The organism is Undibacterium sp. TC9W (assembly GCF_049339865.1).
Lineage (GTDB): Bacteria > Pseudomonadota > Gammaproteobacteria > Burkholderiales > Burkholderiaceae_D > Undibacterium.
Genome location: NZ_JBMPPJ010000006.1, coordinates 55,107 through 110,165 on the forward strand (window position 1 = coordinate 55,107; position 55,059 = coordinate 110,165).

Sequence of the window (55,059 nt, forward strand, 5' to 3'; positions counted from 1 at the left end):
GCCACATCATTGCCCATGACCTGGCAGCACAGCATGGTCACCGCTTCGCACTGGGTGGGGTTGACCTTGCCCGGCATGATGGATGAACCTGGTTCGTTTTCAGGTATCTGCAATTCACCGAGGCCAGAACGCGGGCCGGATGCCAGCCAGCGTATGTCGTTGGCAATTTTCATCAGTGCAGTTGCCAGAGTCTTGAGTGCACCATGGCTGCTGACCATGGCATCATGCCCGGCCAGTGCGGCAAAGCGGTTGGGTGCTGCGTCAAAGGCTATGCCGGTATCGAGAGTCAGGCTGGCAGCAACCAGCTTGCCAAAATCTGCGTGGGTGTTGAGACCAGTGCCCACCGCCGTGCCGCCGATGGCTAGCTCTTGCAGGGCGGGCAGGGTGTGGCGTATGGCGCGCTCCGCATAATCAAGTTGCGCAACCCAGCCTGATATCTCCTGGCCCAGTGTCAGTGGTGTGGCATCTTGCAAATGGGTGCGGCCTATCTTGATGATGTCGGCAAATTCTTTCGCCTTGGCATCCAGCGTGGTGCGCAGTTTGGCCAGTGATGGCAATACCTGGGTAATGACGGCAATGCTGGCCGCCACATGCATGGCTGTAGGGAAAACATCATTCGATGACTGACCCATGTTGACATGGTCATTTGGGTGCACCACCCGGCTCATGCCGCGCGTGCCACCCAAAAATTCAGAGGCACGGTTAGCCAGTACCTCGTTCATGTTCATATTGCTTTGCGTGCCAGAACCGGTCTGCCATACCGACAGCGGGAATTCTGCTGCATGCGTGCCTGCCAGCACTTCTTCCACCGCCTGGGCAATCGCTGCTGCCACCTTGGCATCGAGCAGGCCGAGGTCACTGTTGACCTGGGCGGCACTGCGCTTGACACGCGCCAGGGCCAGCACCAGTTCTGGCGGCATGGTTTCTGTGGAGATGGCAAAGTGATGCAGCGAACGCTGGGTTTGCGCGCCCCACAAGGCGGTTGCGGGGACGGCGATTTCGCCAAAGGTATCGCGCTCTGTTCTTTGCGCGACAGTAGTATCGGTTTTCATTTACACCTGCTCCTGAATGAGTTCTAAGATTTGGCGATGGCTGCCGCCATTGTAGCGCTGAAGCCAGATGTCTGCCACGACAGTTGCCGAGACAGTTGCGCCTGCTGCCATGCCGGGCATTGCCATTACTTCGCCTGCATCAGGGCACTCAGGATGATATGCCGGTCGGTATCCTGCATGCGCAGGATGTTACGGTACATGCTGAGGATGGCATCGCACTGGAACATGGGCTGGTCGTCATAGGCAGCCAGATTGGCCGTGACTTGCCGCTGCAGCGGGCTCAGGCGCTCTTGAAGTTTGCTGGCGCTCCTGGCAAATTCCTTTGATCCCATGTAATAACTGACACTGCGCGGGCTGCTCGCCAGCATTTTCTCCATCAGGGCCGTATCACGCTTGACCAGCTCTTCCGGCATGGTGCGATGTATGCTCAGTCTCCCTTTGATCAACTGGCCGCAGGCTTGTGGGCTGATGTGCCGGGCGGCTTCCAGTTGCTCGGACAGTAATTGTGCGTGTTCATCGAGCAAATCATCTGGCGCACTTTTCAAGGCACGCAGATAGATATCTCTGGTCGCCGTCTTGACGGCATCCTGTATGTCCAGCTGGTCCTTGCCCTGCTGCTTCATGTTCCAGATCAGGTCAGCCACTTCATTCATTTTGCCAGGTGAGTGCCTTTCATACTGGCGCCAGATACTGCTGTTGCTGAGGTTTGCGAAGACTTCATCACGCGACTGCAAATCAAACAGGCTATTGGCTTCACTACCCAGCGAAACCCGGGTGATGACCCTTGCTTTGAGCAATTCTTCGCGGTTTGGGTACCACATGCCTTCAGGCTTGATCTCCAGCACTCTCTGGATAAAATCGTCGGGCAAATTTGCTGACCGGTAGTATTTTTCCATGCCAGAGCTGGCAATCGCCAGCGTAGTGTCGCTCACGCCAGGAAAACTGGGCTGGTGAAAACCTATGTGGGCATTCGGGGTTGCAGCCCTATCCTTGCCCGCCAAAAACACATAAGTACAGGCGCTGCTGCACTCGCCCTCGACATAGGTATTGAGCTGTCGCGATTTGAGCAAGCTGGCCATTTGCTGGGCTTCGCGCAAACGCCCGCCGGGCGAGTTCAGCGAGATGGTCTTGACTTTCGGTGATTTTTCCAGGGCGGCGGCAAAGCGGGCCATGCTGCCTTCGCCCAGAGTGCCTCGCAGGCTCAGGATATCGCCTTTGGGAGTGCTGCTGATCACGACCGTGCTCATGCTGTCGTGCCCTGTCGCGATCAGCGCATACTCTTTCATTTGCGGCAGATAAGACGACAAGGTACTCAGCAGCATGGCCAGGGCATTAAAAAAAACCAACATCATTGTCAAACCTGCGACCCAACCTGAACCGCCGCGCTCAGCATGTTTGCTGGCAGAGCGTATGATGCCAGTGATGGCCCATAGCCATAACATCCCGGAAATAACGAAACCCATTATGTTGATCGCCGCCAGCATGCGCAAACTGACATCTGTCACTTCCAGCAATCTGGATAAGCCTATCACCATCAATGCCGCCAGCAGGCTACCTATGCCAAAGCCATTGACCCAGAATGATTGCGCCAGCGGCAACTGGCCACGCCAGTGTGCCATCATGTATGCACCCCAGGCCGTCAGTCTCGCAGGCTGCTTAGGCAGGGGGCCGACGGCCAGTTGGAGATGCTTGTACTTTTGATTCAATCCCAGAAAATTCAAAAGCGCAAACATTGCCATGAGCAACATACCCATCATAAATGGGGGCCTGTTGAGTAAGTCCGGGTTCGATATCACGCGAGCACTTAAAGCGATGGCAAGCATCAGGTTGATGGCCGCAAAGCCCCTGGCAAAGCGCAGAAAACGCGGCTTAGCCGTATCATTGAGTGCATACCAGGGAATCAGGTGAATGATTGGCAGCGCCATTAATTCAGTCCAGGGCCCAAATAGCGTCACCAGTCTCTGAGGCAATCTGCCAGTTGCTTCCAGTAGTAAGACCAGGCCCAGCAATATCATCAGGGACAAATTGGCAATGCGCGTGAACTTGATCATGGGTGTTACGGAGAGGCTGGCAGGATAAAGCGAGAGCATCGCATATCAGGCTGGCAGATGGCAAGGCGCATCTATTTGTGCTGCGTGGACAAAGGGCACAGTGAGGTGTTCTAATACAGGATTATGCTCATGCCAGCAAAACGCTGACAAGAAATTTTATGCAAACTGAAACAGATCAAAACCTGCAAATCCTGCTCCACATATTGCCACCTGGCCCGCGTATTGCGATCATAGGCAGTACAGCTTTCTGGCATCCCGACAGTGAACAGACTTGTCAATTGCTGGGGCAAGCTCTGGCATCCATCCCTGGTCTGGTGCTGCTGACAGGTGGCGTCAGTGGCATAGGCGAGGCCTGTGGCCGCAGTTTTTTCCAGCGCCGCCAGCAATTGCAAATGCCGCCCCAGGTATTCCACATCCTGCCGCAAGGCATGGCTGCCTGGGATTATGGACAGACCCTGCGTGCAGGCAAGGACATGCAGGAACGCCGCGCCGTGCTGGCGCGCATGGCACCCGTGTATATCGTCATCGAAGGCGGGCTCGCGACGGCAGATGAAGTGCAGATCGCGCTCAGCAACGGCGCGCTCGTCATCCCCGTTGCAAGATCAGGCGCTTGCGCACGTGATGCGTATGGCCAGATCAGCAAGCCAGCAATTGTTACTGCGGACTTATGGGCAGAGCTGGGCAATGATGCAGCGAACGTGGAGCAGACTGTGGCAGCGGTGATGGGGATGGTGGCTGAACATGTTGCTCAATATGTTGAGCAATGAACTCTATGCTTTGTTTTGCTTATTGTTTTGCTTATTGTGCTGTTCGCTGGCGGAACATGACTGCATAGTAAAATCACCATGGCTGTACTGACGCAGACGACGGGCCTCTTTTATTCATGAAACCTATATGCAAAATTCCCTGATCGCCTTTTCTTTTTTCTGTACGATGCTCTTCCCCATGATGTCCAGTGCTGAGCCTGAACTCATCATCCTGGTGCGTCATGCAGAAAAAGCAGCAGAAAATCCTGCTGACCCCAGCCTGTCAGCAGCAGGGCAGGCGCGTGCGCAGGCACTGGCGCTGGCTTTGCAGAATGCAGGTGTCAGCAGCATTTTCACTACCCAATTCAAACGCACCCGCGAAACGGCACAGCCGCTGGCACAGGCAAGAAATATCACGCCGCAAGTGCTGTCTGCCAAACGTGGTGCCGAGCATATCAAAGAGGTGGCTGATGCCGTGCGTGCCAGCAGTGGCACCGTGCTGGTGGTCGGACATGGCAACACCGTACCCGCAATTGCCACTGCGCTGGGTGCACCTGCGATGAAAGAATTTTGTGAAAGCAGTTACAGTCACATGCTGGTTTTACGACCCGCCGGACCGGACATGCATGTAGTGCAAACACGTTATGGTGAAGTCGATGCGGGCAAGCCTGACGCAGATTGTCAGTAGCGGTATATTTATTCATGCCCGATCAAGCTGCTGCTGCAGGAGTTTGCGGTCGCAGGCCCCTTCCCATATGCTGACAATGAGGCAAACTACAACATTGCTGACAGTACTTGTAAGGGCCCGGGCTTCTGACATGAAGCGGTCTATACCAAGCAAAAGAGTAGCACCTTCCAGTGGCAAATCCGGGATAATACCCAGGGTTGCCACCAGCGCTACAAAGCCACTGCCGCTGACACCTGCTGCCCCTTTAGATGTCAGCAACATGGTTGCAATCAAGCTCAGTATTTGTGTATTGCTCAGTTGTATATCGCAAGCCTGGGCAATGAATAGTGAAGCCAAAGTAAGGTAAATCGCAGTCCCATCAAGGTTGAAGGAATAAGCCATTGGTAACACGAGGCCTGATACGTCTTTTTTGCACCCCAGCGTCTGTAGCTTTTGCAAAAGCGGTGGCAATACCGGTTCGGACGAGGAGGTGCCAAGAACCACCAATAGTTCCTCACGGATATAGCGGATTAACTTCCACAGGCTAAAACCGTGCCATCTTGCCAGCCCACCCAATACGAGCAATACAAAAGCCGTACAAGCAAGATAGAAGCTCAGAATCAGATAGCTGAAACCAGCCAGGGATTGTATTCCATGCTGGCCTACAGTGAACGCCATAGAAGCAAAAGCTGCCAGTGGTGCCAGCTTAATGATGACGTCAAAGATACTGAAAAATATCTTTCCCAGTTCGTCCATGAGTTTCAAGACATGGTCGCTGGTGGGTTTGGCATGTGCTATGGCAAAACCGGTCAGCATGGCCAGCAAAAGCACTGGCAAGATTTCTGGTTCAGTAAATGCACTGACAAAAGTGGTGGGGATGATTTGCATCAAAAATCCGGTTACCCCCTTTTCTGCCGGGTTAGCGGACAGCGCTGGCAGCAAGTGTCTGTCTATAGTGGCAGTCTGCAAATGCCAGCCCACCCCGGGTTGCAATAAGGCGGCTGCCAACCAGCCCGATAACAGGGCGAGCAGGGTCAAAAAATAGAACAGACCCATCGATTTAAAAAGCGTACTTGCTACGCTACTGCCATGTCGATGACTGTGACTGGCAATACCAAGGACGATAGTGGAAAATACCAGCGGAGCCAGCATCATCCTGATCAGCTTTATAAAGGCATCGGCCACCGGTTTTATATCGCGTCCAAGGTCTGGCCAGAAATGGCCAAAGCATATACCCAGGATCACAGCGAATATCACTTGTATGTAGCGCTGTCTAAACAGGGTTGATGACTTCATTTGGGCAGCGATCTCTTGTTTTTTGCCATGCTGCTGACCAGCATGTCGAATAGAGTTTGTGCCGCTGGTGGCATAATGCGGCCCCGCTTGCTGATCATACCCAGAGTTCTTTGTATGACAGGTTCAGTCAGTGGAATACCGACCAGCCTGGGATTTGCGGGCAATGAGAGACGGGGTACCGCCGCTACACCCATACCGGCTTCGACAAGCGCGAGCAGGCCGGAAACATGATTGACTTCATAATAAATTGTGGGGTGCTTTTCTACTCCAGCCAGCGCATTGTCGATCAGGCTTCGGTTGCCGCTTGATTTGGCAACTGCTATATAGCGCTCCCTGGCAGTTTCTTTCCAGGTCAGCTTCTTTCTTCTGGCGAGCGGATGATCTTGTGGCACCGCCAGCACAAAGTGTTCTTTATAGATGGGCTGAAAGTCAATTTCCGGGTTTTCTGCGCCTGCAAAATTGATGCCAAAATCGGCTTCACCTGCCAGGACCAGATTCAAGACGTCCTGCGCGCTTTCGTCATGGATTCGTACACGGATTTTGGGAAAACGCTCAGTGAAACTCTTGAGCACACCGGGTAGAAAATAATGGACAGCAGAAGGCACGCAGGCGAGGCTGATGACACCCGTACGGTGTGCCGCAAGATCAGACACGCTCAGCATGGCACCCTCAAGTTCATCCAGCGCATTTCTGACATTTGCCAAAAAAATTCTGCCAACATTCGTCAGCTGCACGCGACGGGTAGTACGTTCAAACAGTTTTACACCAAGCAAGTCTTCCAGCTTTTCTATGCGGCGGCTGAGCGCTGGCTGTGAAAGGAACAGGTCCTCCGCTGCATGCTTGAAGCTGCTACGTTCAGCTACGGCAACAAATGCCTGTAGTTCCTGCAAATCGAAATTGATGCGTCCCATGCATTAATCTTAATAAATATTGCAATTCACAAATTATGCCATGTGTTGGATGATGCGTACCAGCCTGAATAAGAACATTGATCCGCCAGGAGCGGCCAATTTTTTTGGCAAATACTTAACGCCTCGTCAAGAAGGCCGCAATGAAAATCCTTTGGAGACAATGTGAGAAAATTTACCTACCTTGCCATTTTAGTATGCGCAAGCGGCAGCGCATCTGCACAATCCCAAGTTGACGTTTATGGCATCGCTGATCTTGGTGTGCACTACAGCCGCGGCATGAATGCTGGCAATACACCTGTCTCTGGTGCTTCAGTTGGCAGTAATCTTGCATTAAATAGCGGCGTCAATAATACCAGCCGATGGGGTTTTAAAGGGCAGGAAGATCTGGGTGCTGGTGTGGCAGCGGTTTTTCAGCTCGAAGGCGGCTTGAATTTCGACACCGGTACATCGGCAAAACCCGACAAATTGTTTGACCGGCTTTCCTTTGTCGGTATCAAGTCGAACTACGGTAGTCTGACCGCTGGTCGCCAGGCCACAATATTGTCGGATGCAATCTCAAGCGTCGATCCATTGGGCATGCGCTACGCCAGCTTTAATCCGAATATTAATATAACTGCACTCAGCAACACGGCTTTTGGCACGCATGCGTTTGGTGTGCAGTATGGCAGCAGCGGCTATGCAGATAATTATTATCGCCTTGATAATATGGTGAAATATACACTTGAAACCGGCCCCTACACTGTACGTAGCTCCTATTCCTTTGGTGAAGTGGCAGGTAACAACTCTGCCTTGTCCAGTGTTGCCGCTGGCCTCACTTATCAGCGTGATGGCTGGTCAGTTTCCGGGGCATCTATGAAATTGAAAAACAGCGCTGGCTTTAACCTGCAGGCTTACACACTGGGTGTTGCCTATCAATATGGTGACCTGGTATTCAGGGCTAATGCAGGCGATAACAGTGCGGAAACGGGTCCGGGTAAACAAACACGACAGCGGATTGCTTCTGCCGGAGTGGCTTATTCGATTAACCCTGAGCTGAATCTGACGACCGCCTATTATCGTGTGCGTCGCGAAGCAAGTACTTATTCCGATGATGGTTTCGATCGCAGTTTTATTTATCTGGAACAGGCATTATCCAAACGCAGCATGCTCTATGCGGAAACTGACTATACCAGTTGGAGAGGCAACGCTGCCGGCATCACTGCTGGTCAGGCAAACAGCGGCCGCGGCCTTGGCTTAAGCCTTGGACTAATGCACAAGTTTTGAATCAGTAAGGAGAAAGTATCATGTCCACACCCAAACGCATCGCAAGCCTGCTTAGCATTATTTGCATGAGTGTCGCTGCATTATGTGCAAGTGAGCAGGCTCAGGCAGCCGATTTACGTGTCGTCAGCTCTGGCGGTTTTGCCCAGGCTTACAAGAACCTGGCACCCGCTTACGAACTTGCCACTGGCGACAAGTTGCTGTCGGACTGGGGCCCATCAATGGGTAAAACTAGCAATGCTATCCCGGCACGCATGGCACGCGGCGAAGAAATAGATGTTGTCATCATGGTTGGCGACTCGTTGGACAAGCTCATGAATGAAGGCAAGCTGGTCGCTGGCAGCAAGGTGGTGCTGGCTAATTCTCCCATCGCGTGCGCAGTAAAAAAAGGAAATTCAAAACCTGACATCAGCACGATAGTCGGCCTGAAAAATGCTTTCTTGCAGGCGCGCAAAGTCGCTTATTCTGATAGTGCCAGTGGTGAGTACATCAAACATCAATTGATGAAAAAGCTGGAGATAGAAGAGCAAATGCAGGGCAAGGCCGCGCAAATACCTGCCACTCCTGTTGGTGAAATCATTGCGCAGGGTGAGGCTGACTTTGGATGCCAGCAACGTAGCGAACTGTTGCCTGTACAAGGCATAGAAATTGTTGGTTTGCTTCCGCAAGAAGTGCAATTACAAACGCAGTTCTCTGCTGCTATCGTCAAAGGAAGCAAAGTGCAGGGACAGGCACAGGCATTGCTGAACTTTCTTGCGGCGACAAAAAATGCTCCAGTGATTGCAGAGACAGGTCTGGAGCCAGTTGCCGGTAAATAGGTGTCATGAATGCTGTTCGCATTCATCCTGTCCGGGATCATTCCGTCTCACCCGGTTTCATTCAGTTTTTAGCAGATATGGCCAGCATGATCGCCCGCCATCAGAGTACAAAGGTCGAATAAAATGTCCAGCAACCCATCAGTAGCACCAACTCTCGTTGATCAGGTGCCCATAGCTCCTGCACAGCGTCAGTCGAAGTTTTCCAGCGTTATTCGTGTCACCAGTGGAAACTTCATAGAAATGTATGATTTTTTTCTTTTTGGATTCTATGCCACTTATATTGCCAAAGCCTTTTTCCCGGCCAGTAGCGAGTACGCTGCATTGATGATGACGTTTGCCACCTTTGGTGCCGGGTTTTTCATGAGGCCATTGGGCGCGATTATTCTTGGTAGCTATATTGACCGCATAGGTCGTCGCAAGGGCCTGGTGCTGACATTGGCTATCATGGCTTCAGGAACGGCCATGATAGCCTTCATCCCCGATTATTCCACCATAGGCTTGCTCGCACCCTTCCTGATATTGATAGGACGCTTGCTGCAAGGCTTTTCTGCAGGCGTGGAACTCGGTGGCGTGTCAGTGTATCTGTCAGAAATGGCGACACCGGGACATAAGGGGTTTTATGTCAGCTGGCAATCGGCAAGCCAGCAAGTAGCGATCGTATTTTCTGCGGGACTGGGCTACTTTCTCAATGAAACGCTGAGCAAGGAATTTATCGCTGACTGGGGTTGGCGCATCCCTTTTTTTATTGGCTGTTCCATCATCCCTGTTGTATTTTACATCCGTCGCTCTTTGCAGGAGACAGAAGATTATCTGGCTCAAAAGACACATCCAAGCTTCAAAGAAATGTTGAAAGCCATTTCGCTTAATTGGCCACTGGTGGTCGCTGGTACCATGTTGATCGTCATGACAACGGTGTCGTTTTATCTCATCACCGTTTACACACCGACCTTTGGCAAAACCGTGCTGAAACTGACAACGGTAGAAAGTCTGCTTGTGACCCTGTGTGTGGGTGTATCAAATTTTATCTGGTTGCCCATAATGGGCGCACTTTCAGATCGTATTGGCAGATGGCCGATCATGGCTTTGTTTTCCGCTCTTACAATGGCGACAGCTTACCCTTTGTTATCATGGCTGATTGTTAATCCCAGTTTTGAGCACATGTTAATGGTAGAACTGTGGCTGTCTTTTCTATATGCCAGCTATAACGGTGCCACCATTGTCGCACTGACGGAGATCATCCCGGTGCGCATACGCACCACCGGCTTTTCCCTTGCTTACAGTCTTGCAACGGCATTGTTTGGTGGCTTGACGCCGCTGATTTCTACCTGGTTGATAGAAAGTACGGGCGACAAGGCCGCACCTGGATACTGGATGGCTATGGCTGGTGCCTTCGGCTTGCTGGCCACCTTCCTGATTTATCGCGGTGTGGTAAAAGAACGTTAGTCCCCCCGGCAAGGTATGGTTCCACCGTCTCTGCCAGATGAGAGAAGATAGATTCATCGTGCTCCTGATACAATGCGTCAACACGCTATGTGTTGACGTTTTTTTTGCCCCCGGACTCCATACATGACGATATCTGCTAACTTGCCGCGCTGGTCCATCATCATGCCTTTTGCTGCCTGGGTCATCCTTGGTGGCGGCATGCTGATCACCACACCCTTATATGCAATCCTGCTGACCATCGCCCTGTTTGGTGGTGTGCTGACGGCTGTCTATCATGCAGAAGTAGTCGCGCATAAAATTGGCGAGCCCTTTGGCACGCTGTTGCTGGCCTTAGCCGTAACTCTCATAGAAGTGGCGCTGATCGTCTCTTTGATGCTGGCCGGTGGTGAAGTCACGGCTGGCCTGGCGCGTGACACGGTGTTTGCCGCCATCATGATTATTCTGAACGGCATCATCGGCCTGTGCCTGCTGGCTGGAGGCAGCCTGCACAAGGAGCAAAGCTTCAGCCTGCGTGGTGCCAGCACTTCACTGGCGACCCTGGCTGCGCTGGCGATACTGACCCTGGTCTTGCCCAACTTTACTTCGACTGCACAAGGGCCTGTGTATAGCGCCAGTCAGCTGGCTTTTATTGCGGTCGTTTCGCTGGTCTTGTATGGTACTTTTGTGCTGGTGCAGACCGTGCGTCATCGCGATTATTTCCTGCCCGCTGCATCCAGCGGTGATGAGGAGGCGCACGCAGCGCCACCCAGCAATGGCGTGGCCTGGGCAAGTACTGGCCTGCTCATGTTGTGCCTGGGGGCCGTGGTATTGTTGGCCAAAGCCCTGGCGCCTACCCTGGAAAATGCGGTTGCTGCTGCCGGTGCACCGCAGGCGCTGGTGGGCATTATCATCGCCATCGTCGTGTTGCTGCCTGAGGGTGTCGCCGCCTTTCGCGCCGCCCGCGCCAACCGCCTGCAAACCAGCATCAACCTGGCGCTGGGCTCAGCGCTGGCCAGCATAGGTTTGACTATCCCTGTCGTTGCCGTTATTTCGCTGACCACAGGCTGGTCACTGAACCTCGGCATTGATGCGAAATCGACGGTGTTGCTGCTGTTGTCACTGATGATTACTTCTTTGTCTTTGGGGACGGGACGAACCACCATCATGCAGGGCACTATTCATTGCGTGATCTTTGCGGTGTATTTGTTTACGACGATAGTGCCGTAAGCTTTTCTTGAGATTTGGTGTGATGATGGTAAAGGCATAGTCGTAACCATAGCCGTAGCCGTAACGGGAGGCGCATTGCAATGCGACCTAGGTTACGGAGATGATGATGACTTTATCTATCCTGATACCGCCTTCCCATCAGCGTCCAGAAACCGTGTGCGCCATCCGCGTTTTTCTATGGCGCGGATATTTTCTACGTGCTTCAACTCCTGCAGATAGGCCATGGCCAGCTTCAGTTCATGGTCTTGGGTATCGCCCTCAAACATGTTCATGCGCACCAGATTGCCATAGTTGCGGCGCAGTTTCTTGGGTGTATCGTCCAGCATGATGACCTGCTCCAGCAGATAGCCACGCCGTCTGACTTTATTCAAATCCTTGACCCATTCAAAATCCTGGTATTCAGGGTCGAACACGCGCGTGCAGCGTTGCCTGGCCCAGACAAATTTTAATGGCGGCTCTTCACCAAACAGATGCTTGACGATGATAGCGGCGTAACTCTCGGATGCCGATGTCCAGACCGCACAGTCAAAATGCTCAAGACAGAATGCAAGGAACTCCCTGACATGGGGGCGCAGATAGACGTGATAAGTAAAGAAGCAAAAATCAGCTTCATGCGCGAGCTGTTTCTTCGTTGCGAAGATCAGGGTTTCGTCCAGATCCAGTATCAGTAATTTCTTGCTCATGGCATGTCAGGTTTAATAGAAAGTGTTGCCATGACATAGTAGCATTACTTGATTTGCTGGGGCGATTGCAAATGGATAGTCGTCGCCGTAACGGGAGGTGCATTGCAATGCGCTCTACATGACGGTCATTGGTTCTTTGTAAGAGTTTTGTCACGCATTAGTTGCCAATGCATGGCCTCCGCGATGCAATATTTTGCGCTCGACACACCATTTTCCTGTGCCAGCTCCAACCAGCGCAAAGCTTCAATCACGCTTTCATTTGTCTTGTTACGTAAAAGCACACAACCGTAACTGTATTGCCCAATGGGGTCAGAAGCTTGCGCAGAAATCTTGAACCAGTGTAATGATTTGGATTGATCGCGTTGACCGACATCATAATAGTAGCCCAGTTTATTGGCCGCTGCTGCGTCACCATGCTCAGCTTTGATGGTCACTTCTTGAAGTTCTGCTTGCGACATCGTCATTGGACCAGTCACTGATGAAGCCGATTTTGCATTTATTCCAGGTTTGTGCGTTACCGGTGTTTGAGCAGAGGAAAAACCACTGTCAAGCAGCAAGGAAAGGCAGAACAAAAAATGCGTCAGGGTTGCCATTTTTTTCTTATATGCCGTGAGGGTGGAAACTTGCCGCTGTGAACCAAAACGCATCATTTTAAAATCTGAATTGATCCCGCGGTGGCACATCAACTTCATCTTTTGCAAAATACGAAGCAGCTGTCCCCAGTGCCTGCACGCTGATTTCATGCGCCTGTGGATTGTTGTACTCAAGTTTGAGTTTATAGGCTTTTGCTGAATCTACCGTCAACACGGCGAGGACGGGTCTGTGCGTTGTTTCTGCCTGCATTTCATCAAACAGTGATTGCATCAGCGGTGCCAGCAAATCGGTGTATTCAGCTTGTACTGGCAGGGTGTAGATGGTTCTGCCCCAGCGGATAACGAACTCAAAGCCGGGCCGGGTTTGATCTTGCGCTAAAAAGCGGCAATATGACTGGTCCCAGGCTTGCGGGGATTCGGAGCTGAGTTTTAAAAGAACTTTTGCCATCAGCAGGGTAAGTTCGTTTTTCTTGGACATGCAAATTTCCGGTAAGGGGTATCCCGCAATTTTACTATGTTCGGCGGCTTTTACTATTGCCTTGAAGTATCGTCGGGCTTTGCTGTCGTTTAATCTGAGCCTGGCAGCGTCCGCTTGTGCAGGGCAAAGTTGATCTTGAGTTACACTAAGCCAATATCTTTTTGACAGGAATACCCATGGCAAGCCAGCAGATGCCGTTTGATCCAGTACATGGTGCCAGCAACCGCGGCCTGGGGCACAGGCGCATGTTGCTGTCGTTGATGGCGGTGTTTTTCCTGTTATGGATAGTCTTGCCGCTGCTATTGCCTGCCCAGGCTTATTTGCTGTACTGGCTGACAGCGCCGCTGCGCTATCTGGGGGTATTTGTGCATGAGATGGGGCATGGGCTTGCCAGCCTGCTCAGTGGTGGCTCGTTTTACTGGTTCCAGATGGATGGCGATGGTGGTGCGGCCATTACCAGCGGTGGCTGGCAAAGTCTGGTCTTGCTGGGTGGCTTATTGGGGCCTGCGTTGTCTGGCAGCATCTTGCTGATGGTCTCGACCCGGGCCAGGAAGTTGCAGATAGCGTATTTGATCCTGTTGCTCTTCTTTGTGTGCGGTGCTTATTACATGATCAAGCCGCTCTTCATGAGCAGCAGCAATTATCCCGTACTGGCGCAGTGGCATGCCACGCATTTGCTGGGCCTGATCTTGCCCGTCAGCCTGATACTGATGACTGTCATGCTGATGCGTGCCTCAGACGCCTGGCAGCGGCTGGTCTTGCAATGTCTGGGCATAGTCATGTGTTACTCGGCCTTCAGTGACACGAGTTATATTTTCCAGTATGAAGCCTTGCGCAATGGTATGTATTCAGATGCGCGGGAATTTGCGGCACTGTTTTCGCCCTTCAGCGTGCAGCGCTTGCCCTGGCTGGTGTTTGTATTTTTTGCTGCCTTGATCGCCGTACTGAATTTTGCCTTGCTGGGCCTGGGCGTAGGGCGGGCACTACGCAAACCCGCTTAGCAGAGTTAGCCGCGTCAGTGGTGGCATTCGCACTTCACTGACTCATGCAATTTCATGCAATTACCGCAAGATCAGGGCAGGCCAGGCTGATCAAGATGGGTCGTGGTGAAGTCAGCAATAGGGACAGGTTTGCCAAAGTGATAGCCCTGATAAGCAAAACAACCCTGGCTGGCGAGGTAATCTCTCTGTTCGGCGCTTTCCACCCCTTCGGCGATGACAGACAGGCCCATGCTCTGGCTCAGGGCGACGATGGTCCTGGCGATGGCGGCATCATTGGGGTCAGTCAGGACATCGCGTACAAAGGACTGGTCTATCTTGAGCTGATCCAGCGGCAAGCGTTTCAGGTAAGTCAGGGAAGAATAGCCAGTACCAAAATCGTCGAGAGAAAAGCACAGGCCTACGGCTTTCAGTTGCTCCATCTTGATGATGGTCTCTTCTACATCATCGACCAGCAGGCTTTCTGTCAATTCCAGTTTCAGCAATTGCGGATTGGCCCCGGTTTCTTGCAATATGCCCAGAACCTGTTCAACGATATCGGTTTGCCTGAACTGGCGGGCACTGACATTCACTGCAATGGTCAGTTTTTCACTGATGGGGTCGTCAGCCCAGTCCAGTAATTGCATGCAGGCCGTGCGCAAGACCCACTGGCCCAGCGGCAGGATCAGGCCGGTGGCTTCTGCCAGCGGGATAAACTCGGCGGGCGAGATCATGCCGCGCTGAGGGTGCAGCCAGCGCACCAGGGCTTCTGCCCCCAGCAACTCACCATTGCGGCCAACCTGGGGTTGGTAAAACAGGCGCAATTGCTGCTCGCGCAAGGCATCGCGCAATTCTTTTTCCATGCGGGCGCGTGAGCTCACCACGGCTTGCATGGCAGGGTCAAAAAAGCGCAGGGTATTGCGGCCTGCGGTCTTGGCTGCATACATCGCGAGGTCGGCCTGCTTCATCAACTCTTCATAGCCATTCTCGTGATCGGCAATCAGGGTCGCGCCTATGCTGGGCGTGCTATGGCATTCATAGCCTTCGAGGTCATACGGCTGGTTCAGTGCAGTGAGTATTTTCTTGCCCACCATTTCTATCTGGCTGGCAGCTTCATGGGACGATTCGCTCAGGTTTTCCAGCAAGAGCACAAACTCGTCGCCACCGATGCGCGCCACCGTGTCGCCTTCTCGTACGCAATTGGTCAGGCGCTCGGATACCTGTTGTAACAGCAGGTCGCCCTTGTAGTGACCCTGGGTGTCATTCAGGGTTTTGAAATTGTCGAGATCGATGTACATCAGCGCGCCCTTGCGGTCGCTGCGTGCGCAGGCCAGCAGGGCCTGTTGCAGGCGGTCGGTCAGCAGGCGGCGGTTGGGCAGGTGGGTCAGCGGGTCATAGAAGGCCAGGATCTTGATTTCATCTTCTGCCGCCTTGCGCATGGAGATATCAACCAGGGTGCCAACATAATGTAGCAATTCATTATTGCGGCCATACACGGCGGTGATGGCCAGCCACTGCGGGCTGATATGGCCGTTCTTGTGACGGTTCCAGATTTCACCCTGCCAGGAGCCACTCATACCCAGGTGCACATCCATGTCGGCAAAAAAATCCTGGTCGTGGCGGCCAGAGTTCAGAATCTTGGGGCTTTGTCCTATCGCATCTTCGCGGCTATAGCCAGTGATCTCGGTAAACGCACGGTTGACTTGCTGGATAATTTTGTTGGCACTGGTCACGAACATGCCTTCATGCGACTCAAATACGGTGGCAGCCAGGTGCAGGCTTTGTTCTGCCTGCTTGCGCGCCGTGATGTCGCGCACAAAGGCAGGGAACAATTCCTGGCCGGGCAGGTAGCGTACCGAGACTTCAACATCGATGATGTGGCCATCCTTGCACCTGTGCCTGGCCTCGAATTGTTGGGCACCGGCCTGGCGTACGATGTCCAGCCTTTCATGCACCAGTTTGCCTTCATCTTCATCGAGCACATCGACATCGTCGATGCTGAGCTTGAGCATTTCTTCACGGCTGTAGCCCATCATGCTGCAGGCAGTTTCATTGACGGCGCGCAGCTTGCCGTTCTTGTCGACCAGCCAGAAAGCGTCCATGGCAGTTTGCAGGATCAGCTCATCGAGGTCAGTCATGCGCTTGCGTTCAGTGATATCCACGGCCAGGCCGCCAAGCTGGCGCTTGCCGTCCGAACCCGTAAACACAAACTTGTTGACCAGCCACCAACTGACACTTTCACCGGGATTGTCCGAAGGCCAGATAGCCTCGTCCTGTTCGCCGCTGGCCAGCAGGGCAAGGTCGCTGGCGCGATAGCTGTCGGCAATTTCTGCGGGTAGAATATCGTGGTCAGTCTTGCCTATGACCTCGCTGGCCTGGAAAGAAAAACGCCGCAAGAAATTGTCGCTGACAAACTGGTACTGACCATCTTCATCCTTGATCCAGGCCACGATGGCGCTATTGTCGAGAAAGGCGCGGAATAATTCATCACTATGCTGTTGTGCCGCCAGCATGCGGTTGAATTCATTTGCTACAGCCTGCAATTCTCCTGGCCCCGCCAGGGTAGCCCTGGCGCTCAGGTTACCCCTTTGCACCGCACGGGCAACCCTTTCCAGTGCTGTCATGGGCCGCGTGATGCGTTGCCCGAAAGCGCGTGCGACTACCAAAAGCAAGCCTATCATCAGCAGTGCTAGCATAATGGCTTCGACGGCACGCGTCCTGGCCTGGGCAAAGATGGTGTCAGCCGGTACGCCGACAAAGGCAATCATGCCATATTCAGGCATGGGCATGACCGAGAAAAAGCGTCTGACACCATCCACCGCCACGCTCTCGAATTCACCTTTTCTGGTCGCCACAATACGTCTGGCGGCTTCGGCACTGGGGCGCGTACCTATTGACTGTTCCGGGTCCAGATTGCGCCAGACCATGATGCCGTCATCCCTGAAAAAACCAAAGCGGCTGGCTTCCGGCAAGAACTCGGCAGGAATGCCAGGATCATAGAAATTCACATCCAGCGACAAGACCACTACGGCGATGATCTGGCCTGCCTGATTGTGCACAGGCAGGCTTATGATCGTGCTTAAGGGAGCTGATGCCTGTACCTTGTGTGGTGCTGAGATAGTCAGGTGCCCGCTCTTGACGGTCTCTGCAAATTCGGCAACGTTGACCATGTCCTTGACCAAGGTAGCAGGAATGTTGCGGGCACTGCACAGGATATTGCCCTGCAGATCGACGATGGCCAGGCGTGCATAGGCAGGGTCGAGGCTGGCCAGATTGGTCATTTTTTCAGGGCAATCCTGCAACTGCAATTGCTTCACCAGCGGCAGGCTGGCAACCCCGGCCATGATCTTGTGCGCCTGGTCCAGCTTGCTGTGGGTATTCTTGATCATGACGCTGGTCATGGTCTTGAGAGTGGTCTTGGTGAAATTGGTCGATTGCTGGAAATCGTAATAGATGCCAAAAGCGACCACCGCCAGCAGTGGCAAGGAAATTGCCAGTACCAGCATCAGCAAATAACTGCGTATAGACCTCGCAGGCGCTGCTTGCGCCGGTGCCGGTAAGCCTTCACGCGTTTCTGTCATCTTGCTTTCCCACAGGGCAGGGTCTGGAATGAAAAACCGTTTGAGGTCAATAATTTAACATGAAGCGGTAACTATATCCTTTTCAAAAGGTGACTTGCGGCAAGATGTGATTTGACGAGAGATAACTTGTATTGATCTTAACCATCTCTGCTTGGCTTGACCAGTGCTGAATTACACTGGCAATTCGGCAGGAAATGCAGACGGCAAATCCAAAGGAAAGTTGACAGCAGCTCAGGCGACACGTTGTTGTGGTGTCAGTGTGTTGATGACTTCTCCATGGGGATGACGCATGACCAGCAATTCATGGTCTGCCGGAGAAGCATCTTTATCGATAAACAGCTTTTTGACCAGATGGGCAACGCGGTTTCTTTGAAAGTCATGAAATACCGCCAGAACCCTTTGTATGGCCGCTGTCTGCGACTGCAGCTCTACTTCTACCATGGGTGAAATCCAGTCGGTGCGCCAGACCATATCACTGCCATCGTCCAGTGGCAGGTGGGCAATCACCCCGGCTCCGCCTGCATTATTGTGGAGTGGGCTGACCAGTGCGGGCTCGAAGTTGGCTGCGTAATGTTTCCTGAGCGAGCCGAGGCCAAAATCGATGAGGTATTTGTCTTCTACGAGGCAAACTGCATGGCCTTCTTTTTGTCCCTGATGGGTAAAGCCCTGATAGCCTATGTAGAAAACCCCATTACCCTGCCTGATCTCGCCATAACAGCCCTGTACTTTGGCCTGATAACCTTTAGCTGTCAGTATCTGTGCCAGCATGGCTGACATGCCAAAACAGGAGCTGCCAAAGTGATGGAAAAAACCGAGTATGTCAAAATCATCCGCAATCCGGCTCAAGTCTCTGGCCAGGTCCGGGTCTGTTACTACGTGTAGAAATGCTGTGTTCATTTGCAAAAAAATGGTCAAACCCTAGCTTCTGGCTAGCTCGCCATCTGAAAATCTATTTACCAGCAGCAATACTATCAAGTTTACATTATTTAACAATATTAATTGAGTGACACTTTATGTACATTTGTAAGCAAACATGTCGGAAGCCAAATAGTGGCGGGATTTTGCTTTGATTCTGGTCAACTGCAATGTAATTTCATAACTAAAAGGTAATTTGTTATTCCTTTTATACTTTAATGAGAGATGAACAAAATTTCCCTGATCCAGCTATGGCTGGCTCGCTTTGCCTTGTGATTACAGAATAGGAGCTTTTGTTCATGCTATCAATGTGAGATGGCGAACAGACATGCAAGGCAGATCAGTGTTTCCCTGATGCTCATAGTTAAGCACCGTTGGACATAGCCGAACCACCTTTTTCTGTTCAGGAGCATTCCATGAAGCACCACCGTCGTCACCCGCACCTCCTCCGTACTTGCGTTTTTCTAAGCATGCAAACCTGTGCGTTGGCAACTGTGCTTGCAGCAGACGCGCCAGGTTTTGGCAGCCAGCCCACTTTGCCCGATCCAGAGAAGAAAAAACTTCTGCCAACCGTGAACATCGCCAAAGCCATAGGATGGGCAGAAGGGGAGAAGCCTGTCGCTGCAGATGGTCTCGCTGTTTCTGCTTACGCATATGGGCTGGATCACCCGCGCATGCTGCATGTCTTGCCAAATGGCGATGTGTTGGTGGCTGAAAGCAATGCGCCAGCAGTGCATGATGCGGTGGACGGTATCAAACGTATCAAGAATTGGGTGGAGTCACTGGTCAAGGGATCTGCCGGGGCGAATGTAAAAAGTGCCGACCGAATTACTCTCTTGCGGGGTATCGATAGCCAAGGCAAGGCAACGACTCGCACCGTATTTTTAGAAGGACTGCATTCACCGTTTGGCATGGCGCTGGTGGGTGACTACCTGTATGTCGCCAATACTGATGCCATCATGCGTTATCCCTACCAGCGCGATCAAACTCAGATTACGGCACCCGGCGTCAAGCTGGTCGATCTTCCCGCCGGGAAAATCAATCACCACTGGACCAAGGATCTGGTTGCCAGCCCCGACGGCTTGCGCCTGTATGTCTCGGTTGGCTCGAACAGCAATGTCGGTGAAAATGGCATTGATAAAGAAACAGACCGTGCTGCCATTCATGAGATTGATATCGCCACTGGCCGCATGCGTGTATTTGCCAGCGGTTTGCGCAATGCCAATGGCCTGGCCTGGCAGCCGCAGAGCGGGGCCTTGTGGGCCGCGGTCAATGAAAGGGATGAACTCGGCAATGACCTCGTGCCCGACTATATGACTTCAGTTACCGATGGTGCGTTTTACGGCTGGCCCTACAGTTACTTTGGCCAGCATGTGGATGTGCGCGTGAAGCCGCCAAGGCCAGATCTGGTTGCCAAAGCTATCGCCCCTGACTATGCCCTGGGGGCACATACGGCATCGCTGGGTTTGACATTCTATAGCGCAAAAATGCTGCCAGAGCGCTATGCAGGCGGTGCCTTCATTGGCCAGCATGGCTCCTGGAACCGCCAGCCGCATAGTGGCTATAAAGTCATCTTCGTGCCATTTGCCAATGGCAAACCGACCGGCATGCCGCAGGATGTGCTGACAGGTTTCCTGACTGCCGATGGCAAAGCCAAGGGCCGTCCTGTAGGTGTCGCGGTGGATACTGCGGGTGCAGTGCTGGTAGCAGATGATGTTGGTAATATCATCTGGAGAGTAACTGCAAAATAAGTCAGATGCCAGGCTTACAGCATGGTAGTTAGAGAATGCTATTACACCGCGGCAGTTTGCTTTTGATCCTGCAAACTGCCCAGCGAATAAGCATACTGGCGGGTGAATTCTGCACCTAACAGGAAAATCTGGGCTGAATAATATACCCACAACAGAATCGCGATCATTGATCCGGCTGCACCAAAGCTGTTGGCAACACCGCTATTACCTATATACAGGCCTATCGCATATTTACCAGCATGGAACAGGCCCGCTGTGCCTAGTGCACCCACCCAGACATCATTCCACGACAGCCGCACTTGTGGCAGCATCTTGAAGATGACCGCAAACAGGCTGGCGATGGCGGCAAAGCTGGTCATCGCAGACAGGGGCAAGAACACCAGGGAAATAGCAATCTGGCTACCGCTCCAGTAATGCTCAAGCGCAGCCAGTACAGCATTGATGACCAGTGACACCAGCATCAGAAATGCCAGTACCAGCACCAGGCCAAATGAGAGCAAACGGGTACGCAGTAAATTCCAGATGCTGCTGTCGGTTTTACGTGGCACTTGCCAGATGTCATCCAGGCTTTCCTTGAGCTCGGCAAAGACACTGGTAGCACCGACCAGCAGCAACCCACTGGCGATCAGGGTTGCCAGCCGCCCTTCGGCTTCATTGCGTGCGCCGGCAAGCATGGCCTGTATGGCCTCGGCACTGGCATGCCCGACCAGGCTCTGCAACTGATGGAATAATTGTCCCTGCGCTGCTTGCTGGCCATAGAAAAAACCGGCAATGGCGAGCACCAATACCAAGATAGGTGCCATCGAAAACAGGGTGTAGAAAGCCAGTGCCGCGCCCTTGCTGGCGGCGCGGTGGTGTAGCCATTCACTCAGGGTTCGTCGCAGAATACGTACGATCTCCGGCAACAACAGTGGCAGGGAGATGCCACGTTTCAGCAGCGACCCGAGTGTGGAAAACAAAGGCTTCAGAGTCGTTCGCCGCGTATCACGCGAACCAGTATCATGACGATAGCGATGACCAGCAGAATATGAATAAAGCCACCGATGGTGTAAGCCGACACCATGCCAAGCAGCCACATGATCAGTAAAATAACAGCGATAGTATAAAGCATGATTTTTTCCTTTAATAGTGCACCAGCCTGAAGCTCATGCACAGGGTTTAAGAATGCTGCATCCAGACAGATAAACAAATTGTATCGAAGCTATTTTGATTGTCCTGCCGCTCAACAAGTTGCTCATTATTTTTTGCCTGAAGCACACCTGCATCGTGATGCACGGCCACATGAGCGTCTGTTCGCCAGCGCACGGACGCAGGCGAGGAAAATGGCAATGATAATGTCAGTCAAATCTTACTGATGAGCCTGTTGACAAAGTCTGATCAAGAAGCGCAGTGAATAAACGGGGTGAAAAAAGAGCACTTACCCAAGACCACTCCAGCACAAACGGTGGCCCACAAGGTCGGCGCATGAAAATGCAAATTTCATACAAATACTGTAGCGGGTCGCTGGAGTGGTTTTGGGTAAGTGCTTGTTTGTTCATCGTCTGCTCAGCTACTACTCAGTTACTACTTAGTTACTACTTAGTTACTACTTAGTTACTGCTTAGTTTCTGAGTACGCCAGCGCACAGATTAAGTCTCTGCAAAACGGCAAGCTGTTGGATATGTGCAAATAAAAAAATCCATCATGCCTGCTACTCCTACCAGTCCCATACAGCCTGTCACTGAGGTGGCAAACAAAGTCATCAGCCGCGAGGCTGCCAATGATCCTGCCCGCATCCTGCAAACCGTGCCAGGGGTGTTGCAATTTTCTGGTACCTGGACAGTCTGCCAGCTCGGCAATGTCATGCGCCAGCTTGATGGCCTGCTCATGCGGCATCCAGATAACGTCGAGCTGCACGGCGAACAAATACAAAAGATAGACAGCATTACTGCCTGGGTCTTGCAAGCGCGCCTGAAAAAATTGCGTGACAGCGGTGTGCAGATCAGCATGCAAGGCTGGCCAGCGCAATACCAGCAAATGCTGGATGGGCTGGGATCACTGCCGCAGGATACCAGCCCCGTTGTTAAAGCTCCGGGCACGCTGGAGAAAATCGGCAGGGCCACGGTAGATGTATTCAAGGACAATCTGGCCTTGCTCGGCTTCATTGGAGAAACTGCTGTCAGCCTGCTGGGCGTGCTGTTGCACCCGAGGCGCTGGCGCGGCCGCGCCATCCTGCACAATATCCAGCTGGCAGGTTTTGAGGCACTCCCCATCGTTGGTGTGACCTCATTTTTGCTCGGCATCGTCATTGCCTACCAGGGGGCTGACCAGCTCAAGCATTATGGTGCCAATATCTTTGTCGTTGAATTACTGGGTTACGCCATGCTGCGTGAATTTGCCCCGTTGATCACTGCCATTATCATCGCCGGGCGTTCAGGTTCTGCCTATGCGGCACAAATAGGCACCATGGTCGTGACAGAAGAAATCGATGCTATGCAAACCCTGGGCATCAAACCCATGGAATTGTTGGTACTGCCCAAGTTGATGGCCCTGATGCTGGCCCTGCCTTTGCTGACCCTGTTTGCTGATCTTATCGGCATCATCGGTGGCATGCTGATGGCTGCCAGCCAGCTTGATGTGGGCATGCATGAATTTATCGACCGCTTTGCCACCGAAATCCCGCTCAAGACCCTGCTCATAGGCTTGGGTAAATCACTGGTGTTTGCGATGGTCATTGTCATCATCGGCTGTTACCAGGGGTTCCGTACCAAGGGCAATGCCGATAGCGTAGGCCGCCAGACTACCCGTAGTGTGGTGCAGGCGATTTTTATTGTCATCGTACTGGATGCGGTGTTCTCGGTCATCTTTAATTTGCTGGGACTTTAATGAGCGCAGACCAGCCCACCAACCCGGCGCAAGAGTATGAATACGCCATAGACATGCAGCAAGTATGCACACGCTTTGGCGACAAGATCGTGCATCAGGGCCTGGACCTGCAGATACGCCGTGGCGAGATTTTCGCTATCGTTGGCGGTAGCGGATCAGGTAAATCAACTTTGCTGCGTGAAATGATTTTGCTGCATAAACCTGATTCAGGCACGGTCAAAGTGCTGGGCCTAGATCTTGCCGGTGTTACCGATGAACAGGCCAGCTCTTTACGGCAGCGCTGCGGCGTGATGTTTCAAAAAGGTGGTTTGTTCGGCACCCTCACCGTTGCAGAAAACATTGGGTTGCCCTTGCGTGAACATAGTGAGCTCGACGACAAAAGCATCGACGATATCGCTGCCCTGAAGCTGGCACTCAGTGGTCTGAAGCCGGAAGCTGCCGGCCTTTATCCGGCTGAATTAAGCGGCGGCATGCTGAAGCGGGCGGCATTGGCCAGGGCGCTGGCGCTGGACCCTGAACTCTTGTTCCTCGATGAACCTACCGCCGGGCTGGACCCGGCCAGTGCCGGTGGGCTTGATAGCTTGCTGCGTCATTTGCATGAACTGTACCAACCCACCATCGTCATGATTACCCACGACCTGGATTTGCTATGGCAAGTCACACACAGAGTCGCCGTACTGGGGGAGGGTAAGGTACTGGCGGTAGGCAGCATGCAAGAATTATCGCAACTGCAGCACCCCGTCATACGCGACTATTTTGATGGCGCACGCGGCCGGGCGGCACAGCAGCAAGCGGAAATACAAACTGAACCGCAAACTGAACCGCAAGCTGCCCATAAAGACGATGTCAGGAATGAAGGAAATCAGCAAAGAATTCAACATGAAAATAAGCAACTGAATCAACAAGAAAATAAGCATCAGCAAACACAGGAAAACCCATGGAAACCAAAGTAAATTATACCGCCGTCGGTGCCTTCGTCCTGGCCCTGGGCGCGTTGCTGATCGCTGCCGTGCTGTGGCTGTCGGTCGGTCTGGGCAAGCGTGAGCAAACCGTTTTGTATCAATCCATCGTCAGCGAATCGGTGGCCGGCCTGAACCTGGATGCGCCAGTCAAATACCAGGGCGTAAATGTCGGCAAGGTGCGTAATATCAATCTTGACCCCGGCAATCCACAACAGGTGCAACTGGTTTTTTCCATCATCGCTGGTACTCCTATCAAGACCGATACCCTGGCTGTGCTCAAAACCCAGGGCCTGACAGGTATTGCCTATGTAGAATTAAGCGGCGGCTCACCCACAGCGCCGCTGTTGCAGGCCAGGGAAGGCCAGACTTACCCGCAGATACCAACCAAACCATCCCTGAGTGCCAGGCTGGAAAATGTCCTGAGTGCAGTACTGGCCAATCTTGACCGTACTGCTGCCAATGTCAATGCTGTCCTGAATGATGAAAACCGTGCCGCCTTTGGCAAAATCCTGCATGACACCTCAGCCGTCATGGATGCCCTGGCTTCGCAAAAAAATGCCATGCGCATCGCCATCAGCAATGCTGCTGTCACTACTGCCAACACCGCCCAGGCCAGTGCCAAGATCGATGGCCTGTTCCAGCGCGTAGGCAAGAGTGCCGATGCCGTCGCCAGCATGGCCGACAAGGCTGGCCAGGCCAGTGACAGCACCAGAAAAGCCGCAGATGAACTCGGTGGCGGTGTACGCCAGTTGAGCAGCGATACCCTGCCAGACCTGCAAAGATTGATGGCGGAGCTGGCTACACTGTCTGCCTCCATGACCCGTCTCATAGAGCAGACAGAACATAATCCCAGCAGCCTGATCAGAGGGCGGCAGGCACCACCGGCAGGGCCTGGCGAAACTAAATGAAACTAAATAAAACTAGATTAAACCAAGGGAGCGACACCATGAAACACTTATCCGCAAGCAGCCTTGTACCTGTCCTGGCGCTCGCCCTGACTGCCTGTTCGGCCCTGCAGCCTGCCAATGTGCCACCTGTGGCATTCTATCGGCTTGAGGCAAGTGCACCCGGCAGTTCAGTCGCACCCGCCAGTGTCACGGCCAGTGTCCTAGTTGGCAATATCCGTGCGGCAGCTGGCTTTGACACCAGCCGCATGCTCTACACGCGCCAGCCGTATCAGGTAGAAGAGTTCCAGCAAAGCCAGTGGCAAAAGCCGCCCGCTGCAATGCTCATGCCCCTGGTGGCAACAGCGCTGGAATCGACCGGCATGTTCAAGGCTGTTCTGCAGGCCCCGAATGCGACGCTGACAACTTACCGTCTGGACCTGGAGCTGCTGAGCCTGCAACAAGACTTCAGCAACAAACCCAGCCACGTCCAGTTCAAGCTGCGCGCCCATTTGTCAGATCGCCAGAGTCAACAGGTCATTGCCTGGCGTGAATTCAGTATCAGCATTGCCACGACAAGTGAAGATGCTTATGGCGGTGTACTCGCCAGTAACCAGGCGGTAGTCCAGGTCTTGCAGCAATTGCGGGTATTTTGTGTAGAGCAGATTACGCTGGCAGCGCAGACAAGAAAAAAGCAGCCGTGATACCTGGCTGCTTTTGAATACAGGATTAAAAGCTCTGGAATCTCTCCAGAGCTCGCCCGTTCAGGATTTCATGATTTGCGGCTGCACAGCAAGCCTACCAGCAGGCCTACAGTGGCGGCGGTGCCCAGCGTGCCCCATGGATGTTCCTTGACATAGTTATCGGTAGTTTTAGCCACCTGCTTGCCAGCGGCAATCACTGATTGCTGTGCATCTTGTGTCATCTGCATGGCGGTATCGATCATCTTCATGCCGCGTGCACGCATTTCATCGGCTTTTTCGCCGGTCAGTGCAGCCGCTGCAGTAAACAGGCCTTGTGCGTCTTTGAGCAATACTTTGATGTCTTTGTTGACAGATTTGAAGTCAGATTCGAGCATGATAGTTTCCTTTATCTAAGAGGGAATTAAGGGTTTAGTGTCTTAAGTTGGACTGCATGGACTGCAATTTCTGAGACGGTTTGTTCACTTTGTTGCCAGGGTGCTGCCATATTTCTGTTGCTGTTTACTCCAGCAGATCTCTCATGTCATCTGCATGTTCTTCTTCTTTCGCCATGATGCCGACCAGCATCTGCCTTGTAGTCGGATCGCTGTCACCGATTTTTGCCAGCATCTGGCGATAGGATTCTATGGCGACCCGTTCGGCGATGAGGTTGGCTTTGATCATTGATGCCAGGTCTTCGGCATCGTCATATTCGGCATGGCTGCGCTCAGTCAGTGAAGCCGGGTTGAAGTCGGGTTTGCCATTCAACTGGACGATGCGTTCTGCCAGCAAATCTGCATGTGCCTGTTCTTCTGCCGCATGCTCCAGGAACTCTGCCTTGACGGGACCATTGTGTATGCCAGACACCGTGTAGTAATGGCGCTTGTAGCGCAGCACACAGACCAGTTCGGTAGCCAGTGCACCATTGAGCATGGCGATGACTTCTTCGCGATTGCCCTGGTAGCCATCAGTCACTGCACCGTTATCAAGATTCCTGGCTGCTGCGCGGATGGCTGCGGTGTCCATGCCATTGCGTAGATTGCTATTGATTTCATGCATGATGTTTTTCCGGTTAAATTAAGTTTGAATTACCCTTGAATTAAGTTTATTAAGGATGTGAAAGACAGCGAATATCAGCAAATTCTTTCGCCTTGCCTACTTTATAAGCCTGTGACACGATGATTTCAGTACGCTGGCGTACATAGAGCGATACCAATTTGCAGTAGTCTGGAGGCTGGCAAAAAAAAAGATCATTTATGAAACCCAACAATAAAATATTGCGTATCAGCCTCTGGCTACTGTCTGGCATCATCGTCGTGTTTGCCGTTGCCGTGGTGATCCTGCTCAATATGGACTGGAACCGCGCCAAGCCCTGGCTCAATGAGCGCGCCAGTGAAGCAATGGGTCGGCCTTTCAGCATACGTGGCAACCTGGCACTCAGCTGGGAAAAACAACTCAGCGGGCCAGAGACTGCGACAGGATGGCGCGGCAAAATACCCTGGCCACATCTTCAGGCGCAAGATATCCATATAGGTCAGCCGCCGGATAGCCCGGATGCTTCTGATACGGCAACAAAGGCCACGGCAAAAGGCACAGAAAAAAATACCTTAAAAACCGTAGCCGTGACACCTTCAGAAGACATGGCGCAGATCAATGAGGTGTCGTTTTCGCTGAACCCGCTGGCCCTGCTCGACAAACGTCTTGAGGTACCCTTGCTGCGTTTTCAGGACAGCAGCCTGTCATTGCAGCGCTTTGCTGACGGTAGCAATAACTGGACCTTCAAAAAAAGTACCAGCGCGTCTCCATGGCGGCTGGAATTGCGCAGGGTGGTACTTGCCAAGGGCAAGCTGCATTATGTCGATGCCATCCGCCATGCCGATATCAATGTCGATATAGAAAGCCTGGCCACTGAAGCCAATTACGGTATCAGCTGGAAGCTACAGGGTAAACTATATGGTGAAGCCGTCACTGGCAGCGGCAAGGCCGGTGCTATCCTGAGTCTGCAGCACCAGACCCAGCCTTTCCCCATCATGGCGCAAGTGCAAATGGGCCAGACCAGGGTCAGTGTTGAAGGCAGTGTCACCAAACCCAGCGAGCTGGCCGCAGTCGATATGCAATTGCAGATCACCGGTAACAGCATGGCGCGCCTGTATCCGTTAACAGGCTTGGTTTTGCCTGAAACGCCGGCATACAGCACGGCGGGTCATCTCAGCGCGACCCTGGGTAAAATCGATAGTCAATGGAAATATGAAAAATTCACAGGCAAGGTAGGCACCAGTGACCTGGCTGGCAGCCTCGACTACCAGACCAGGAAAGCCGATAAACAGCGCCCCCTGTTGCAAGGCAATATGAGTTCCCAAGTACTGCAATCTGCCGACCTCGCACCGCTGGTCGGTGCCGACTCCAATGCCAGCAAGGCCAAGCGCGGCGCGGCTGCGGTACAACCCAGTGACAAGCTCTTGCCGGTAGAAAATTTTCGTACCGAACGCTGGCGCAGTATCGATGCAGATGTGAATCTGAGCGCCAATAAACTGATACGCCAAAAAGAGCTGCCGATACACAAACTGCAAACCAGGTTGATACTAAAGGATGGTGTCATCACCATGCAGCCACTGAGTTTTGAACTGGCAGGGGGGCAATTGCAGGCATTTATTACCCTTGATGGAAGTGGCGGTGCCAAAAACAAAGTAAATGAAGAGGACAGTGAGGAGACCAAGTCGCATGCCATACGGGCAAAAATGCGGCTGACTGCCAGACACATACAGCTACAAAAATTCATCCCCACGCTGGCCGCATCGAAGCTGACTGTAGGCGAGATCAATGCTGACGGCAATCTGACTGCCACCGGCAATTCTGTAGCGGTTTTGCTCGGCTCTTCAAATGGTGAACTCAGCAGCATGATAGACCATGGCTCGGTCAGCAAACTCTTGCTGGAAGAAATGGGTTTGAATATAGGCAATATCATCCTGACCCGTTTGTCCGGTGACAAGCAGGTCAAACTGAATTGCATGCTCGCTGATTTTGCCGTGACCGATGGGCAAATGAATGCGCGCAGCTTCCTCATCGATACGGACGAAGCCTTGATTGATATCAGCGGCAGTGTCAATTTGCAGAAAGAAGACCTGAACCTGACCATCAAACCCAATAGCAAAGGCTTGCGTGTATTCTCCCTGCGTGCCCCATTATATGTACGCGGCTCATTTTTGCATCCACAAGTGTCGGTCGATAAGGGCGTGATGGCCTTGCGTGCCGGTGGTGCCATAGGACTGGCCTTGCTGACGCCATTTGCCGCACTGCTGCCGCTGGTAAGCGCCGGACCGGATCAGCCTAGCGGTTGTGAGGCTTTGCTCAAGGCAGCAAAAAAATAGGCTTATAAAATAAGCCTATAAAACAATACGAAGAATCAATGTAAAAAAATAACAGTCTTTACAAAAAGACTGTTATTTCTTTTAAAGACAGCAAGTTATTTCAACAAATTATTTAATACCTGCTGCTCCTGATCATGCTGGCAACTTCACGCGTCTCTGCCAGCACGTCATTGACTGCCATTTGCAGCGTGTATTTTGCTTCTTCTGCTTCGCGTACCGATTCCGGCGTGCGTATCAGATGACGGCTGCGCTTGTTGAGGGCTTTTTCATATACCTTGAAGGCAAATTGCATTTCTGTGTAATCCATGGTGTTCTCCTGTTCTCTTGTTTGTTAGCTCATTAGCTCATCATCACTTCATGTTTTCGTGCTGTAATGGGCGTGCACTGAATCGACCCAAATTTCGTCTGCCATGTCTGGCCATTGGTCGGGATCAAAGCCCGGCGCATTGTCAAAATGGCTTTTCTCTATATTCAAGATGAAGCGTTTATGGACTGTGTCCAGCGTCAGCGCAGACCAGGGTATGGCAAACAGTTTCTCGCCTATGCCCAGCAAGCCTCCGTGAGCGACTACCACATAAGCTATCTTTCCGGTATGCGTATCAAGCATGATTTCTTTGACTTCACCCAGATTTTCATCAGCGTGGTTGACGACATTGTCACCTGTCAGAGTACGTGCGCCCATCAAACCAGGGCCAGGCCCCTTATGCGCATTGTTGCCCTGGCCTGTATCGTAAATGTTGGAATTAATATCAATCATTATCTTTTCCTTCAAAAGCATTGGAGCCTTCAGTATGTGCGTGGCAATGGATGTGATCAGTTCGATAGCGCACAAAGAAAATAAATTTTAAGCGCCGGTTTGAACTATAGGGAAGAGATAAGCAAGGAGAGACCTCGTGGGAAACGATCCATGAGTCTTGCAATGAGAATTTGTAATTCATTAACGCAGATGGCACTGTCAAGCTTTCGCTTGCAGTGCCGGTTTATACTATTCATCATCCACAAAAACGAAATGCTGCTGTTCATAGACCAGGGTCGTCATCCTGACCCCTGCGATCTGCGCCTGCAGCGCTTCGTCATGCAGTCAGACAGTCATGCCGTAGTAGCTGTGTATGGAATCTGCCCAGGCCTGGTTTGCCATATCTGGCCAGTGATCAGAGTCAAAGCCTGGTGCATTTTCAAAACGGCTCTTTTCTATGTTCAGGACAAAGCGTTTGTTGGTAGTGTCCAGTGTCAGTGCTGACCATGGTACCGCAAACAGTTTTTCACCTATGGTCAGAATGCCACCAAAAGCCACGACCGCGTAGGCAACACGGCCAGTGCGCATGTCCAGCATGATTTCTTTGATGTCACCCAGATTTTCATCCGCCTGGTTGACGACGTTGTCACCGGTCAGGGTGTTGGCACCCATCAGTTCAGGACCCGGGCCCTTGTGACCATTTGTAGAGCCGCCGGGAATATAAGTACTGGAAGTAGTATCAATCATTGTCTTGTCCTTCAGGGTGAGTAGAGAGCTGAGCATGCGCTTTCATGCAAGTCTTAACAGTTCGATACCACACATAAGGAGATCTTTTTGACAGCAATTTTGAGTATATCCTTGCATGTTTTGTACTTGACCTGGTCGTTCACCTGGCCAATTTGTTGAAAGAACAAGCCGTGGCGGACAGTTTATGCAGATACTGACGACGCTAATTCTGCACGAATGTGAATTCATATTGCACACGGTCAAACATTGCTAAATACGGTTTTCCATCAGGCAATTCTCTTATACCTTTCGGTGTGATGCAGTAAATAAATTCCGGCGGACATCTTGTCAAAAAAAATAAAAACATGACAAGAGTTCAGCGTGCAGGACATTTGATACTTGATTTTGCTATTTTATTTATATAGTTTCGCGACCGGGGCAGGGCAATGAAGACGACGTTGAAAACCAGACTCATGCTGGTGATGGGTATCATGAGTACACTCTTGCTGTTGTTGGGGCTGACAGGTCTGTATGCGATGAAAGCCTCGCATGACAGCTTGAAAAGCAGCCATGAAGAACGCAGCCTGGGCCTGTATAAACTCGCCAATATGGATAAATTGTTATTGGCAAACCGGCATGCCATACTGGCAGCGCTGGCCGAGCCGGATGCCGCAAAACTCAGGACAGCTGCCGATACCATAGAGCACGACCGTCGTACCATAGAGCAGTTATGGCTGAATGTTGCGACACTCCCCATGTCAACGGATGCCAGGAAAAAAGCTGACGAACTCAGTGCAGCACGGCTCAGCTTTGAGCATGCCGTGACCCTGCCCGCGATCAAGGCCATGCAGGCCGCAGACATGGCCAGCCTTCGGGAAATCAACCAGGCTGCAGACAAACTCAATGGCCCCGTCATCAGCGCCATGGACAGCTTGCGCACCCTGCAACTTGATGCACTCAATATAGAATACGGCAGCGCCGAGGCTGACTATGTCAGGATAAGCAATCTGATGTGGGCCGCCACAGTCCTGGGCCTGCTGTTGGCTGCAGCACTGGCTTATTTCCTCATCCATGTGATCTACCACCAGCTCGGCGGTGAGCCTGCTTATGCAGCGCGCATAGCCAGACAAATAGCAGATGGTGATTATGCTGTCAGCATCACACCAGATGTGCATGACGATACCAGTTTGCTGGCCTCACTGCAGCAACTGCAAAGAGGGCTGGAAAAAATCGGCAAGGACATGCATCGCCATACTGGCAGCATTGCCAGGACATCTGTGCAAATACAGAGTAGCAATGCGCAACTGTCCTCGCGCATGGATCAACAGTCCGCCTCGCACACGCAGATTAGCCTGGCCGCCAGGGACCTGAGCACAATCATACGCCAGAATTCAGAGCAGGCGCGCCAGGCCATGCTGCTTGCTGACGAAGCCAGCGAACTTGCCATTAAAAAAGCGCAGGCGGGCAGCGGGGCAATGGCCGCCATGACAGAATTGCGGCATGCCTGGGACAAGCTGGACACCAACATCCAGGTGATAGATGAACTTGTTTTCCAGCTTGATACCGCAGCGCTCAGGAGTACGGTAGAAGGCAAGGCTGTTGAGACTGCAGAGGGGGCTGAGGGTGCTGAACTGTACTTTGCCACCGTCGCATCTGAAGTACGCGGCCTTGCACAAGGCGCTGCCTGTGCCGTTCATGAAATCAAGAACCTGCTCAATGAATCATGGGAAAGCCTTGACCGCGCTGGCAGGCTGACCAGTCAGAACAATGCCGATGCAGAAAAGTTGCTGTTCGCCCTGCAGCATGCGAATAAGCTCATGGCAGGAATCGATGGTGCAGGCAAAAAACAGGAAGCAGACCTCAGGCAGATCAGGCATGCCGTCAGTGATCTCGACTATGCCAGCCGCAAGGACGCTATCCTGCTCAGCACCACCACGACAGCCGCCAAATTAATGGAGCAGCATGCCAGCCATCTCACGCGGCTGAGTAATGGATTCAAACCTGGCGCAGGGCACAAGGCGAAGTCGCAATTGCAGGTGGTCAGTGCAGTGGTGGCCGAACATGTGCCACACAAACGCCCGGACTTGCGCCTGGTGCGTACCTGAGCCATGATTCATGCAAGCAGTCTTTGTTGCGCAGGCGAGTGTCACGTCCCCCAGCGCTGGCCGCAGGAATTCCCTGTAGTACCGTGGAGACAGCGGGGTTAGCGTAGAGGAAAGAAGAATTTCTCAGGTCTGTCTGCATGCATTCCTGCGGTTTTCATCGAAAAATATTTTTCAAAAATAGCTTGCAAATAAATAGTGCGCTATTTAAAATGCAAGGCATGAAAACCGCAAACGCCAAATCAGCAGCAAAAACAGCTCCATCAGCACAAGCAGCAACGCCGCAACTGGGTGACCAGCTTTGTTTTGCCCTGTATTCGACTTCGCTGGCCATGAACAAGCTGTACCGCAAACTGCTCAAGCAAATGGGGATTACCTATTCGCAGTATCTGGTGCTGATGGTCTTGTGGGAACAGGATGAGCAAATCGTCAATGACATAGGCGAGCGCCTGATACTGGATTCAGCTACGCTGACGCCCTTGCTCAAACGTATGGAAGCACAGGAACTGATCACCCGCGTCAGGTCAGCCGCAGACGAACGCCAGGTGATCATTTCACTGACCAAAGCAGGCAGTGATTTGCGCAAGCAGGCAGCCAGTTTGCCGACCTCGGTCTTGTGCGCAACAGAATGTTCAGCCGATGAGGCGCGTGACCTCAAGCAAGAGATATTGAGCCTGAGGGCAGCATTGATGAAGAATGTTTGATTGCTGTCCAAATTTTTTGGAATGTAAAATATATAGTGCGCTATTTAATAGCTTGTTGTGTTTGTGCTGATTTGCGTTGATGGCGTAGGAGCGGCTTTCGCCGCGAATGCTTGATCAATATGAACAATCAATACGGCTGAATGTTCGCGGCTAAAGCCGTTCCTACAGGATATTACGGACATGGCTGATGTTGAAGAGATGGCTACTGACACTTTAAGCACGGGCGATTTTGTCTGCCAGGAAGTTTGTTAAGCCTTCGGTCTTTCGGTAAATATATAGTGCGCTATTTAATAGTTAATTATTTAAATTAATGGCTAGAAAAGGCTAGCAAAAGATTTTGGCAAGAAGAAAGAAAACCAGTTTGTAGCATCCCAACGTAGTCACCACGCAGTAATCACACTGCCATAACATGAAAAGGAAATGACCATGACACACCTGAAATCCCTGCTCGCTGCAACCGCCATCAGCCTCTCCATCAGCAATGCCTTTGCGGCAGGCAGCCCCGGTGTTGAGCCGACTACCCAGGCCTTCTTGCAGGCGCTGGAAGCGGGAGGTGGCAAGCCGCTGGAACAATTGCCTGTGGCTGATGCCCGTGGCGTACTGGTCGGTGCACAGGCTGGCGTCAAGCTGACATTGCCCGCTGCCGACGTCTCCGAAAAAATCATCAGGGTCGATGGTGGCGACATCAAACTGACGATCGTGCGTCCGGCTGGTATCAAAAAAACCTTGCCCGGCTTTATGTACTTCCACGGTGGTGGCTGGGTACTCGGCGATTATCCTACCCATGAAAGACTGGTGCGCGACCTGGTGGCAGAATCTGGCGCCGTTGCCATCTTCGTCAATTACACACCCTCACCAGAAGCGGGATACGGCGTCGCCATCCAGCAGGCTTATGCCGCTACCAAGTGGGTTGCTGAACACGGCAAGGAAATCCAGGTCGATGGCAGCCGCCTGGCTGTTGCAGGCAATAGCGTAGGCGGCAATATGGCGGCAGTGGTCAGTCTCATGGCCAAGGACAAGGGCGGCCCCAAACTGCGCTCACAAATCCTGTTATGGCCGGTAACGGATGCTGACTTTGATAATGCGTCTTACAAACAGTTTTCCGAAGGCCATTTCCTGACCCGCAATATGATGAAATGGTTCTGGGACAATTACACGACCGACGCTGCCAAACGCCAGGAGATTTATGCATCGCCACTGCGCGCGAGCAATGCGCAATTACAGGGCTTGCCGCCAACCCTGATACAGACCGCAGAATTCGATGTCTTGCGTGACGAAGGCGAAGCCTATGGCCGCAAACTCGATGCCGCTGGTGTCAAAGTCACGACCGTGCGCTACAAGGGCATGATCCACGATTTTGGTTTGTTGAATGTACTCGCCAAAGTACCGGCAGTGCGCTCAGCGATGTTGCAGGCAGGCAGTGAATTGAAGGCGAGTTTGAAGTAAGGGCTGCTTGATAGCTTGTCCAGGTTTGTAGGGTGCGCCGTGCGCACCATTAGCGCACGGTTCAAGAAAACCGGTGCGCACGGCGAACCCTACAAAATATTACGTAGGTTGGGCTACGCTTCATCAGCCCAACACTGGGCTTTCAAATGACGTATAGTTTGCAAATGCTAAGTGTTGGGCTGGTACCCCTTAGCCTAACGAGGCCCGGCCCACCCTACATAATCACAATTTCTGTACGAATTTTAAAAATTCACCGCTTGAACGCCAACAACAAAACCCCGCCCGCCACCATGCCTATACCTGCCCATTCCCGCAAGGATGGCCGTTCATCGAGGAACGCAAACGCAAACACCGCCACCAGCACCAGGCTGAATTTATCTACAGGCGCGACCTTGGATGCATCACCCAGCTTCAAGGCGCGGAAATAACATACCCAGGATGCGCCCGTGGCCAGGCCAGACAGCGTCAGAAACAGCCAGGTCTTGCCAGACAAGGCCAGCGGGTTGGCCCATTTACCGGCATACACCACAAACAGCGACAGCACGACGATGATGATGGCGGTACGGATCAGGGTGGCAAGGTCAGAATCTACGCCCTGTATGCCTATCTTGGCAAAAATGGCCGTCATCGCTGCAAACATCGCCGACAGGGCAGCCCAATAAAACCAGGCGTTGGATGTACTCATTGCTTGCCCCAGGTTTTCAAGTTTTTGATTGTGCCACGTCCAGCCTGTAAAAACCTGCGGCGGGATCATTTTGCACCGTCTCTACCGTAATCGTCGCATTCTCGTCACTGAATTGCACAGGCGGCAGGGTGATGCCATTGATAACGGCTTGCAGCATATAGGCTGGTCCGCTTCGTAATCTGAATGGCATAAAGCTGAGCGACTGTGTGACTTCCTGCTCGAACAGGCCATGCATCTGGATGATGAAACTGACGGCTGGTGTGCAGGTCTTGTACAACTGCATGAAGGGTGGTTCGCTGCTGCCGCTTTCCAACAGGCGCAACACATAGGACTTGTTTTCCAGGTCCTGCTCTATCTGGGCGATATACGCGGCGGTGTCGTTCAACTGCATCCTGTCTGACACATATTCCCGGTTCTGGAAGGTGGCCTTGGCAACGATAGTGCCTATGATATGGGTCGGTATTTCCAGCTTGTGGCTGCTACCTACACGTGCCCAGCGCGCGATGACCAGGTCACCTTTGTTGATGGTGAGAAACGCTTCGTAGCCAGTATTGCTGACTATGGTGATCGCCATGGGGACACTCCTTACTGAAGGTAGACAGGCTAGGGGGCGGTGTTATTTTACCTTCTATTTTGATTAAGAAAAACCAGCCCCCTCGTGCATGCGCAAGACACTGCGCATTTGCCTGACTTCTTCTAGAGGGCTGCGGCCAAACAGGCGCTTGAATTCGCGGCTGAACTGCGAGCTGCTTTCATAACCGACGGTATTCGATGCGGTATACGCATTCATGCCTGAACGTATCATCAGCAGGCGCGCCTTGTGCAGGCGCATGGCCTTGATGTACTGGATCGGCGTGGTACTCGTCACCTGTTTGAAGTGCAGGTGAAAGGCAGGCAGGCTCATGCCCGATTCACGCGCCAGGCTATCGACATCAAGCTTGTCACTGAAGCCATCGTGTATCTTGCGCAAGGCACGGGTGATTTTTTGAAAATGACTGCCCTGGCTCAGTGCCGCCCGCATTGCTGCACCCTGTTCACCCATGAGGATGCGGAAGTAGATTTCCCTTACGATGGCAGGCGCCAGTATCTTTGCTTCCAGCGGTGATGCCAGTGTCTGCAACAGGCGCAGCACGGCGGCTGCCAGGGTATCATCCACCTGGGTGGCAAACATGAAGGTGGGGGTAGTCGCTGAGCTGGCAGCCACATCGGCTTGCAACTGCTGTGCTTCCTGCACCGCCAGTGCAAGCTCTGCAGCCAGCGTCTGCTGTATGCCCAGGTGTATGCCCAGCATGGGTTGCTCGGCACTGGCTTCAGTATCCGCTTCAAAAGGCATGGGAGCAGATACCACCAGGTATTGCCGCGCATCATAGGTGTACATGGCCTCACCCAGATAGGCACGCTTGCGCCCCTGCACGATGATGCAGATGCAGGGTTCATACATCACCGGCGTGCGGCTGTAGGCGTGCTCGCTACGCATGAAATGCACATAGTCGAGTGCTGATGCAGTAAAGCCTTCTTGCTGCGCCATGGTGGCGACTATGGTGGCCAGTTGCTGATTGATGTCGTCCTTGTTTTGCATGGTTTGCTTGTATTTTGCTTGTGTCTTGCTTATGTCTTGCTTATAGATGGGCCAGAGAGGAACAGGCATTCATCATAGCAATAATCCCGGGCGCTTTGCTCGCCGAATGAAGCCAGAAATAGGATTAGGCAAGAATCAGAAAGTTTCCGGCATTTAGCTTATGACGCTGTCTGCCTATCATGGCGACATTCCGCAATGAGCGGTCATCCTTGAAAGGCAGATCATGAAACAAAAAACCTGGTTAATTACTGGTGCCACCCGTGGCATAGGCGCAGCCATCGCCAAAGCCGCACTCGATGCCGGCGACAGGGTTGTCGTCACTGGCCGCGATATCAGCAAACTGCAAAGCCAGTTCGCCAGCTATGGCGACAAGGTGCTGGCATTGACACTCGATGTCAATGATGAAGCCCAGGCACAAGCCGCCGTCAAGGCAGCCTGCGCACAGTTTGGCAGCCTGGATGTGCTGGTCAATAATGCGGGCTATGGTCAGCTGGGTCTGTTTGAAGAAATCAGCACGGCAGAGATACGCCAGCAATTCGACACCAATGTGTATGGCAGCATGAACATGGCACGTGCTGCCTTGCCGGTGATGCGCGAGCAAAGACGCGGGCATATCTTTAACCTGTCATCAATAGGCGGTATCGCCGGTTTTGAAAGCGCATCTGTCTATTGCGCCAGCAAGTTTGCCATAGAAGGTTTTTCTGAATCACTGGCGCTGGAAGTGGCACGCTTTGGCATACACATCACCATCGTTGAACCCGGCTTCTTCCGTACGGATTTCCTGGATCAGACTTCGGTGCGCTATGGCGAAAAAGCCATCGCCGACTACGCCAGCAGTGGCGTTAACAGTCGCAATACCTACGACAGCTACAACCACCAGCAAGCCGGTGACCCGGTCAAACTGGGCGCAGCTATGGTGACCATCAGCAACTTGGCAGAACCACCTTTGCGTTATGCCGCAGGTTCAGACGCGATACAGGTTGTTGCTGCCAGCCTCGAAAAACACCAGCAAGAGTTGCAGCAATGGCGGGTCTTGTCGGTATCGACAGATGGGGATTTTGCGTAACCCGGGTATCGCAGTAGGGTGCGCGGTGCGCACCGTCTTTGAAGCATGTTGATCAAAAACGGTGCGCATGACGTACCCTACAAAAGCACCCCTCCACTATCTTTGGCAAACTGACAAAATGTGACATACTGGTACGATGTTGTTGTGTAACGGTGATCAGGGAGAGGGTGGATGCAGCTTGTTCCATATCTATCAGCGCGTGCAGGAAAGTGGATCAAGGGTACCGCCCTGATCGCCAGCCTGCTTGCCAGTGGCATGATGCCGGCTGCAAATCAGGCTGCAGGTCAGGCTGCCAGCGAGATCAACTGGTATGTTTTCCCGCTGCCTCCTTTGTATATACCTGAGGGACCGGGCAAGGGTGAGGGCATTGTTGATCTGGCCCTGCAACGCCATCTCGTTCCCAATCTGCCGGGCTACCAGCACAAGTTCATCAACGTGCCACTCAAGCGTCTGGAACTCATGCTCAGGGATGAAGGCAATGCCTGCGCGCTTGGCCTGTTCAAAAATGCCGAGCGTGAAAAAACCATGGTGTTTTCCACGCCATTTTTCGCCCAGATACCGCCCGGTGCCATGATACCGCGTGCGCAGATTGCCCAACTGCGGCCTTATCTGCTCGCCGGTGATAAACTTAATTTCAGCAAGCTGCTGGAAGACGAAGTGCTGACTGTCGGTGTGCAAAGTGGCCGTAGTTACGGGGCAGCGATAGACGATTTGCTGGCAATCTACAAGGGCAAGAAGAATATCTTTTTGAACAGCGCCCCAAATGCAGCAAAAAGCCTGTTTCAGATGAATGCCCTGGGCCGCGTTAACCTCATCCTCGGCTATCCGTATGAAGCCAATTTCCTCAACAACCGCGACAGCGCTGACTTTGTCGATCTGAAATTCTATCCCCTGCAAGAGCAACCGGCTTTCCTGTCCGGCTATGCTGCCTGCTCCAAAGGCCCCTTTGGTGAACAGGTCATCGAGCAGATCAATGCCGTACTCGCCCGCCGCGACATACTCGAAGCCGTTGCCGCCTATTACGAAGGCTGGTTGCCAGAAGATGCGCACCCACTGGCGCGCCAGGTATTTGGACTTGCCTTTCCCGCCAAGCCCAGGACGAAGAAGTAAGCCTGATCACCGGGTGCTACAATCCTGCACAACAGCAGATTGTCATGCCACTTCCAGCAGACCAATATCCACCATGCAACTCGACAGATTCGACCGCCAGTTACTCAATCTCGTACAACAAGATTCCAGCCTGGCGGCTGAGCGCCTGGCTGAACAGGTGCCGCTGTCACCGTCTGCCATACAAAGACGCTTGCGCCGCATGCGTGAGCAGGGCGTCATTCTGCGGGATGCTGCAATCGTTGATCCGCTTAAAATTGGCCGCCCGAATTTCTTCATCGTCTCGCTTGAAGTTGAGCGCGAACGGCCAGAACTGCTGGCGCAACTGCGCACCTGGCTCAATGAGCACGAACATATACAGCAAGCCTTTTACGTCACCGGCGAAGTTGATTTTGTCCTCATCGTCACCGCACCCCATATGGAAGCCTTTGATGCACTGATGTCGCGCCTCATGCAAGAGAATGTCAACGTCAGGCGCTTTACGACCAATGTCAGCCTGGGTTTGGTCAAGCGCGGTTTGTCTATACCTGTACCGCTCGACGAGGCTGAATAAATACAGCTCAGTCGTGGGTTTCACCCGACAGGGGTGTCGCCAGCATGGAAGGGCGGTTGATGAATGCTTCATACCATGCCACCAGCCGGGGGCGACCATCCCTGAAACCGGGCAAGCCGCGAAATTCCAGCCAGCTCAAGGACGTTGCCACGGCAATGTGGCCGATATGGACTTGGCCATCCACATCCGTATCCAGGCCTTGTTCCAGCCAGTCGTAGCTAGCCAGCAGCTTTTGCGTCTGACCATCTCGTAGAGGAGGGTAGCGCAGTGCTTCCGGGCGACGCGAGGTTTCCCAGCGCACTGCGATGCCAGAATCTGCCATGCCCTTGGCTACCGCCTGCACCCGCAAGGCATGCCAGCGCGCCTCTCCCTCGCGCGGGATCAAGGGCCTGCCAGTGTGCAGGGTATCAAGGTATTCACAAATCACGTCAGAATCAAACAGCGGCGGCAAGCCGGGGCGCACCAACACTGGCACCTTGCCCAAAGGATTTTGCGCATACACGGCTTCATTACGGTTGGTCGGACTGGTTTCGTGGTGGATGACTTCTATCTGCCCGGCCAGACCAGCTTCGTGGGCGAATACCAATGCCTTGCGGGCATAGGGGGAATGGGTTTGGTAGAGTAGTTGCATAGTGAGAGCGTCCTGAGTTTGCATGAAAATATGACAAGCCAGCGGGATCTTCCCCTGGCTGTGCTTAAAAGACATGCTAAATCAGAGTGTCTGAATTTTCCCCGCATTTGTGGCATTGTCCATGCGGCTTTTCTGCAATATAGCTTGTCTCACCCATGCGACTTGCCTATACTGAGCCAAGACCAATACCATACAGGGAGACACCATGAAACGTTTCGCGCTGATTTTTCTGGCTTTGTTAAGTTCCATGATTTTCCCGAATGCCTACGCCGACAACCCGTCTGATGCCATCGACATGGTTGAAAAAGGTCTGGCCTATGTGAAGAAAAACAGTATTGACGCGCTCATCAAAGAGGTCAATAACAAAAACCCTGAATTTGTCAAAGGAGAAATGTATCTCGTTGTACGCAGTCTCGATGGCACCACCTTGGCCCATCCCGTCAATCCCAAGCTGATCGGCAAGAACATGATCGTCTTGCCAGATGCAGACGGCAAACTCTTCCGCAAGGAAATCGTCGAAGGCGCAAAAGCCAAGGGCAAAGGCTGGGTCGATTACCGCTACAATAATCCCGTCACCAAACAACTGGAAAATAAATCCACCTACTATGTACGCAGCGGCGACTACACGCTGGAAGCAGGGATTTATAAGGGCAATTGATGCAGTTGGGATGCATCGCGTAGGTGCGATTAGCAAAGCGTAATCGCACGTTTTCAATCGCTGAATTACGCTGATACGTAAGGCGTATTGCAATGCTCGCATGCACGCGGCGTGTACGGCACCGATATCTCTCCCTCGTTTGCAATGCCCTCATGCGGCGCATTACTATGCGCCCTACGGTCACAGCCAGTCTGATATCTCTTCTTTGATTCAATCATCTGCAGTGACAGGCTGAAATTGCGCAAGCAATCATCTATACAAGCATAAAAATAAAACATGCAACTCCTCTATCCATGCGATCCCTTTGACAAGAACCAGCCTGATGAAGCCTATGCAGAAGAATTCCATGCGGCCAAAGCGGCAGGCCTGACTTGTTTCCTGTTTTCGGCAGAAGACTTTGAGTCCGGTGACTTCAGGCCCAGACCAGCAATCCAGTTTTCCGGGAATATACTATACAGGGGCTGGATGCTGACACCAGAGCGCTACGCCCAACTGGAACAGGCAATTGCAGCAAAAAATGCTGCTTTGCTCACTACTGCCCATCAATACAGGCAATGTCATTATCTGCCAGCATGGTATGAGGCTTGCCGCGACGTGACACCGGGCACCATCTTCCTGACGCGCGATGACGACTTTGACGCGGCACTGGCAAGCACAGGCTGGCAAGCGTATTTCGTCAAGGACTATGTGAAGTCCCTGACTACGAGCAGAGGATCGGTAGCACGCAATGCAGACGAGGTGCGCGAAATCGTCAGTCTGATAGAACGCTACCGCGGTCAGATTGAAGGCGGCATCTGCGTACGTGAGTTTGAAGAACTATTGCCTGAAACAGAAGAACGCTACTTTGTATTGGGTGGCCATGTCTATGCGCGTGATGATGTGGTGCCCGATATCGTGTTGGATATTGCACGGCGAATAGACAGCCCGTTTTTTTCCATCGATATCGTTTTGAATAGTCACGGTGTAGCGAGGTTGATGGAACTCGGCGACGGTCAGGTTTCTGATCGCAAGAAATGGGATGCGGCAAAGTTTGTGGGAATTTTTGAAGCCTAGTCTCACAGTGAGTTGCCTGCAGGCGCGCTACACGGCACAGATATTTCCCCCGGCGTGCAATGCTCTCATGCGGCGCATTACAATGCGCCCTACGGTCACGGCATTAATGCGATAGACTTTTACTTCATTTGCGTGCACTTGTTAAAGCTAGTAAGATCGGCATCGCAATTATGGCTGGCACGGCTACGCCGGGTTGATACTGTGCGTAAATTTCACTGGAGTGTAGAGGATGTTTTATGGTACCAAATTCTTTGGGCAGGTTGAGTCTGTTGATCGTCACTTGCATATAGCGACACGTTTCCATCATTTTTCTTTGATACCTCTGGTTTATCAGGGCAGCTATATTGTGATCGACAATACGCATGCCCTGCGTATTCCCATCAACTTCAAATCTATCGCCTTTGCATATTTGAGGTTGTTGATAGGTGCTGTGATTATTGTGTCGATTTTATCTATGTTGATTATATTGTCCGGCAGCCCAATCGAACGCGATGCATGGTGGTTTGTCGCTGCCTGCACAGGCGTGATAGCCCTGTCTTTTACCGCTGCCTATTACAGCTTTAAATTTGGAAAGGCGAACCCAGAAAAAAGGGCGCAGATGATCGCATTCATAGAAAAGAACAAAGAAAACGTCGTCAAACTGGGGCCGATGCGGGTACATGCTTATTGACTGGGATATGACTGTAGAGTGCAGAGCATTTTACAATGCACTCTGTGGTTCTACGATGTCGTCCTGAACTCACTCATCACCAGACGTATGCTGTCTATTCCGCTGCGCCGTATTCTATTGGTAACCGATACCAGGCTCGCGTGGCTGGTCATGAAGCTTGGTTTCAAATATACCGCTGGTGGCAACGTTTCAGTCTTGTTTATCTGCGACAAGCGGGTTTGCATTTCCTCAAGAGATACTACGTGCCCGTCCAACAATATGCTGTCATCAAAATTTATCGCAATTTGTGTCACAGATATTTCCATCATGCCATCGCAGCTAACATTTGCCAGGCTTGACAGTTTCCATAGCAACATATCCCGCTGCCTTGGTAGGCCAATGATCATTACCATCATCAGCACCAGAATAACGCCGATCAAGGGCGTCATATTCATGCCCAATAGATGATCACTGTCTTCGTCTGGTTTGGCTGAAGTGGAAAAAAACATGATGGCATCCTGCTGGCGGTGTGATGCCTTAGCATTGCATTAATCTGTTGAGGATGCAAGTAGCATGTTCCTGATTTACAGGCATGGCAAAACACCAGTTGCCATGATGCGGGAAAAATACCCTCAATCCTCTTCCAGCTTCACTCTGCGTGTCGTAATCGTGAAATAATTCTCTTCGTCTTTTGCACGTACATCAAATGAGTATTTGAAGTCGATGATGATGTCAGGCATGTCTTGAAAAGGCTCAAAGGCAGTCAATTTTCCTTTGAGTTCTTCAATTTCTGTTGCTCTGCCAAAAAAGTTAGTGCTCCCCGTTACGCATGACAATGCTCTGGTGACATTGGCAGCCATGAACTCGCCCGAACTGTTTTTGCTCAACCAGTTACAAAATGCTCTACCTTTGTCGTCTGCTCTGTCGCCTGCTCTGTCCTGCTTGCATACTCTTTGATAAGAGAGAATATCGACATGGCGGACAAAGAAAGTAATGCTGCGGCTCTGATCGATTTTCAAATCTGTTGAAAATGCTTTTAACTGTTCGCAAAAAGCCGGGGCCGTCTGGTTGTCGGCGTTGGCGTTAATGCTTGCGAATGCGCACAAGAGCAAGGCTATGTATAGTTTTCTTGGTTTGCTTGAAAATTTCATATTGCCTGCTGATAGATATCTTTGATGCTGATGTGAAGTCGGTACGGTAAGGCTGAGATGGGTGCCGTCAAGTGCCTTATGAAGCAGGCACTTATAAAAATACCCCGGAATGAGATGGACTCAAGCCGGGGCATTTTTAGCGTGTTTGCTTTTGAGCTTACTTCGCTACCGGCAAATCACCATGGCTGGCGGGAGAAGCTGTTACCTCCAGGTCAGCAGACTGGCTGGCAGAGGCTGAGCTTTGCTCGGTGGCTGATGCCGCGACGTTTTCTGTACTGGCTGCCGTAATCGTATCGGCCAGGGTTTTGGGGGCTGGCACGGGGGCGAGCTGGAGAGGTACACCGCTGGCCAGCAGTTGTTTTTTCTCTGCTGGCAATTGCTGGTACAGCTCCCATTGCCTGGTTTTTTGGGCAGTCTCGATTTTCTTGGCCTGTGCGTAGTTCAGGCGGGCGATCTGTTTTTGTTCTGGGCTCAGTTGCGCCCACAGTTCCATGCGTTTTTGTATGCGTTTTTGTTCTTCAGGTTTCATGCCCGGGTAGCGGTCGGCAATGGTGATCCACTTTGCCTTGTTCTTGTCGTCAAGCTTACCCCATTGGCTTAGCAAGGGCGACAGGGTTTTTTGCTGGGCTGCGCTTAATTGTGACCATTCTGCTTTACCGACCAGGCGCGAGGCTGGCCTGGCATTGCCTGCGGCCATTTTAGCGTCATTGCTGGCCTGCAGGCCAGCGACAGCAGCCTGCCTTGTTTCATGGATATTAAAAAACAGCAAGCCGGCCAATGCTGTTATGCCTGCTAAAGCGCTCAGGCTGGCCAAGTCTATGGTTTTGTTCACTGGTTTCATGACGCTACTCTCGAATTGATCGAATCAGGATTACTGCAACAGGCCCTGAGATTGCGTTTGTAAAATCTCGCTTGTACCAATATGAGACCATATTGCAGAGATGAAGTTTCCTCCATTGTAAGCTTCATTTGGATTTTCGTCAGCGTCACCGGGCGTCGCGTTGAGCGCTGGCTGCTTGTTTCACGCATTCATCTGTCAATTAAAGCAATCAGTTCCATCACAGTGATAGCTTTGTGGGCACACTCGGATACTTATCATCCCTGTCCGACATGATGCATGCTGTCGAATTTGTCCATTTCCATCTGCCACAGCCTGGCTTGCTCACGCAACCAGGTGGTAAAGGCCAGCACCTCGGGCAGTGCCGCACTGTCTTCGCGCAAGACCAGCAGATTGTCGCGAGAGGTAGGGCAGATGGTAGTGTTAGCCAGTACCAGGGTGCCAGCCTGCAGGCGGCGCCATGCTATCGACAGGCGGCCCAGGGCGATGCCCTGGCTGTGCTGGGCAGCTTCCAGCAGGACATCGGCATCGTTATAGGCCTGGCCTTGCAGGCTGAAGTCCTCAGGCAGGCCAGCGGCAGCCAGCCAGTGGACAGGGTCCAGTGACAGGTGTTGCAGCAGCATCGATGCGGGCCACAGGCGTGCATCTGTACCCAGCCTGCTCTTGAGTTCTGGCGATGTCACTGCCAATAAGCGGTCTGTGAACAGCGTCTCGCAAATCTGGTCTGTACTTTGCCTGGCGCCGTGGCGTATCGCCACCATGGCCACGCGCGGGGCAGGGCGCGCCAGTGCGTAGTCGGTATCAATGATCAGGCGTATATGCGGGTGGGCCGCACTGAAGCTGGCCAGGCGTGGCAGCAGCCATTCTTTGGCGATGGATGCCAGGGTGGAGATATGCAGGGTCTTAGTTGCTGCATCTGCCGGTGGGTAAATCGCCTGGTGCAGGGCAGACAAGGGGCCAGCCAGGCGAGTCAGCAGGGCTGCGCCGTCATCGGTCAGGCTGACTTTGGGGCCGTGACGCTTGAACAGGGTCAGGCTGCTCCAGTCTTCGAGCTGGCGTATCTGGCGGCTGATGGCACCCGGCGTCAGGCTCAGTTCATCGGCTGCCTTGCTAAAACTGCCCAGGCGCGAAGCTGCCTCAAAGGCTTGCAGCGTGAACAGGGGTGGCAGTTTTCCTTGCATATTGAATTTTCCTCACTTTCATATTGCGAAAGTATCGTTTTTTTACCTGTCTATGTTACGACAATAATGGCGACATCGACATTTGACGGGGAAAAGAGTATGCAGGCTATCATCGTGAAACAGTTTGGCGGGCCAGGGCAATTGCAATTGCAGGATGTGCCAGCACCCACATCCACTGATGAGGTCATCGTCAATGCCGCCTGGGCAGGTATCAATTTTGTCGATATCTACCAGCGTGAAGGCCGCTATCCCGGCGTTAAACAGCCCTGGCCCATGGGTATAGAGGGCACAGGCATAGTCGCTACTGCACCGGCGGGCAGCGGCTGGCACGCGGGCGACAGGGTAGCCTATACCACAGGCGTGCAAGGCACTTATGCCAGCCAGGTGGCCGTGCCTACCGCGCACCTGATACGCATACCCGCTGCTGTCAGCCTGCGTGATGCCTGCGCCGCCATAGAACACGGCCTGACTGCCATCATGCTGACCGACAATGTCGCTCGCCTGCCAGCCTCCGGGTCGGTATTGGTACATGCTGCCGCTGGCGGTGTTGGCGGCTGGCTGGTGCAATTGCTGGTGGCACGCTGCCTGACGGTATTTGGTACGGCATCGTCCGCCAGCAAGGCTGACTGGTTGCGCAGCGTCGGTGCCCAGCCGGTGACGTATGAAGATGGCAAAGACTGGCTTGCCCACATCCGCGATAGAACCCAGGGGCGTGGTGTCGATGTAGTGTTTGATTCCGTCGGTAAAAGTACTTTCACCCATAGCCTGGATGTCGTCGCCCCTTGCGGCCACGTCGTTTTATTTGGTGCCGCCAGCGGCCAGCCTGATCCTGTCGATGTCCTGCAACTCATGCGTAAGAGCATCACCCTGACACGACCGGTCTTACCGCATTACCTGACGACTCCGGTGGTCTTGCAGGCACATGCCAGCAAGGTGTTTGATTATCTTTCCAATGGCACGGTCAAGTTGCGCATCCATGCCGAATATGCGCTGGCAGAAGTCGCACAAGCCCATGCAGCATTGGCAGAACGCGGTACGCAAGGCAAGCTTTTGTTAGCAATTAATCCCACTCTCGTTTAGGAAATACCATCATGACTACGATCGCAAAAAAACTGCAAGAACTCGGCCACACTTTACCGCCCGTCAAAGCACCGGCGGCCAATTATTTGAGCTACACCCTGCAAGGCAATCTGCTCATCATCGCCGGGCAGATAGGCAATCCAGGTACAGCCAAAGACGGCGTGCTGGGTGCCGGCGGCTCGGTAGAGGCAGCACACAAAGAAGCACAAATGGCAGCGTTGCGCCTGCTGGCCGTCATTGATGCAGTCACCGGTGGTGACATAGAGCGCATAGCACAGGTGCAGCGCCTGGGTGTATTCGTCGCCGCCAGCCATGACTTTGATGGCCATAGCGCCGTTGCCAATGGGGCTTCTGATCTCTTCGTTGCTGTCCTCGGAGAGCGAGGCCGCCATGCCCGCACGGCAATAGGCGTCTCCAGCCTGCCAACGGGTGCAGCGGTAGAAGTCGATGCGATAGTCACTTTGGTGGAAGCATGATCAAGCCCGTGATTAACAGCGTGATCAGTGTTGAACAACTGGCGCAATTGCGTATGCAGACACCCGGCCTGGATCAAGGCACGCACCTGAATCATGCTGGTGCCTCGCTATTGCCACGGGCTGCCCTGCAAGCCATACACGCCCACCTTGATCTCGAAGCGCAGGTCGGCCCCATGGAGGCTGCCCTGCTGGTGGCTGACAGGCTGCAAAGCTTGCGTGAAGATGCCGCCGCACTGATCAATGCCAGCAGCGATGAAATCGCCCTCATGAGCTCTGGCTCCAGTGCCTTTGGCAGCGTATTTGCCGCCATGCCACAATTAAGACCGGGCGACAGAATACTGACAGGGAGACAGGAGTGGGGCGGCAACCTTGCTAATTACCAGCGTGCCGCACAGCGCGCGGGTGCGACGGTAGAGACTATCCCCAGCCAAGCAGATGGTAGTGTCGATGCAAATGCCCTGGCACAAATGATCGACAAACATGTACGCCTGATTTCACTTACCTGGCTACCCGCCAATGGTGGCCTTATCAATGACGCCGTTGCTGTTGGCCGTGTCGCCGCCGCGGCTGGCGTGCCTTATATCATCGACGCCGGGCAAGCCCTGGGGCAAATACCGGTTGATGTCAAAGCCCTGCAATGCGATGTATTAAAAAGCGCAGGCCGCAAACACTTGCGCGGGCCACGCGGTACCGCCTTGCTGTATGTGCGCAAATCATTTCTCGACAAGCTGGAACCCGCCTGGGTCGATGTCTCATCTGCCCCCATCGCGGCAAATGAAACCCATCTGCGCAATGACGCCCGCCGCTTTGAAACCAGCGAAGCCGCAGTCGCCCTGCAATTGGGTCTGGCAGAATCAGTCAGGCTGGCACTGAACACGGGCGTCGCCCAGCTGGGCGCTGTCAGCGCCGCGTTGGCAGCAACTTGCCGCCAACGTCTGGCGACCATCCCGGCCATCTGCCTGCATGACCAGGGGGACGGCGCACGATCCGGCATAGTCTCGTTCAACTTGCAGGGGCATGATGCGATGAGCCTGAAAAACAAACTCGCCCGGCAACGCATTTACATAGGTGCAAACGGCGTACCCTATACCCCGCTCGACATGCAGGCGCGTGTCTTGCACAGCATCGCGCGGGCATCGTTTTCTTATTTGAATACAGAGGATGATGTGGAGATATTGGCGCGGGCTTTGGAGGCAATGATTTGATTTGCAGGGTGCGCCGTGCGCACCGCCTGCTAACTTATTCAAACTTCACGGAGCGGTGCGCATGGCGCACACTACTGGGGATAAGCATGCTCTCCATCGTAGCCTTGACGTATGTTCTGCTAATTCAGATTTTTTCTACAGGTTTGGGACGCAATACAGACTTATAACGCCTTTCACGTTCCAATGATCCAGCCCATCCGCAAGAATGCTGGTGATAACTGACAAAAAAGAACATCAAAGACTGGAAATCCGGATTGCTTGTGTCGTTGATTTCGTAAGAAATATCTTCTGCTAACTTTTCTTGTGTATCAAAGTCCAGGTAGGTTATGGCATATCGCGTAAGTTGATGCGGCAGTTCTTGATGCTCCCTGCGAAAACCGTATCTGAAAGTACGCTTGTCTAACGTTGATTCTTCCGCACTGCCTAGTTTTTTTACATGAAATTTTTTTCCCTTGTCCTGATATTCAATCTGTGGGTAAATACCCAGAAAAAGTTTATTGATATCACCGTACCGGCCTGTATTGTCATCTTCCAGATAAACGCCTTCAACATCGACCGCTTGTTTATATACTTTCCAGCCACAATCTTGGGTAAATGCGTCTATCTGATGTTGTTTAACGATATCAGAGTAGTTGAAAGCTAACCAAGCCGTAAGGATAAGCACGAATACACTGAGTTTATGAATGACAGAACGACGACGGGCGCTTTGTGCGCTGAATTTGCGATCTACTACCCATCCGCAGATTAGATATAGTAAAACTGCACCGGCAAGGCAAATCAATAAGCCGGCGAAAGCAATTATTCCCATTAGTTACTACTTTCTCGCCTTGATAATCCGGGATTTTTAGAAATTAAAATCACTGTAAGCCTTGTTTTAATGCGAAAACCAAACCACTGCGACACCGCTGGCAGGACTTTTGATCATAAAGTTGATGCCTGTATTAATCTAATTTTTGTCTGGCTTTATATTACATTTTTGCGTGAGGATATCACCAATCGGCTTGTCGATTAAAAAAATGCCATAATCCTCAGCTTACTTCTTAATAGGAATGACAGATGCAGCGCTGGCGACACGCAGGTGACAGAAAAAATTTTGGCGACTGGCTGGTCCTCACCATAGATATACAGATGAATGAGGCAGGACTGCAAGCAGCCTGCGAGCAATTGATTGCTGCTACATCTGACATGGAAAAATTTCTTGACCTTGGCAATGGAGAACAATCAAATGATTACAAGATCATTTTCAGGCATGGCGACACCATCGTCCATGAACGTGCCTTCTTCCATGAAGCGGTAAAGTTTGCTGCCCTGAGATCATTGATCTCGCAATATGTGAGCAATGTCAATCATGAGAGCAACACCTGGCAGGACGAATACCACCCCAGGGGCAGTTATGCCATTGCAGAACTGGTGCTGGCCGATCAAAACTATATACCGCAATTCGCCAGGCTCCTGTTCAACTGGGATATGGGTCATGAGACTTATCATTACAGGCTCATTGACAAGCTTTTTGAAAAATATGGCTATACAGAACAGACACTGTTTTTGCTGGCAGCGCGTGTTTGCGCCGATGGCCAGCATAGCGGTGAGAATGTCTTGCGTGCCATTTACCGTCATGGCTTCAAGCGGCAAATCCTGCTTGAGGATTTTGTCAGCGTTGCACTGGCGATCTTGCCTGATCCTGAATCTGCCTGGCAATTACGCGAATTCGCCCGTATCTACGCAGGTGAGGACAAAGCGCAATATGCGCAGGTCACAGAAATTTTCCTGAACGCCTTGCGCAAGGATAAAAGGTTTGCGGCGGTGATGGGTGAAGTGCAGGACAGTTTCGCTGAAGACTATGACGAGCACCGGTTGATGGAAGTCGCAGGTTTTCTTGCCGACGAAACCCTCGGCGACTGGAACGAAGGGCTGGATGATGCATTGGTAGAGAGCACGGATTTGAGCAAGTTGCTTCCTTTGGATGCAGCTTAGGCTTGGTTAGCCCTGCATGCTACAAGCGTAATTCATGCCGTGATGTAGGGCGCATTGCAATGCGCCCTACGGTTCGCAGCTTTTCTACGTCCCCGTATAAACGGAGAAAATAAGGCGGTTCAGCAGGGTGCTCCATGCGCACCGGCCTTTGTCATCAATAAACCCGGCGCGCACGGCGTCCCCAACAAGGAAATTGCCTCTGTTGCCCACATGTTCGACCTGACTAATTGACAAAACTCCCGCCCATATGGTTTCATCTGCAATCCTGTCTCTTGCGAGGCAAAGAGAAAACATACAAAAAATCCGGGGCGACACCATGGGACTATTCGACTTTTTCAAAAGCAAGCCACCCGCACGCATTTCGCTGGAGCAATTGTCTTATAACATCGCCTACCAGATATTGCCGCATTATGTCTTTCGCCAAGCCGCGCAATTGTTTGATATTGTCGAAAAAGCCGACGAAAATTCCCACTACCTGTTTTACCACCTTGGTTGCAAAGCGCAGGAAATACCCAGCTTGCAGGAAGAGGCCACGCAATACCGCTGGCATCAGTGTGAACTTGATGCCAGCCATACTCTGCTGGTGCTGGCTTATCCCCAGGCCACGCCGGTTGACCTGACGGGCAAGTCGCTGGAAGAGGTCAAGCAAAGCGCAGGCACCTGGGTGCTGGCACCGCATTTCTCGGGCATCGTGCGTAACAAGTCCAGCCAGCATATCCGTTACTATGTATTGGGCCAGACCTCCATGGGTGGCGGCACGGTCTTGCGCGAGATTGATGACATGGGGACAAATGCCAATCTGGGTGCCGGGCCACAACCTGCGCTGGATACCTTCGTTGAGCTCATGCGGCAGCGGCTTGGTCAGCAGGCCAGCATCCCCTGATCATTTATGATCATTCCTGATCAATACACATACCGCGCCAACACCTGCCTGAACTTCTCCAGCGCCACTTTGAGTACATCCATCTCCACCGAGCCCAGTGCCAGACGCAAGGCATGCGGTACCTGTTCTGTGGTCGCAAAGGGTTCCGCCGTTGAGACGGCAATTTGCTCACGTTCCAGTGCCATGGCTATCTGATCTGCGCGCAGCTCTGCTGGCAGCGGCAGCCAGATAAAATACGATGCCGGATGGCTGATGTAATCAAATCCATTCAGTATTTTTCCAGCCAGTGCCTGCCGGGATTTTGCATCGGCACGCTTTTCTTTTTCAAGGCGGGCTACCGTGCCATCGCCCAGCCAGTTGCACACAAGGCTGGTCATCAGTGCAGGTGTGTTCCAGGTCGTGGCCCGTATTGCGCGTTCAATCGCGTGCAGGTGTTGCGTGGGTGCGGCAACATAACCCACCCTGAGCCCGGTAGAAATATTCTTGGAAAATCCTGATATATACACCGTCAGCTCAGGTGCCAGTGCCGCCAGTGGTGCAGGTGGCCTGGTCGCCAGAAATGCATAGGCAGCATCTTCCATGATCAGCAAGCCATGTTTGCGGGCGATGCGCACCAGCTCTTGCCGCCATGCCAGACCCATGACCAGTCCCAGGGGGTTATGCATGGTGGGCATGGTATATACCGCCCGCACTTTGCGTTGCCTGCATAGTTTTTCCAGCGCGTTCAGGTCGGGGCCGTCTTTGCCCATTGCAATCGGTAGCAATTCGAGATGCTGTGCTTGTGCAACAACTTTGAAACCAGGATAAGTCAGCGCATCCACAGCGACCACGTCACCGGGTTGCAGCAAGGCCATGGCGGTCACTGCCAGCCCATGTTGTGCACCGCTGACGATGGCTACCTGCTCAGCCCCGACATCAAGGCCACGACTCGCAAGATGACGGGCCATGGCGGCACGCTCATGTTGTCTGCCACCATGCGGCTGGTAACGCAGCAGTGCATCTATATCACCTGAAGATGCCAGCTGGCGCAAGGCGGCGCGCAATAATTCTGCCTGGCCCAGCAGGGATGGATAATTAAAATTCAGGTCAGTCATCCCCGTCGCGGTCGCATGCTGGTCTATACCCATGCCGGGTGACAGCGTAGTTTCCCGCACAAAGGTACCACGCCCGGTTTCACCACTGACCAGACCCATGGTTTCGAGTTCTGCATACACGCGGCTGGCCGTGACCAGCGCCAGGCCATGTGTTGCAGCAAGTTTGCGGTGCGTGGGCAGACGTGTGCCTGGTGCCAGGCGGCCAGAACGTATCTCACTAGACAGGGTATCGACGAGTTGTTTATAGCGGCTCAGCGGCATACTAAAGCGTATCCATGACAATTATTTGATTGTATTGTTTTGCCAGCTTATTATGCCTCATCGTCATTGCAAACCCAAAGAGAGATTATGCATATCGCCATCCTGACATTTGAAGGTTTTAATGAACTTGATTCCCTGATCGCTCTGGGTATTTTGAACCGCATCAAGACGCCAGGCTGGCGCGTGTCCATCGCCAGCCCCGCAGCGCAGGTGCGTTCCATGAATGGCGTCTTGCTGGAGTCGCAAATATCCCTGCAGGAAGCAAATGCAGCAGATGCCGTCATCATCGGCAGTGGCATGCGCACCCGTGAAGTGGTGGAAGATGCCACCCTGATGGCGCAATTGCAACTTGATCCAGCCCGGCAAATCCTGGGCGCACAATGTTCAGGCACGTTGGTGCTGGCCAAACTGGGTTTGCTGGGCAGCGTGCCAGCCTGCACTGACCTTACCACCAAACCCTGGGTGCAGGCAGCAGGTGTTGAAGTCTTGAACCAACCCTTCGTCGCCAAAGACAATGTCGCCACTGCCGGTGGCTGCCTGGCCTCACAATACCTGGCTGCCTGGGTCATTGCCCGCCTGGCAGGAACAGAAGCCGCAGAAAGCGCTATTCACTATGTTGCCCCGGTCGGTGAGAAAGAAGACTATGTAGAGCGCACCATGCGCAATATCACTCCGTATTTGTGACACCGGCGACAGGTTCAGGATAATATGCGTGTTCCCGATTTCCACTGTTACAGTCCACCAGTATATGAACGAACACCTTGCTTATTTCAAGGAACTTGTAGAACCTCTGATCCCCGCTTCCTATGTCCTGACCTGGACTGAATATCTGGAAGGGGATTTTGGTGATTTGAAAAGACTGGAATTTTCATCATCCTCCAAAATCGGCGCGATCGATTTCTGGTCCAAAGACTGGCTGGCGATTGACGTCGTTGATCTTGATGCGGAGGATCAGGTCTTGAATGTGCTTTATTCACCCGATCAGATGCATGAAATCCCGGCAGGCTTTGCGCGGCTGCTGGAGATTTTGTCGGCGTCCTAAGGCATTGTTTGTAGGTACGATTAGAAAAGCGAAACTGCCCGCCGGGCTGAAAATGTATGTATGTCAAACCTGCCCCCGCGCTTGCAACAACCTCTTAGAAAGAATACCAGATGAAAAAGCTTCTCATCACTTGCGGCACGCTGTTCGCCTTGTCAGCCAGTCTGCCTGCATTCGCGGAAGACCCCGTGGGAGATTGGACAGGTTCAATAGAAGGCATGATTCGTCTGAATATTTTCTTCACTAAGACACCATCAGGCCAACACGAAGTCAATATCATCAGTCCTGACGACGACAAGGAAACCATTAAAGCCGACAAAGTAGAAGCTGGAGAAAATTTCATGCGTTTTAGCATTGCGAAGTACAACGCCAACTACGAAGCAAAATGGGACGAGACGCAGAAAGCATGGCTCGGTACATGGACACAAGGGCAGTCACTCAAACTTAAGCTTACGCGTTTAGACGCCGAAGCCTTAGCTGCACAAACACAAAGGCGCCCGCAGGAAGAAGCAATAGCAAAAAGCCCGCGCAACTATTCGAGTAAAGATGTGAGTTTTCAAAATGCAAAAGTCAAGATAAGTTTGGCGGGCACACTGACACTACCGCAAGGAAAAGGTCCATTTCCCGCAGTCGTTTTGGTGCATGGATCAGGTCCCAATGATAGAGATGAGACAATTAAAGACCATAAATTTTTTCTGGTGTTGGCAGATCATTTAAGCACACAAGGGATCGCGGTGCTGCGCTACGATAAACGCGGCATCGCAGCATCGACAGGCGATTACAAGAGTGCTACGACCTTTGACTTTGCCGACGATGCCCAGGCAGCAGTCGATTATCTGCGCACCCACTCTGAAATCAACCAGGACAAACTGGGAGTGATAGGCCATTCCGAGGGTGGTCTGATCGCGCCCATGCTGGCAGCAAACAATCCCAAACTGAAATTTATTGTTTTGATGGCAGGTCCTGGCGTACGCACCGATGCTGTACTACTGGAA

General features: G+C 52.5%; 57 protein-coding genes (2 of these 57 running past the window's edge). 30 read left to right on the top strand and 27 right to left on the bottom strand.

From position 1 onward, the window contains the following. The 3 genes in view from fumC to ACO0LN_RS09910 are tightly spaced (each overlapping or abutting the next) and all read right to left on the bottom strand, a layout consistent with a single transcriptional unit that may run on beyond the window. Window positions 1–1,052, bottom strand: partial view of a class II fumarate hydratase gene (fumC, locus tag ACO0LN_RS09900; protein WP_422973240.1) — the 5' portion only. Its footprint begins 346 nt before the window's first position; only the first 1,052 of its 1,398 coding nucleotides appear in the window; the start codon lies at window positions 1,050–1,052; the stop codon falls past the left edge of the window. Next, a complete protein-coding gene (locus ACO0LN_RS09905; RefSeq protein ID WP_422973242.1) occupies window positions 1,053–1,178 on the bottom strand; it encodes a hypothetical protein in 126 nt (41 codons plus the stop codon). Further along, entirely contained in the window at window positions 1,178–3,103 is a 1,926-nt protein-coding gene (locus ACO0LN_RS09910; RefSeq protein WP_422973243.1) for an ATP-dependent Clp protease proteolytic subunit, read from the bottom strand. The genes ACO0LN_RS09905 and ACO0LN_RS09910 overlap by 1 nt, the downstream gene beginning before the upstream one ends. A 158-nt stretch (window positions 3,104–3,261) precedes the next feature. Between ACO0LN_RS09910 and ACO0LN_RS09915 the strand changes: the two genes are divergently transcribed. After that, window positions 3,262–3,870, top strand: a complete 609-nt coding sequence (locus ACO0LN_RS09915; protein ID WP_422973245.1) for a hypothetical protein — start codon at window positions 3,262–3,264, stop codon at window positions 3,868–3,870. 127 nt (window positions 3,871–3,997) lie between these two features. After that, window positions 3,998–4,537 carry a histidine phosphatase family protein gene (locus ACO0LN_RS09920; protein WP_422973247.1) on the top strand — a complete coding sequence of 180 codons (540 nt, stop codon included), beginning with the start codon at window positions 3,998–4,000 and terminating at the stop codon, window positions 4,535–4,537. 12 nt (window positions 4,538–4,549) lie between these two features. On the opposite strand, the gene ACO0LN_RS09925 is transcribed toward ACO0LN_RS09920, so the two are convergent. Beyond that, window positions 4,550–5,812, bottom strand: a complete 1,263-nt coding sequence (locus tag ACO0LN_RS09925; RefSeq protein WP_422973249.1) for a cation:dicarboxylate symporter family transporter — start codon at window positions 5,810–5,812, stop codon at window positions 4,550–4,552. Next, a complete protein-coding gene (locus ACO0LN_RS09930) occupies window positions 5,809–6,723 on the bottom strand; it encodes a LysR family transcriptional regulator (protein WP_422973252.1) in 915 nt (304 codons plus the stop codon). The genes ACO0LN_RS09925 and ACO0LN_RS09930 overlap by 4 nt, the downstream gene beginning before the upstream one ends. Before the next feature lie 162 nt (window positions 6,724–6,885). On the opposite strand from ACO0LN_RS09930, the gene ACO0LN_RS09935 reads away from it, so the two are divergent. The 4 genes from ACO0LN_RS09935 to ACO0LN_RS09950 all read left to right on the top strand — a co-directional run bounded on the left by ACO0LN_RS09935 (window position 6,886) and on the right by ACO0LN_RS09950 (window position 11,450). Further along, window positions 6,886–7,986 carry a porin gene (locus tag ACO0LN_RS09935; protein WP_422973254.1) on the top strand — a complete coding sequence of 367 codons (1,101 nt, stop codon included), beginning with the start codon at window positions 6,886–6,888 and terminating at the stop codon, window positions 7,984–7,986. 20 nt (window positions 7,987–8,006) lie between these two features. After that, window positions 8,007–8,801, top strand: coding sequence for a substrate-binding domain-containing protein (locus tag ACO0LN_RS09940; protein WP_422973256.1), 795 nt, complete (start codon window positions 8,007–8,009; stop codon window positions 8,799–8,801). 123 nt (window positions 8,802–8,924) lie between these two features. Further along, window positions 8,925–10,244, top strand: a complete 1,320-nt coding sequence (locus ACO0LN_RS09945; protein WP_162060476.1) for an MFS transporter — start codon at window positions 8,925–8,927, stop codon at window positions 10,242–10,244. Window positions 10,245–10,367: 123 nt separating this feature from the next. After that, the gene (locus ACO0LN_RS09950) at window positions 10,368–11,450 is read left to right on the top strand and encodes a calcium:proton antiporter (protein ID WP_422973258.1); all 1,083 of its coding nucleotides are present in this window, start codon (window positions 10,368–10,370) and stop codon (window positions 11,448–11,450) included. 116 nt (window positions 11,451–11,566) lie between these two features. Here the strand turns inward: ACO0LN_RS09950 and ACO0LN_RS09955 are convergent, their stop codons facing one another. The 3 genes from ACO0LN_RS09955 to ACO0LN_RS09965 form a co-directional block, all read right to left on the bottom strand. Next, window positions 11,567–12,133, bottom strand: a complete 567-nt coding sequence (locus ACO0LN_RS09955) for an NIF family HAD-type phosphatase (protein WP_422973260.1) — start codon at window positions 12,131–12,133, stop codon at window positions 11,567–11,569. Window positions 12,134–12,258: 125 nt separating this feature from the next. Beyond that, window positions 12,259–12,783: a tetratricopeptide repeat protein gene (locus tag ACO0LN_RS09960; protein WP_422973262.1), complete on the bottom strand. Its 525-nt coding sequence runs from the start codon at window positions 12,781–12,783 to the stop codon at window positions 12,259–12,261. A gap of 1 nt (window position 12,784) precedes the next feature. After that, the gene (locus ACO0LN_RS09965) at window positions 12,785–13,204 is read right to left on the bottom strand and encodes a hypothetical protein (RefSeq protein WP_422973264.1); all 420 of its coding nucleotides are present in this window, start codon (window positions 13,202–13,204) and stop codon (window positions 12,785–12,787) included. Window positions 13,205–13,380: 176 nt separating this feature from the next. Here ACO0LN_RS09965 and ACO0LN_RS09970 point away from each other — a divergent pair, with 176 nt between their 5' ends. Continuing rightward, window positions 13,381–14,205 carry a M50 family metallopeptidase gene (locus ACO0LN_RS09970; protein WP_422973266.1) on the top strand — a complete coding sequence of 275 codons (825 nt, stop codon included), beginning with the start codon at window positions 13,381–13,383 and terminating at the stop codon, window positions 14,203–14,205. Between the two features lie 71 nt (window positions 14,206–14,276). Here ACO0LN_RS09970 and ACO0LN_RS09975 read toward each other — a convergent pair whose 3' ends face one another. Both ACO0LN_RS09975 and ACO0LN_RS09980 read right to left on the bottom strand, forming a co-directional pair. Continuing rightward, entirely contained in the window at window positions 14,277–17,762 is a 3,486-nt protein-coding gene (locus ACO0LN_RS09975) for an EAL domain-containing protein (RefSeq protein ID WP_422973268.1), read from the bottom strand. 231 nt (window positions 17,763–17,993) lie between these two features. Next, the gene (locus ACO0LN_RS09980) at window positions 17,994–18,659 is read right to left on the bottom strand and encodes a hypothetical protein (RefSeq protein ID WP_422973270.1); all 666 of its coding nucleotides are present in this window, start codon (window positions 18,657–18,659) and stop codon (window positions 17,994–17,996) included. A gap of 488 nt (window positions 18,660–19,147) precedes the next feature. On the opposite strand from ACO0LN_RS09980, the gene ACO0LN_RS09985 reads away from it, so the two are divergent. Beyond that, entirely contained in the window at window positions 19,148–20,428 is a 1,281-nt protein-coding gene (locus ACO0LN_RS09985; RefSeq protein WP_422973809.1) for a PQQ-dependent sugar dehydrogenase, read from the top strand. A gap of 41 nt (window positions 20,429–20,469) precedes the next feature. Here ACO0LN_RS09985 and ACO0LN_RS09990 read toward each other — a convergent pair whose 3' ends face one another. Further along, complete coding sequence (locus ACO0LN_RS09990) at window positions 20,470–21,315, bottom strand: YihY/virulence factor BrkB family protein (RefSeq protein ID WP_422973811.1); 846 nt, start codon at window positions 21,313–21,315, stop codon at window positions 20,470–20,472. A gap of 77 nt (window positions 21,316–21,392) precedes the next feature. Further along, complete coding sequence (locus tag ACO0LN_RS09995; RefSeq protein ID WP_162043001.1) at window positions 21,393–21,539, bottom strand: lmo0937 family membrane protein; 147 nt, start codon at window positions 21,537–21,539, stop codon at window positions 21,393–21,395. A 572-nt stretch (window positions 21,540–22,111) separates the two neighbouring features. Here ACO0LN_RS09995 and ACO0LN_RS10000 point away from each other — a divergent pair. The 4 genes from ACO0LN_RS10000 to ACO0LN_RS10015 are packed head-to-tail and all read left to right on the top strand — an operon-like array spanning window position 22,112 to window position 25,843. Further along, the gene (locus ACO0LN_RS10000; protein WP_422973272.1) at window positions 22,112–23,293 is read left to right on the top strand and encodes an MlaE family ABC transporter permease; all 1,182 of its coding nucleotides are present in this window, start codon (window positions 22,112–22,114) and stop codon (window positions 23,291–23,293) included. Next, the gene (locus ACO0LN_RS10005; protein WP_422973274.1) at window positions 23,293–24,246 is read left to right on the top strand and encodes an ABC transporter ATP-binding protein; all 954 of its coding nucleotides are present in this window, start codon (window positions 23,293–23,295) and stop codon (window positions 24,244–24,246) included. The genes ACO0LN_RS10000 and ACO0LN_RS10005 overlap by 1 nt, the downstream gene beginning before the upstream one ends. Continuing rightward, window positions 24,231–25,163 carry an MlaD family protein gene (locus tag ACO0LN_RS10010; protein ID WP_422973276.1) on the top strand — a complete coding sequence of 311 codons (933 nt, stop codon included), beginning with the start codon at window positions 24,231–24,233 and terminating at the stop codon, window positions 25,161–25,163. The genes ACO0LN_RS10005 and ACO0LN_RS10010 overlap by 16 nt, the downstream gene beginning before the upstream one ends. A 38-nt stretch (window positions 25,164–25,201) precedes the next feature. Beyond that, the gene (locus ACO0LN_RS10015) at window positions 25,202–25,843 is read left to right on the top strand and encodes an ABC-type transport auxiliary lipoprotein family protein (protein ID WP_422973278.1); all 642 of its coding nucleotides are present in this window, start codon (window positions 25,202–25,204) and stop codon (window positions 25,841–25,843) included. Window positions 25,844–25,911: 68 nt separating this feature from the next. On the opposite strand, the gene ACO0LN_RS10020 is transcribed toward ACO0LN_RS10015, so the two are convergent. After that, window positions 25,912–26,217, bottom strand: a complete 306-nt coding sequence (locus ACO0LN_RS10020; RefSeq protein ID WP_422973280.1) for a DUF883 family protein — start codon at window positions 26,215–26,217, stop codon at window positions 25,912–25,914. Between the two features lie 124 nt (window positions 26,218–26,341). Further along, entirely contained in the window at window positions 26,342–26,878 is a 537-nt protein-coding gene (locus ACO0LN_RS10025; RefSeq protein WP_422973282.1) for a ferritin-like domain-containing protein, read from the bottom strand. A 197-nt stretch (window positions 26,879–27,075) separates the two neighbouring features. Between ACO0LN_RS10025 and ACO0LN_RS10030 the strand changes: the two genes are divergently transcribed. Next, complete coding sequence (locus tag ACO0LN_RS10030; RefSeq protein WP_422973284.1) at window positions 27,076–29,187, top strand: AsmA family protein; 2,112 nt, start codon at window positions 27,076–27,078, stop codon at window positions 29,185–29,187. 112 nt (window positions 29,188–29,299) lie between these two features. On the opposite strand, the gene ACO0LN_RS10035 is transcribed toward ACO0LN_RS10030, so the two are convergent. The 3 genes from ACO0LN_RS10035 to ACO0LN_RS10045 all read right to left on the bottom strand — a co-directional run bounded on the left by ACO0LN_RS10035 (window position 29,300) and on the right by ACO0LN_RS10045 (window position 30,670). After that, window positions 29,300–29,494, bottom strand: a complete 195-nt coding sequence (locus ACO0LN_RS10035) for a hypothetical protein (protein WP_422952967.1) — start codon at window positions 29,492–29,494, stop codon at window positions 29,300–29,302. A 48-nt stretch (window positions 29,495–29,542) separates the two neighbouring features. Next, window positions 29,543–29,944, bottom strand: coding sequence for a PRC-barrel domain-containing protein (locus tag ACO0LN_RS10040; RefSeq protein WP_422973286.1), 402 nt, complete (start codon window positions 29,942–29,944; stop codon window positions 29,543–29,545). Between the two features lie 324 nt (window positions 29,945–30,268). After that, window positions 30,269–30,670: a PRC-barrel domain-containing protein gene (locus tag ACO0LN_RS10045; RefSeq protein ID WP_422973288.1), complete on the bottom strand. Its 402-nt coding sequence runs from the start codon at window positions 30,668–30,670 to the stop codon at window positions 30,269–30,271. A gap of 437 nt (window positions 30,671–31,107) precedes the next feature. On the opposite strand from ACO0LN_RS10045, the gene ACO0LN_RS10050 reads away from it, so the two are divergent. From ACO0LN_RS10050 to ACO0LN_RS10060, 3 genes are all read left to right on the top strand, one after another. Then, entirely contained in the window at window positions 31,108–32,754 is a 1,647-nt protein-coding gene (locus ACO0LN_RS10050) for a Tar ligand binding domain-containing protein (RefSeq protein ID WP_422973290.1), read from the top strand. Between the two features lie 218 nt (window positions 32,755–32,972). Then, the gene (locus ACO0LN_RS10055) at window positions 32,973–33,455 is read left to right on the top strand and encodes a MarR family winged helix-turn-helix transcriptional regulator (RefSeq protein WP_422973292.1); all 483 of its coding nucleotides are present in this window, start codon (window positions 32,973–32,975) and stop codon (window positions 33,453–33,455) included. 426 nt (window positions 33,456–33,881) lie between these two features. Next, window positions 33,882–34,901, top strand: a complete 1,020-nt coding sequence (locus tag ACO0LN_RS10060; protein WP_422973294.1) for an alpha/beta hydrolase — start codon at window positions 33,882–33,884, stop codon at window positions 34,899–34,901. Between the two features lie 250 nt (window positions 34,902–35,151). On the opposite strand, the gene ACO0LN_RS10065 is transcribed toward ACO0LN_RS10060, so the two are convergent. The 3 genes from ACO0LN_RS10065 to ACO0LN_RS10075 all read right to left on the bottom strand — a co-directional run bounded on the left by ACO0LN_RS10065 (window position 35,152) and on the right by ACO0LN_RS10075 (window position 37,234). Further along, window positions 35,152–35,586 carry an EamA family transporter gene (locus tag ACO0LN_RS10065; protein WP_422973296.1) on the bottom strand — a complete coding sequence of 145 codons (435 nt, stop codon included), beginning with the start codon at window positions 35,584–35,586 and terminating at the stop codon, window positions 35,152–35,154. A 16-nt stretch (window positions 35,587–35,602) separates the two neighbouring features. Beyond that, a complete protein-coding gene (locus ACO0LN_RS10070) occupies window positions 35,603–36,160 on the bottom strand; it encodes a hypothetical protein (protein ID WP_422973297.1) in 558 nt (185 codons plus the stop codon). 63 nt (window positions 36,161–36,223) lie between these two features. After that, window positions 36,224–37,234 carry an AraC family transcriptional regulator gene (locus ACO0LN_RS10075; protein WP_422973299.1) on the bottom strand — a complete coding sequence of 337 codons (1,011 nt, stop codon included), beginning with the start codon at window positions 37,232–37,234 and terminating at the stop codon, window positions 36,224–36,226. 154 nt (window positions 37,235–37,388) lie between these two features. Between ACO0LN_RS10075 and ACO0LN_RS10080 the strand changes: the two genes are divergently transcribed. The 3 genes from ACO0LN_RS10080 (at window position 37,389) to ACO0LN_RS10090 (ending at window position 39,891) form a co-directional block, all read left to right on the top strand. Then, the gene (locus ACO0LN_RS10080; RefSeq protein WP_422973301.1) at window positions 37,389–38,231 is read left to right on the top strand and encodes an oxidoreductase; all 843 of its coding nucleotides are present in this window, start codon (window positions 37,389–37,391) and stop codon (window positions 38,229–38,231) included. 171 nt (window positions 38,232–38,402) lie between these two features. Next, window positions 38,403–39,341, top strand: coding sequence for a TIGR02285 family protein (locus tag ACO0LN_RS10085; protein WP_422973303.1), 939 nt, complete (start codon window positions 38,403–38,405; stop codon window positions 39,339–39,341). 73 nt (window positions 39,342–39,414) lie between these two features. Further along, the gene (locus tag ACO0LN_RS10090; RefSeq protein WP_422973305.1) at window positions 39,415–39,891 is read left to right on the top strand and encodes an Lrp/AsnC family transcriptional regulator; all 477 of its coding nucleotides are present in this window, start codon (window positions 39,415–39,417) and stop codon (window positions 39,889–39,891) included. 7 nt (window positions 39,892–39,898) lie between these two features. Here ACO0LN_RS10090 and ACO0LN_RS10095 read toward each other — a convergent pair whose 3' ends face one another. Continuing rightward, window positions 39,899–40,522 carry a glutathione S-transferase family protein gene (locus ACO0LN_RS10095; protein ID WP_422973307.1) on the bottom strand — a complete coding sequence of 208 codons (624 nt, stop codon included), beginning with the start codon at window positions 40,520–40,522 and terminating at the stop codon, window positions 39,899–39,901. 205 nt (window positions 40,523–40,727) lie between these two features. Between ACO0LN_RS10095 and ACO0LN_RS10100 the strand changes: the two genes are divergently transcribed. The 3 genes from ACO0LN_RS10100 (at window position 40,728) to ACO0LN_RS10110 (ending at window position 42,903) form a co-directional block, all read left to right on the top strand. Beyond that, window positions 40,728–41,180 carry a cache domain-containing protein gene (locus ACO0LN_RS10100; protein WP_422973309.1) on the top strand — a complete coding sequence of 151 codons (453 nt, stop codon included), beginning with the start codon at window positions 40,728–40,730 and terminating at the stop codon, window positions 41,178–41,180. A gap of 276 nt (window positions 41,181–41,456) precedes the next feature. Next, the gene (locus ACO0LN_RS10105; RefSeq protein ID WP_422973311.1) at window positions 41,457–42,233 is read left to right on the top strand and encodes an ATP-grasp domain-containing protein; all 777 of its coding nucleotides are present in this window, start codon (window positions 41,457–41,459) and stop codon (window positions 42,231–42,233) included. Window positions 42,234–42,462: 229 nt separating this feature from the next. Next, window positions 42,463–42,903 (top strand): hypothetical protein, encoded by a 441-nt coding sequence (locus tag ACO0LN_RS10110; RefSeq protein ID WP_422973313.1) that lies wholly within the window; start codon window positions 42,463–42,465, stop codon window positions 42,901–42,903. A gap of 50 nt (window positions 42,904–42,953) precedes the next feature. On the opposite strand, the gene ACO0LN_RS10115 is transcribed toward ACO0LN_RS10110, so the two are convergent. The 4 genes from ACO0LN_RS10115 to ACO0LN_RS10130 all read right to left on the bottom strand — a co-directional run bounded on the left by ACO0LN_RS10115 (window position 42,954) and on the right by ACO0LN_RS10130 (window position 46,052). Continuing rightward, window positions 42,954–43,391: an ExbD/TolR family protein gene (locus tag ACO0LN_RS10115; RefSeq protein ID WP_422973315.1), complete on the bottom strand. Its 438-nt coding sequence runs from the start codon at window positions 43,389–43,391 to the stop codon at window positions 42,954–42,956. Window positions 43,392–43,514: 123 nt separating this feature from the next. Then, on the bottom strand, window positions 43,515–44,033 hold the full coding sequence (locus tag ACO0LN_RS10120) for a hypothetical protein (RefSeq protein ID WP_422973317.1): 519 nt from the start codon (window positions 44,031–44,033) through the stop codon (window positions 43,515–43,517). Window positions 44,034–44,190: 157 nt separating this feature from the next. Then, window positions 44,191–44,874 carry a DUF3106 domain-containing protein gene (locus ACO0LN_RS10125; RefSeq protein WP_422973319.1) on the bottom strand — a complete coding sequence of 228 codons (684 nt, stop codon included), beginning with the start codon at window positions 44,872–44,874 and terminating at the stop codon, window positions 44,191–44,193. Window positions 44,875–45,128: 254 nt separating this feature from the next. Continuing rightward, window positions 45,129–46,052: a LysR family transcriptional regulator gene (locus tag ACO0LN_RS10130; RefSeq protein WP_422973321.1), complete on the bottom strand. Its 924-nt coding sequence runs from the start codon at window positions 46,050–46,052 to the stop codon at window positions 45,129–45,131. Between the two features lie 99 nt (window positions 46,053–46,151). Between ACO0LN_RS10130 and ACO0LN_RS10135 the strand changes: the two genes are divergently transcribed. From ACO0LN_RS10135 to ACO0LN_RS10145, 3 genes are read left to right on the top strand one after another with little or no spacing between them, the layout of a single operon-like run. Further along, on the top strand, window positions 46,152–47,132 hold the full coding sequence (locus ACO0LN_RS10135; RefSeq protein WP_422973323.1) for a quinone oxidoreductase family protein: 981 nt from the start codon (window positions 46,152–46,154) through the stop codon (window positions 47,130–47,132). Between the two features lie 11 nt (window positions 47,133–47,143). Then, a complete protein-coding gene (locus tag ACO0LN_RS10140) occupies window positions 47,144–47,608 on the top strand; it encodes a RidA family protein (RefSeq protein WP_422973325.1) in 465 nt (154 codons plus the stop codon). Then, the gene (locus ACO0LN_RS10145) at window positions 47,605–48,813 is read left to right on the top strand and encodes an aminotransferase class V-fold PLP-dependent enzyme (RefSeq protein ID WP_422973327.1); all 1,209 of its coding nucleotides are present in this window, start codon (window positions 47,605–47,607) and stop codon (window positions 48,811–48,813) included. Before ACO0LN_RS10140 ends, ACO0LN_RS10145 begins: the two co-directional genes overlap by 4 nt. 124 nt (window positions 48,814–48,937) lie before the next feature. Here ACO0LN_RS10145 and ACO0LN_RS10150 read toward each other — a convergent pair whose 3' ends face one another. Then, window positions 48,938–49,621 (bottom strand): hypothetical protein, encoded by a 684-nt coding sequence (locus ACO0LN_RS10150; RefSeq protein WP_422973329.1) that lies wholly within the window; start codon window positions 49,619–49,621, stop codon window positions 48,938–48,940. A 248-nt stretch (window positions 49,622–49,869) separates the two neighbouring features. Between ACO0LN_RS10150 and ACO0LN_RS10155 the strand changes: the two genes are divergently transcribed. Both ACO0LN_RS10155 and ACO0LN_RS10160 read left to right on the top strand, forming a co-directional pair. Continuing rightward, complete coding sequence (locus ACO0LN_RS10155; RefSeq protein ID WP_422973331.1) at window positions 49,870–50,787, top strand: hypothetical protein; 918 nt, start codon at window positions 49,870–49,872, stop codon at window positions 50,785–50,787. Window positions 50,788–51,103: 316 nt separating this feature from the next. Next, window positions 51,104–51,670 carry a hypothetical protein gene (locus ACO0LN_RS10160; protein ID WP_422973333.1) on the top strand — a complete coding sequence of 189 codons (567 nt, stop codon included), beginning with the start codon at window positions 51,104–51,106 and terminating at the stop codon, window positions 51,668–51,670. A 20-nt stretch (window positions 51,671–51,690) separates the two neighbouring features. Here the strand turns inward: ACO0LN_RS10160 and ACO0LN_RS10165 are convergent, their stop codons facing one another. Then, window positions 51,691–53,025, bottom strand: a complete 1,335-nt coding sequence (locus ACO0LN_RS10165; RefSeq protein ID WP_422973335.1) for a PLP-dependent aminotransferase family protein — start codon at window positions 53,023–53,025, stop codon at window positions 51,691–51,693. An 87-nt stretch (window positions 53,026–53,112) separates the two neighbouring features. Between ACO0LN_RS10165 and ACO0LN_RS10170 the strand changes: the two genes are divergently transcribed. The 3 genes from ACO0LN_RS10170 to ACO0LN_RS10180 all read left to right on the top strand — a co-directional run. Beyond that, window positions 53,113–53,709, top strand: coding sequence for a DJ-1/PfpI family protein (locus ACO0LN_RS10170; protein ID WP_422973337.1), 597 nt, complete (start codon window positions 53,113–53,115; stop codon window positions 53,707–53,709). A gap of 64 nt (window positions 53,710–53,773) precedes the next feature. Then, window positions 53,774–54,067, top strand: a complete 294-nt coding sequence (locus tag ACO0LN_RS10175) for a hypothetical protein (protein ID WP_422973339.1) — start codon at window positions 53,774–53,776, stop codon at window positions 54,065–54,067. A gap of 110 nt (window positions 54,068–54,177) precedes the next feature. Beyond that, window positions 54,178–55,059 carry the 5' portion of an alpha/beta hydrolase family protein gene (locus ACO0LN_RS10180; protein WP_422973341.1) on the top strand. The gene runs 504 nt beyond the window's last position, so 882 of the gene's 1,386 nt are visible here — the first part of the coding sequence; the start codon lies at window positions 54,178–54,180; the stop codon falls past the right edge of the window.

Excerpts from the sequence above, each read along its gene's own strand:
- ACO0LN_RS10060 (WP_422973294.1), top strand. The coding sequence starts at position 33,882 with ATGACACACCTGAAATCCCTGCTCGCTGCAACCGCCATCAGCCTCTCC.
- ACO0LN_RS10035 (WP_422952967.1), bottom strand. The coding sequence starts at position 29,494 with ATGGATTACACAGAAATGCAATTTGCCTTCAAGGTATATGAAAAAGCC.
- ACO0LN_RS10010 (WP_422973276.1), top strand. The coding sequence starts at position 24,231 with ATGGAAACCAAAGTAAATTATACCGCCGTCGGTGCCTTCGTCCTGGCC.
- ACO0LN_RS10125 (WP_422973319.1), bottom strand. The coding sequence starts at position 44,874 with ATGAAACCAGTGAACAAAACCATAGACTTGGCCAGCCTGAGCGCTTTA.
- ACO0LN_RS09970 (WP_422973266.1), top strand. The coding sequence starts at position 13,381 with ATGGCAAGCCAGCAGATGCCGTTTGATCCAGTACATGGTGCCAGCAAC.
- ACO0LN_RS10090 (WP_422973305.1), top strand. The coding sequence starts at position 39,415 with ATGCAACTCGACAGATTCGACCGCCAGTTACTCAATCTCGTACAACAA.
- ACO0LN_RS10170 (WP_422973337.1), top strand. The coding sequence starts at position 53,113 with ATGCATATCGCCATCCTGACATTTGAAGGTTTTAATGAACTTGATTCC.
- ACO0LN_RS10145 (WP_422973327.1), top strand. The coding sequence starts at position 47,605 with ATGATCAAGCCCGTGATTAACAGCGTGATCAGTGTTGAACAACTGGCG.
- ACO0LN_RS09945 (WP_162060476.1), top strand. The coding sequence starts at position 8,925 with ATGTCCAGCAACCCATCAGTAGCACCAACTCTCGTTGATCAGGTGCCC.
- ACO0LN_RS10175 (WP_422973339.1), top strand. The coding sequence starts at position 53,774 with ATGAACGAACACCTTGCTTATTTCAAGGAACTTGTAGAACCTCTGATC.
- ACO0LN_RS09925 (WP_422973249.1), bottom strand. The coding sequence starts at position 5,812 with ATGAAGTCATCAACCCTGTTTAGACAGCGCTACATACAAGTGATATTC.
- ACO0LN_RS10160 (WP_422973333.1), top strand. The coding sequence starts at position 51,104 with ATGGGACTATTCGACTTTTTCAAAAGCAAGCCACCCGCACGCATTTCG.
- ACO0LN_RS10165 (WP_422973335.1), bottom strand. The coding sequence starts at position 53,025 with ATGCCGCTGAGCCGCTATAAACAACTCGTCGATACCCTGTCTAGTGAG.
- ACO0LN_RS10085 (WP_422973303.1), top strand. The coding sequence starts at position 38,403 with ATGCAGCTTGTTCCATATCTATCAGCGCGTGCAGGAAAGTGGATCAAG.
- ACO0LN_RS10115 (WP_422973315.1), bottom strand. The coding sequence starts at position 43,391 with ATGTTTTTTTCCACTTCAGCCAAACCAGACGAAGACAGTGATCATCTA.
- ACO0LN_RS10155 (WP_422973331.1), top strand. The coding sequence starts at position 49,870 with ATGCAGCGCTGGCGACACGCAGGTGACAGAAAAAATTTTGGCGACTGG.
- ACO0LN_RS09960 (WP_422973262.1), bottom strand. The coding sequence starts at position 12,783 with ATGATGCGTTTTGGTTCACAGCGGCAAGTTTCCACCCTCACGGCATAT.
- ACO0LN_RS10150 (WP_422973329.1), bottom strand. The coding sequence starts at position 49,621 with ATGGGAATAATTGCTTTCGCCGGCTTATTGATTTGCCTTGCCGGTGCA.
- ACO0LN_RS09915 (WP_422973245.1), top strand. The coding sequence starts at position 3,262 with ATGCAAACTGAAACAGATCAAAACCTGCAAATCCTGCTCCACATATTG.
- ACO0LN_RS09980 (WP_422973270.1), bottom strand. The coding sequence starts at position 18,659 with ATGAACACAGCATTTCTACACGTAGTAACAGACCCGGACCTGGCCAGA.
- ACO0LN_RS10065 (WP_422973296.1), bottom strand. The coding sequence starts at position 35,586 with ATGAGTACATCCAACGCCTGGTTTTATTGGGCTGCCCTGTCGGCGATG.
- ACO0LN_RS10020 (WP_422973280.1), bottom strand. The coding sequence starts at position 26,217 with ATGCTCGAATCTGACTTCAAATCTGTCAACAAAGACATCAAAGTATTG.
- ACO0LN_RS09920 (WP_422973247.1), top strand. The coding sequence starts at position 3,998 with ATGCAAAATTCCCTGATCGCCTTTTCTTTTTTCTGTACGATGCTCTTC.
- ACO0LN_RS09975 (WP_422973268.1), bottom strand. The coding sequence starts at position 17,762 with ATGACAGAAACGCGTGAAGGCTTACCGGCACCGGCGCAAGCAGCGCCT.
- ACO0LN_RS09955 (WP_422973260.1), bottom strand. The coding sequence starts at position 12,133 with ATGAGCAAGAAATTACTGATACTGGATCTGGACGAAACCCTGATCTTC.
- ACO0LN_RS10105 (WP_422973311.1), top strand. The coding sequence starts at position 41,457 with ATGCAACTCCTCTATCCATGCGATCCCTTTGACAAGAACCAGCCTGAT.
- ACO0LN_RS10030 (WP_422973284.1), top strand. The coding sequence starts at position 27,076 with ATGAAACCCAACAATAAAATATTGCGTATCAGCCTCTGGCTACTGTCT.
- ACO0LN_RS10095 (WP_422973307.1), bottom strand. The coding sequence starts at position 40,522 with ATGCAACTACTCTACCAAACCCATTCCCCCTATGCCCGCAAGGCATTG.
- ACO0LN_RS09985 (WP_422973809.1), top strand. The coding sequence starts at position 19,148 with ATGCAAACCTGTGCGTTGGCAACTGTGCTTGCAGCAGACGCGCCAGGT.
- ACO0LN_RS10100 (WP_422973309.1), top strand. The coding sequence starts at position 40,728 with ATGAAACGTTTCGCGCTGATTTTTCTGGCTTTGTTAAGTTCCATGATT.
- ACO0LN_RS10120 (WP_422973317.1), bottom strand. The coding sequence starts at position 44,033 with ATGAAATTTTCAAGCAAACCAAGAAAACTATACATAGCCTTGCTCTTG.
- ACO0LN_RS10075 (WP_422973299.1), bottom strand. The coding sequence starts at position 37,234 with ATGCCTGTTCCTCTCTGGCCCATCTATAAGCAAGACATAAGCAAGACA.
- ACO0LN_RS09910 (WP_422973243.1), bottom strand. The coding sequence starts at position 3,103 with ATGATCAAGTTCACGCGCATTGCCAATTTGTCCCTGATGATATTGCTG.
- ACO0LN_RS10130 (WP_422973321.1), bottom strand. The coding sequence starts at position 46,052 with ATGCAAGGAAAACTGCCACCCCTGTTCACGCTGCAAGCCTTTGAGGCA.
- ACO0LN_RS10080 (WP_422973301.1), top strand. The coding sequence starts at position 37,389 with ATGAAACAAAAAACCTGGTTAATTACTGGTGCCACCCGTGGCATAGGC.
- ACO0LN_RS10015 (WP_422973278.1), top strand. The coding sequence starts at position 25,202 with ATGAAACACTTATCCGCAAGCAGCCTTGTACCTGTCCTGGCGCTCGCC.
- ACO0LN_RS09930 (WP_422973252.1), bottom strand. The coding sequence starts at position 6,723 with ATGGGACGCATCAATTTCGATTTGCAGGAACTACAGGCATTTGTTGCC.
- ACO0LN_RS10140 (WP_422973325.1), top strand. The coding sequence starts at position 47,144 with ATGACTACGATCGCAAAAAAACTGCAAGAACTCGGCCACACTTTACCG.
- ACO0LN_RS09940 (WP_422973256.1), top strand. The coding sequence starts at position 8,007 with ATGTCCACACCCAAACGCATCGCAAGCCTGCTTAGCATTATTTGCATG.
- ACO0LN_RS10040 (WP_422973286.1), bottom strand. The coding sequence starts at position 29,944 with ATGATTGATATTAATTCCAACATTTACGATACAGGCCAGGGCAACAAT.
- ACO0LN_RS10135 (WP_422973323.1), top strand. The coding sequence starts at position 46,152 with ATGCAGGCTATCATCGTGAAACAGTTTGGCGGGCCAGGGCAATTGCAA.
- ACO0LN_RS10055 (WP_422973292.1), top strand. The coding sequence starts at position 32,973 with ATGAAAACCGCAAACGCCAAATCAGCAGCAAAAACAGCTCCATCAGCA.
- ACO0LN_RS10110 (WP_422973313.1), top strand. The coding sequence starts at position 42,463 with ATGTTTTATGGTACCAAATTCTTTGGGCAGGTTGAGTCTGTTGATCGT.
- ACO0LN_RS10045 (WP_422973288.1), bottom strand. The coding sequence starts at position 30,670 with ATGATTGATACTACTTCCAGTACTTATATTCCCGGCGGCTCTACAAAT.
- ACO0LN_RS09950 (WP_422973258.1), top strand. The coding sequence starts at position 10,368 with ATGACGATATCTGCTAACTTGCCGCGCTGGTCCATCATCATGCCTTTT.
- ACO0LN_RS10025 (WP_422973282.1), bottom strand. The coding sequence starts at position 26,878 with ATGCATGAAATCAATAGCAATCTACGCAATGGCATGGACACCGCAGCC.
- ACO0LN_RS10000 (WP_422973272.1), top strand. The coding sequence starts at position 22,112 with ATGCCTGCTACTCCTACCAGTCCCATACAGCCTGTCACTGAGGTGGCA.
- ACO0LN_RS09965 (WP_422973264.1), bottom strand. The coding sequence starts at position 13,204 with ATGTCCAAGAAAAACGAACTTACCCTGCTGATGGCAAAAGTTCTTTTA.
- ACO0LN_RS10070 (WP_422973297.1), bottom strand. The coding sequence starts at position 36,160 with ATGGCGATCACCATAGTCAGCAATACTGGCTACGAAGCGTTTCTCACC.
- ACO0LN_RS09905 (WP_422973242.1), bottom strand. The coding sequence starts at position 1,178 with ATGGCAATGCCCGGCATGGCAGCAGGCGCAACTGTCTCGGCAACTGTC.
- ACO0LN_RS10005 (WP_422973274.1), top strand. The coding sequence starts at position 23,293 with ATGAGCGCAGACCAGCCCACCAACCCGGCGCAAGAGTATGAATACGCC.
- ACO0LN_RS09995 (WP_162043001.1), bottom strand. The coding sequence starts at position 21,539 with ATGCTTTATACTATCGCTGTTATTTTACTGATCATGTGGCTGCTTGGC.